We start from the raw sequence: 55,247 nt of genomic DNA on the forward strand, positions 1-55,247 counted from the left end.
CGTGGGCGCGTGATGTCCGCACGATCCGCCTTCACGCCGATGCCGGTGGCGCGGTGCTGAAGTGGCGCGATGACGGACGTCGTGGCGGCGCCGGCCGCTCGGGCGAACGTGGCCTGACTCTGTGTGCTGATGCCGAACTCCGCGTTGCCGGCGTCGACCAGGGTGTCGGGAGAGGTGTTGTTGTACGGCAGGATCGAGACGTCCAGACCGGCGTCCTCGAAGTAGCCCTCTTGGAGTGCAACGTACAAACCGGTGTGGTTCGTGTTCGGGGTCCAGTCGAGTGCGAACCGAATGGTCCCGTCGGAAGAGCCGGTGTCAGCGGCGCATCCGGTCAGAACTGTGAATGCGGCTGCGATCGCGGCAGACGTGGCAAGTGTGCGGCGCAGCGCCGCAAACGACATCACGACGCCGGCCAGGGCTGCTGGTGGAGTGCGGAATCCCAGAACATCAACTCGTAGCGACTGGCGATGCGGAATGCTTCACTCATCGCCTCACGCTCTGTCTCGGTGGCTGCTTCGGCCGCAGCATCGACCAGTACGCGGGCCTGCGCCACCGACTCGTGGAACTCGGGTGCGTCGTACGTCGTGACCCACTGCGCGTACGGATGCGACGGATCGGCGTCGAGTACCTCGCGCGCTGAAGCGGCAAGATCGCGGCCGACCTCGGCGTAGATCCAGAAGCAGGGGAGTACTGCCGCTGCGGAGACCGGGTAAGGCGCAGTTGCCGCAGTCGCCGTCAGATACGAGACGTATCCCAGGCAGGCCTGCGAATGCTCGAGCCTTCCCGATCCCGCTGGAAGAATTCCACCGGTGAGAAGTCCGTCGTGAAGCGCAGATTCCACTGTCGCTGCCGTGGACGCGGAATTCGACCAGAAGCCCGCGGACTGCGGATCCGGGGCGTGGGCCGCGACCAGGGACAACGCTTTCGAATACCCCTCGAGATAAAGCTTGTCCTGCTCGATGTACGTGCGGAACGCGTCGAGAGGCAAGGTTCCGTCGCCGAGGCGTTTGAGGAACTCCAGTGAGTCGATCGACTCGCGGAGGACCTTCGTCTCGGCCCAGAGCCGATCGGTGAACCGATCCGTCGACGGCGCTGTGGCCACCGAGTTTTCGGCAGAATTGTATGCAGGCTGCGTAGTAGCCATGACATCCCTTCGTCAGCATTACCTGATCAGGTTCCCGGGTGTGTTCTCAGCCCCGCCCATGCGGAGCACCCCGTGTCAGAACTAGGCGACCTTAACACCGAGCCTCTGCTTCGTCGGCGCCTACCTGGCAGTTGTGTAGTCGGCGCACATCGGCCTTATGTTGGTACGTTTGGTCTTGTTTGCCACACGCGCGGGTCGGGAGGGGATTCAGACATGGAGACCGACGTTCGACCGAATCTTGGCGAGGACGGAAAACTCGTGATCCGTGCCCGCGGCGGAGACGCCCGCGGGTATCCGGATGGCGGAATCTTCGCGTGGAAGGGCATGCCTTACGCAGCAGCGCCGGTGGGTGCGCGGAGATTCCGCGCGCCGCAACCCGCTGAGTCGTGGGACGGGGTGCGCGACTGTCGTGAGTTCGGGCCGATCGCGCCGCAGGGCCAGAGCCCGGCGGTTCCGATCGATCGGGCCTTCAAAATCGACGAGGACTGCTTGTCGATCAACGTGTGGGCCCCGCGCCCCGACGGCACGCCGCGACCGGTGATGGTGTGGATTCACGGCGGCGCCTACTGCCTCGGGTCCGCCGCCCAAACGATCTACGACGGCCGTCATCTGGCTGAAACCGGTGACGTCGTTCTCGTCTCCTTCAACTATCGCGTCGGTGCCCTCGGATTCCTGGACCTGTCTGGATTCTCCACCGCGGATACCGTTTTCGAATCGAACTGTGGTCTGCGAGACCAGATTGCGGCACTCGGATGGGTTCGAGACAACATCGACGCCTTCGGGGGTGACCCGAGTGCGGTGACGGTGTTCGGTGAGTCCTCCGGCGCAGGATCCATCACGACGCTCATGACCTGTCCGAGCGCCGAAGGTCTGTTCCATCGTGCGATTGCCCAGAGTCCTCCCGCGACCTCCGTCTACGGGGCCGAGCGCGCCAAGACTGTGGCGGAGCGGTTTCTCGAACTGCTCTCGATCGACCCTGAAGACGCAGGCGATCTGCTGACCACGGATCTGGAACTGCTTGTCAAGGCAAGCGATGACCTGGTCAACGAAATTCCGACCCGGATTCCGGGAACTTTGGCGATGGCACCCGTTGTCGATCGTGATCTGGTGCCGCACTACCCGGTTGCGGCTTTCCAGAAGGGTTACGCGCACCGAATCCCACTGATCATCGGTTCCAACAAGGACGAGGCGTCGATCTTCAAGTTCATGAAGTCTCCGCTGATGCCGGTGAGCGCGCAGTCGGTCGAGGCCATGCTGCAACTGCTGGCGGATGATCACCCCGACATCTCCGCGACCAAACTTGCCGAGATCATGTCGGCTTACCCTGATCACGCGAAACCGAGTGGCGCGCTGGCTCTCTCACGGGACGCAGCGTTTCGCATGCCGACTCTGTGGATTGCCGACGCCCACTGCAGGCATTCCCCTACGTGGGTGTACCGCTTCGATCACGCGACGCCGATGCTCAAGGCCGCACGGATCGGCGCGGGCCATGCGACCGAATTACCCTATGTATTCGGCAATTTCGGAACCCTGAACGTCGACCCCACGTTCTGGCTGGGTGGACGGAAGGCCGCGATGGAGGTAGCCGGCCGTATTCAACGGCGATGGCTGGCCTTCGCGCGGCATGCCGTGCCGGCAGCTCTCGACGGTTCGAAGCACTGGGCGCCGTACGAGGAAGAGAAGCGGTCGACGCTGTTGATCGACTCGGCCGACACCCTCGTCAGCGACCCCGATCACGGACTGCGCGTCGCCTGGGGCAACGACGTGATGGGGTTCAACTGACGTCGGTCGAGTGTCGCGGACGATCCAGTTCGCGAAGCACCGGCAGGGAGGCACAGACTGCGGCGATCAGGATGATCGGAATCGACAGGGCCACAAAGGTCGACGCGATTCCGAGTTGATCGAGCAGAGGGCCGACCGCGAGGTAACCCAGCGGGCCGGCGGCGTAGGCAGTCGACGTCATGACACCGACGACGCGTCCGCGCATGTGCTCCGGGCTGTGCGTCTGCATGGCGTAGTTGGCGATCGGGCCGACTGGTCCGTAGACGAGCCCCTGCAGTCCGGCGAGCACGAGGATCACCCACAGCGGAGGTAGAAGCGCCATGGCAAGCATCGCTATGCCGAGAACGGCAACGGCAAAAATCATGATCAGTCGCCGGGACATGATCGGTGCCAGCGGAGCGTAGGCGAGAGAGCCGATGATGCCGCCGATCGCCAATGCCATCAGCACCGATCCGAGTTGCGCCGGTTGATCCAACTCTGTGAAGTACACCGGGAACACGACACTCTCCACCGGCATGTAGAGCGCGACGACGGCCATGTCGATCAGCGCCAGAGTGCGCAGCAGTTTGTTGTTCCAGACGAACCGAAGACCGTCGAGTGTGCCGTGCCAGATCGATTTCGGACGATGTTCGTGTTCGGGGACTCCGGCGCCAGGAAGGCGGATGAAGGCAACCACGACGATCGAGAACACAAAACCAGCCGCCGTCACCCAGAGCGTGTTCACCGCCCCGATCGTTGCGATCAGGACACCGCCGATGCCAGGGCCGATCAGATATGCGACGTTGAAATTGGCCTCATACACGCTGTTGGTGCGATCGAGCTTCCACTTGGCTGTCCGAGTTGCTGCAGGCAGCATGGACTCCCTCGCCGCCATTCCGGCGGGGTCGAACACCGCACCGAGCGCGGCCAACGCCGCGATCACCGGGATCGTCAAGCCCGCGGTGGCCGCGATGATCGGGATCGCCGCTACGGACATCGCCGAAAGAGCGTCGGAAATCATCGACGTTCGACGGCGTCCGAATTTGTCGACGAATGTGCCCGAGAACAGGCTCGACACGAGTAGCGGAATGGCTGCTGCGCCGGCAACTATCGCCGCGTCGGTAGCCCTGCCGGTTCGTTCGAGAACAAGCCAGGGGAGTACGACGATGGCGATACCGTTGCCGATCGCCGAGAACAGCGTCGCGAGATTGACGAGGACGAGAGGGAGATAGCTGGCGGTAACTACGTCCTCGGATGCAGGTGGGCGCCGATCTGCTGAGGCGACCACGTTCTTTCCTTCCCCGAGATGGTGCCGACCAGGATTTCGAGAGTTTCGACGACGGCACCATCGACGCTAGCAGCGGGGGTTGCAGGTCCGCGAGTGATTTTTCGTGGACCGTCCTCGTTCGGTTATGCCTGGTAAACGGGGTTCTCTGCAACAAACTTCTCGACGTACGAGCACGTCGGAAGGATCTTCAATCCCTCGTTCCGGGTCTGATCGAGCGCTTCCCGCACCACGATGGCGGCAAGCCCGCGCCCGCGAAACTGTGGGTACGTCACCGTGTGGTGGAAATCACGGACACCGGAATGGTCCGAGTACTCGGCAAAACCGGCCAGTTCGCCGTCGACACGGATCTCGAAGCGCGTTTCCGCGGAGTTGTGCGCCACTGTCTCGGTCATCTTCGGGCTCCGTTTCGAAAGGGCGGCCGGTTGCGGCGCGCCGCGTCTGCGTTCTGTGGAGCCACGCTACCTGGCAGGCGGTCCGCAATATCGCTTGCCGGCGTGAGTTCCGTTACTTAGCGCAACTACAACTGGACGACCGTTCAAGGGACCTTGGTCGTGTCGGATCAGGAAGAAAACTGGTCTGTACGTGCCGATTTGCCCGTACTTTTGTGCCCACATTGGGTGATACATATGCATTGCGAACGTAAACATCCCAATATGTGGGACTCGTCACAAAGTTTTTTGTCATCTGTTCGGATGGATTAAGTGGAGGGCCTGAAACGGGCAAATTGCAGGTCAGCGGGGCGCGGATTGTGTGTCGGCGAAGGGTGCGAGCGCCCGGAAACCCCAGGGGTATTGCCTTGGTCATCAGATCGTTTCTCGGACGTGATCCCAAAGACCCGCTTGGGGGGTTAGCGTTTGAATCGTCGGGGATAGAAGAAGCGTTACAACTTCGCCAAAAAAACTTTGGTGCGGCTTCGCAACGGTTCGATTTCGAGTCTTCGTCGGACAACTTCGAGGAAGGAACGCACATGATTTTCGGGCAGCGTGAGTCGAACAGTTACTTTGCCGCAATTTTTTCGTACGACTTCCTTGACGAAGGTCTGGGATACGAGACCATCGCACGGATCCACCGGGGCGAGATCTGCGAGTGGATTCGCGATCTCGAGGCGTCCGGGTTGTTCTCGGCTGCTGAGGTCCATGCCGCCGAACTGGCATGGCGCGAAAATCCGCGCCTGCTCCTCGACGCCCTTCTCGAGGACGCCGACGAGGTCTCGGTCAAGCGCTGGGAGATTGCGTGGACGAGGCTGGAGCGTCAGTCGCCGGCAGCCGGAACCGCGGTGGCAGAGCACGGCTGATCCAGTCGGGCCGAGTCGACTCCCCAGTCTGCGTCAAGATCAACCGTCTGCGTCAGATCAGCGGTCGACGACTATCACCTCTTGATCAGTAAGCACGGTGAATTGCGCGCCAGCAGTGGTCAGCGCTGCGACCGTCCGCGCGGTCACCTGCGGATCTTCGAGTAACGAATCGCCGCCGTGCGGCACTATCGCGAAGTCGACCAGCGCGAGCCCGGACCAGATCGGGTCGATACCGCACGTAGGCGTGACTTCAGCGGGGTCGTCCGACGCGTCGAGCCCGATCAGAGTCGGAGTCACCAGACACGCTCCCGCGCTGTATCCCGCATAGGCCACGAGGCCCGAACGAACCAGCATCTCTATGACCCGATCTGCGCCGCTTCGGGCTAGCTGAGCTCGCAGGACAAACGTGTTTCCGCCGCGAACCCACAGACAGTCGAATTCGCGAAGTCGGACTTCGAGTGCTTCCGTTGCACCCAGGAAGTCTCGGACGTCAACTTCCTCTGCCGTGAAGCCCGCGGCCCGTAGTGGAGTCAATTCGCTTGTCACTGCCGAACTGCGGGCATTGACGGGCCACGAATCTGCAGCCGCGGCGATCACCGCTATGCGCGCGCCGCGGCCTACGAGATCGACAAAAGCCTCGCGGTGGTCGCCGAAACGGTAGGACGAGAGAAACAGTTTCACTTCTCAGTACCTTCGCGACCTACCCACCCAGCTCTCAAATCGTGAACGCCAGATTGTCGACGACGCGTGCGCCCACCGTGGTGTCACCGCGAAGCGAGATGTCGGTTCGATGATCGGACGCGTGGACGCGGCCACCGGCAATCCGGGTGAAGAGCGGTGAGCTCATCGAGATGGTCGTGGTCGCCGGACCGTCGAGCTCCGGGACGAGCGTTGCACGCGCATCGACCGAGATGTGAAGTGAACGGGCAAGTGGCCCTTCGAGTTCGAAAGTGATCCGTGCTCCCTCGGGTGCCTTTCCTCGTTTCCCGACGACAAATCCGAGCGCGCTGGTGATTTCGCCGAATGCAGTCTCCGCGCGCAATCCGCCTTCCTCGCCCGGAATGCCGACTGCATCTCTGATGTCGAGTTCGTGCATCCAACAGTCGAAGGTCCGAATGCGCATGAACCGGCCATAGGGCGCAAGACCGACCGGTGTTTGTGTCTCGGCGTCCCAGTCTGCGCCCGTCATCGAGCGAAGAGCGTCGGCTCGCGTGGCGGTGATGTCGCGATAGTGGGCCAACAAGTCCGCGTGCGGCGTCCGCCTCAGGCCTTCGACCCAGCGCTCGTTGAACGCCGCAATCTCGTTGTGGACGTGAGGCAATGCGTGCACGTCCAGGTCGATCGACGGCGGATTGATGCCCGCGAGCAGTGATTCCGTACCGATCAGGTGGGACACGATGTCATGAACCGTCCACCCCGGAAGGTTGGACGGTGCCAACCACTGGTCACCGTCGAGTTCGGCAAGCAGTGCGTCGATGACTTTCCATTCCTCGGTCAACGCGTCGACTACTGCGTCCTGGGGCCAACCACTCATGCGGACATCTCCTGTTTCGGACGGTGCGGTTCTCCTCACTGTATGTCGCGCCGGATAAGTGAGCGGGCATTCCCATGCTTCGAGTCGGTGTCGCCAAACGTCCGAGGGAGGCAGAGTTCCTGTGGTAGACCAGGATTGTCGACGCCGAAGCAGGCTCACGCGGCGTTGTCGTCACCGACAGAGGAGTCTTCGTGTTTCCAGGAAATTTTGTCCAGTCCACGCCGGACAAGCCCGCCGTCATTCGCCCGGCGACGGGTGAGTCCATCACCTATCGGGAACTCGACGAACGGTCGACGCAGTTGGCGCGATACTTCCGAAGTGTCGGTGCCAAGCCTGGGGACCACGTCGCTCTCATCTCGAACAACGATCTCCGGGCGTTCGAGGTGTACTGGGCAGCATTGAGATCAGGTCTCTACATCACTGCGGTGAACTGGCATCTCACGGCTGCGGAGACCGCCTACATCGTCGACGACTGCGAGGCGACAATTCTGGTGGCGTCGGGTCAGGCGTCGACAGCAGTTCCGTTGGACGAGAAGCTGATTCCGCGCGTGCGTCACCGATTGGTGTACGGCGGCGCCCTCGAGGGTTTCGACGACTACGAGGATGCGGTCGATGCTCAGTCCGCCGATCCACTCGACTCGCAGCCACGTGGGGCTGACATGTTGTACTCGTCCGGAACCACCGGCAGGCCGAAGGGGATCAAGGGAGACCTTCCGGAGGGCGAGGTGGACACCACCATGGATCCGTACACCGCGGTGTTCGCGCCGATGTACGGGTTCGATTCCGACACAGTCTATTTGTGCCCGGCTCCGGTCTATCACGCGGCGCCCCTGCGCTTTTGTGGCGTGATCAATTCGGTCGGCGGAACCGTGATCTTGATGGATGCATTCGAAGCCGAAACCGCGCTGGAGTTGATCGGTAAATACGCTGTAACGCACAGTCAGTGGGTACCGACGATGTTCGTTCGAATGTTGAAACTTCCGAAGGAGACCCGCGATCGTTACGACGTTTCGACGGTGAAGGTCGCCATTCATGCTGCTGCTCCTTGTCCGCCTGAAGTGAAGGCGGCAATGATCGACTGGTGGGGGCCGGTGATCCACGAGTACTACGCCTCGACCGAGGGTTCGGGCGCCACCTTCATCAACAGCGAGCAGGCCTTGGCGCATCCGGGTTCCGTCGGTCGTGACGGAGTGATGGGGATCGTGCACATCTGTGACGACGCCGGGCGTGATCTTCCGGTCGGCGAGATCGGTACCGTGTTCTGGGAGCGGGAGACTCTGCCATTCCGGTACCACAACGACCCTGAGAAAACGGCTGCCGCGCAGCATCCGGATCATCCGACGTGGACGACGAGTGGAGATATCGGCTATATCGACTCCGAGCGTTTCCTTTATCTGACCGATCGTGCGGCATTCACGATTATCTCTGGTGGCGTCAATATCTATCCGCAGGAGTCCGAGAACATCCTTACCTTGCATCCGAAAGTGTTCGACGTGGCGGTCATCGGTGTTCCCGATGAAGAAATGGGCGAACAGGTCAAGGCGGTTGTCCAACTGGTGGAGGGAGTCGAGCCGAGTGCCCATGTCGCCGAGGAATTGCTGGAATACGTTCGCAGCCAGGTTGCACATTTCAAAGCTCCGAGAAGCATCGACTTTGCCGACGAATTGCCTAGGACCGCGACAGGAAAGCTCGTAAAGCACAAGTTGCGGTCTCAATATGTGAGCAGTTGATCCTCCGGTGAAATGCTAGGACATCAGAGTAATTCTGCGAGATAGTCGGCAAGGACCTGCGCGTGGCTGTATCGCAGGTCCTTGCTTGCTGTCAGTAGAACAACGGGTCGAGAATCCGATGCCGGTGCGATGCGTACTGCAGGTTTTCGCGTTTGACGCCGCGCGGGCAGAGTCGGTCGACGAGGAGACGGACGGCGTTACATTCGGAAGCTGGTTCGTAAACTCGCTCGACGGTGATTATTCGGCGCGTCATTCTCATGCCTTTTCGTCTTTCGGCCGTTTCAAATAGTGGAATAGCCCGCCATTCGAGTGTGATCGGCCTCACAGTAGGCTTCTTGGGGTATGTCCAAACATACTGTTCGGACTCGATTCAGATGGAGAAAGTGCGTCGTCGGTTTCCCTACGCCGCGGTAACTCTGGCTACTATCAGTCACCATTCACCCAAAAGCGGGTCATCTTCCGCTCATCACATGCTGGTTGCCGCTCGTCGCAGCAGGCGAACCACCAACCGCAGAAGGTAATGGAAAATGGAAACATCGAAGAGCGCACAAGTGCGTCCGACGGTCGGCGTCCCTCGAGAATCGAGTGATGGTGAGCGTCGGGTCGCATTGGTGCCGAAAATTGTGTCCGCTTTGATCGGCAAGGGCGTCGACGTGGTCGTCGAGTCCGGGGCCGGTCTCGGGGCGTTGATTCCCGACGAGTTGTACACCGCCGCCGGCGCGAAGATCGGCGATCCGTGGACTGCTGACGTCGTGGTCAAGGTTGCGCCCCCGTCGACAGAAGAGATCGCCCGGATCAGTACCGGCGCGAAGCTCATCGGTTTCCTGAATCCGCGTAACGCGGACAACCGCATCGCCGAGTTGAAGGCCGCCGGCATCGAGGGATACGCCGTGGAGGCGATTCCTCGTATCTCCCGCGCGCAGGTGATGGACGCGTTGTCCTCGCAGGCGAACGTGTCGGGGTACAAGGCTGTTCTGTTGGCAGCATCGGAGTCGACGCGGTTCTTCCCGATGCTCACCACCGCTGCAGGCACGGTGAAGCCTGCGACCGTTCTGGTGCTCGGAGTGGGTGTGGCAGGTCTGCAGGCGCTGGCGACAGCCAAGCGCCTTGGTGGCCGCGCTACCGGGTACGACGTGCGTCCTGAGGTCGCCGACCAGGTGCGTTCGGTGGGTGCACAGTGGCTCGACCTCGGAATCGATGCGGCGGGCGAGGGTGGATACGCCCGCGAGTTGACCGACGACGAGCGAGCGAAGCAGCAGCAGGCACTCGAAGATGCGATCAAGGGCTTCGACGTTGTGATCACCACTGCTCTGGTTCCGGGTCGTCCGGCGCCGCGCCTGGTCACCGCTGCCGCGGTCGAAGGCATGAAGCCGGGCAGTGTCGTGGTCGACCTCGCGGGTGAAACCGGCGGTAACTGCGAGCTGACCGAGCCGGGTCAAACCGTCGTCAAACACGGCGTGACCATTTGCTCTCCGCTGAATTTGCCGGCGTCCATGCCTGAGCATGCGTCCGAGTTGTACTCGAAGAACATTTCCGCGCTGATCGAACTGATGCTCGTCGAAGGTGCATTGGCGCCTGATTTCTCCGACGAGGTTCTGGCCGGTGCGTGCGTCACCCGTGAAGAGAAGGGCGCCTGATGTACACATCACTTCTGGCGAACATCGCGATCCTGGTGTTGTCCGGGTTCGTCGGTTTCGCTGTGATCTCCAAAGTTCCGAACACCCTGCACACCCCGTTGATGTCCGGCACGAACGCCATCCACGGCATCGTCGTCCTGGGTGCGTTGGTCGTCCTGGGCAAGGTGCACGATCCCTCGATCGGGTTGCAGATCATCTTGTTCGTCGCGCTCGTCTTCGGAACCGTGAACGTTGTCGGTGGTTTTGTGGTCACGGACCGCATGTTGGCGATGTTCAAGGCCAAGCCGGCCGCCAAGTCTGTGTCGAAGGATGGTGACCAGTAATGGAATACCTGGTCAATGCGCTCTACATTGTCGCGTTCTCGATGTTCATCTACGGCCTCATGGGCCTTACCGGCCCGAAGACCGCAGTCCGCGGCAACCAGATCGCCGCGGTCGGCATGCTCATCGCCGTCGTTGCAACTCTGATCTCCATTCGTGATGCGGAGATGGGGAACTGGATCCTCATCGCTGCCGGCCTTGTCATCGGTGTCGTGCTCGGCGTCCCGCCGGCGCTGCGCACGAAGATGACGGCCATGCCGCAGTTGGTGGCACTGTTCAACGGTGTCGGCGGCGGCACGGTCGCGTTGATCGCGTACGCGGAATTCCTGGACTCGGACGGGTTCACCGCTTTCCAGCACGGCGAGTCGCCGACGGTGCACATCGTCATCGCTTCGCTCTTTGCTGCGGTGATCGGATCGATCTCCTTCTGGGGCAGCGTGATCGCGTTCCTGAAGCTGCAGGAAACTCTGCCTGGTCGTCCGATCGGAATCGGTAAGCTCCAGCAGCCGCTCAATGCTCTGCTGCTCATTGCCGCCGTCGCATTCTCGGTAATCATCGGTATCAAGGCGATCTCACCGGAAGGCCCAACCAGCTCACTGTGGATCGTCGGCGTGCTCGTACTCTCGGGCATCCTCGGACTGATGGTCGTGCTGCCCATCGGCGGCGCGGACATGCCCGTCGTCATCTCGCTGCTCAACGCTCTGACCGGTTTGTCAGCTGCTGCTGCAGGTTTGGCGCTCAACAACCAGGCGATGATCGTCGCCGGCATGATCGTGGGTGCTTCGGGCACCATCTTGACCAACCTCATGGCCAAGGCCATGAACCGGTCCATCCCGGCCATCGTGGCCGGCGGCTTCGGTGGCGGCGGCGAAGCGCCGTCCTCCGACGGCGTCGTGCGCACGGCAAAGGCGACCTCGGCCGCCGACGCGGCTATCCAGATGGCCTACGCCAACCAGGTCATCGTCGTACCCGGATACGGACTTGCCGTCGCGCAGGCTCAGCACGCGGTCAAGGACATGGCGAAATTGCTCGAGTCGAAGGGCGTCGAGGTCAAGTACGCCATTCACCCGGTCGCCGGCCGTATGCCCGGTCACATGAACGTTCTTCTCGCAGAGGCGGATGTCTCGTACGACGCGATGAAGGAAATGGACGACATCAACGACGAGTTCTCTCGTACCGATGTCACCTTGGTGATCGGCGCGAACGACGTCACCAACCCGGCGGCGCGCAACGATCCGAGCTCACCGATTCACGGAATGCCGATCCTCAACGTCGACCAGTCGAAGTCGGTCATCGTGCTCAAGCGTTCGATGAACTCCGGTTTCGCCGGTATCGAGAACCCGCTCTTCTTCGCCGAGGGCACCTCGATGCTCTTCGGTGATGCCAAGAAGTCGGTCTCCGAAGTAACCGAGGAGCTCAAGGCGCTGTAGCGCTCGAGCTCGGAAGGGCGTCCACTCGTAACCACGGGTGGGCGCCTTTTTCGTGTCCCTGTGTCGAAACGGCTTCTTGTGCTGAAACGACAAAGGCGCCTGGTCCGAGACGAAACTCGGAACAGGCGCCTCTGGCGACGTTTTACGGGACCTCGGGGGTTTCGGGGTCGGAAGAGAAGCCGGAAAGTAGTTCGATCAACTTCTGGATCAGTTCGAGCGGGTTCAGATCTTCGAGGCTCACGGTAAAGACTCCTTCGCTGTGGAACTACTTGATTCGGACATTTCAGAACATACGTCATGCCCCGCCGTCGCGGGAGGGCTTAACGGCGAGAATCTCTGAATCACAAAGATTTAGGACTAAAGTCGGATGCTCCGGTGCCTTGAGAACGCGATTGCTGCCGTATCCGGGCGTAGCGCTTCACGTTTCGCGGCGATGGGCGATCGTGCCATCAAAATGGCTGCAGCACAGGCCCATACCAGAGCGATCAGAACGCCAGCTATCACTCCGAAAAGGCCGCTCATCTCGGCGGCCAGTGCGCTGGCACCGATCGCAGCAACCCCCACGAATCCGAGACCGGCGACTACCGGACGCCACTGCGGGGCAGAGATCAAGATCGCCGAGCAGTACAGCGCGGTCGCCGCTGCCACATGACCGCTGGGCAACAGGTCCTGGGGCACATCGGGGAGCCAGGAACCGAATGCCGCATTGGTGAGATTGGCGCCCATTCCGAGGAGCAGGATCGCGCCGATGCCGTATGGCAGTCCGCGGACCATCGAGACGACGGCCAGAGCAGTAGTGGCTGCGAGTACAGCGGTGACGTCGAATCGGCCTACCGTCCACTCGGCAAGTGCGCGCACCTGTTCGGGGACGCTCACCCCGGGCGAGGTGGGTCGCACGAAATACAAGACGCCCAGCGCTACGACGGCGATCGCAGCAAGGACGAGGAAGCGAGTGGTTGTGGAGGGAGCGGGGTGCTGGGTGGAGGTCGAGACGGTCACGAGTACCAGCATCCCTGTTGAGTCTGTGCCGATCGTGAGGATCAGCTGTGAGGTCTGTAGGCGGTCGGAGAATCGCGCCGAACGACACCCGCACAAGCCGCTGCGACCAGGACGCATGCAAACGGGATCAACATTGCTGTGGTGAGAGGCACAAGCGTGGTGACCCAGCCGATGGTTGCCGGACCGGCGAGGAATCCGATGTATCCCATGCCGACGACGCGAGACATGTTGGTGCCGGCCGAACCTGAGCCCAGATTTCCCGCCGTTGTGAAGATCTGCGGAATGCATCCCGACAGGCCGGCGCCGAACAGCGCCCAACCGAGCAACGTCAGTGGTAGCCAGCCCGACACCACGACGGTCAGCATTCCGATGGACGAGAGCAACGCACCGTAGCGAACCACTGCCACCGGGCCGACTGCCGCGCTGATCCGATCCGCGGTGAATCGGCCGACGGTCATCATGGCGGAGAATGCACCGAACGACAGTGCAGCAACGGCATTCGAGACACCCAGATCTTCCTTGACCTGCAGTGCGCTCCAGTCGTTTGCCACTCCCTCGGCCAGCATCAGAACAAAGGCGAGGGTTCCGAGGGCAAGTACGCGAGCCGAGAATCTGCCGTGTGTCTTTCCGGTAGTCGACGCGGTTTCGGCATGCACGTCGACGTGAGGGAGCAGGGGTCGCGAGCACAACCAGACCGCGAGCAAGCCGATTGCCGACGCGATGCTGAGCGTGACGTACGGCGGAAGATCCAGTGCGAGAGTGCCGAATCCGATGACGGACCCTAATACGCCGCCGACCGAGAACATGCCGTGAAAGGCCGCCATGATCGGGCGCCGGTACAACTGTTCGGCCTCGACAGCCTGTGAGTTCATCGACACGTCCAACGCGCCGTTCGCGAAGCCGAATACAACAAGTGCGGCGCCCAGTTGCCAGGTGTTCGTGGCAAATCCCGGGCCGAGAGTGGCGAATGCCAGCCCGCTACCCGCCAGGATGACCATGCGCCTGCTGCCGTATCGATCGGCGAGCGGACCGCTCAATTGCATACCGGCAATGGCTCCGACAGCAAGTAGGAGAAGCAGTGAGCCGAGCGTCGAGTGACTGATTCCCACACGGTGTTCGATGGACGGAATGTGGACGACCCACATCGCGAGCAGAAATCCGTTGATGCCGAAGATGCCGAAGATGCCGGCCCGGGCGCGTACCAGGGCGGAGGTGGGGACTACTCGGTCGGTGGGGTTGACGCTCACTCGTTCCTTTTTACAGGTGAGACAGCAACAGGTCCGGGTCCGCGAGCATCTGTGCGACAAATGAGAGGAATCTCGCGGCCTGCTCACCATCGAGTATCCGGTGGTCGAACGTCAACGTCAGTGTCGCGACGCTCCGCGCTTCGATCTTGCGCTCGATTACCCAGGGACGCTCGCTCACTGTGCCCAGGCAAAGGATGACGGCTTCTCCCGGATTGAGGAGCGGAATGCCCCCGTCGACGCCGAAGACTCCGACATTGGTGATCGTGACGGTGCCACCGGTCAGGGGATGGACATCGGTCACTCCCGCGCGGGCAGCGACGGTCAGTTCGGTCACCGCGCGTGCAAGTTGGACCAGGCTCAGCGTCTCGGCGCTTTTGATGTTGGGCACGGACAGTCCACGTTCGGAGGCGACGGCAATGCCGAGATTCACGTGATCGTCGATGACGGCGTCGCCGCGGGCCTCGTCCCAATGCGCATTCACCATCGGGTGCGACGAGATCGCCGTAACCAAGGCCTTGGCCGCGAGAGTCAGCGGAGTGAGAGAAAGCCCGGTGAATGCGTCCGAGGGACGGAGCCTGCCGAGTAGTTCCATCGAAGGCGTGACATCGGCGGTGAGGAAGACGCTGGCCTGAGGGGCACGGGTACTGGCGACCATCGCCGACGCCATCTGTTTCCGCATGCCGGACGAGGCCGGCTGTTTCTGCATACCGGATTCGGCCGGCCGCGGAGCTTCATTCGACGCGGCCTTCAAACGAAGCGCGTCTGCGACGTCCGCTGCCGTGACGGCACCGTCGAATCCACTTCCGGTGATTTCGCTCAGATCGATGCCGGCTTCGCGGGCCGCGCGCCGCGCCGAGGGTGTTGCGGGCCGACGCTCGGTACTCGCCGCGGTTTGCGAGTGTGGCGTAACCCTGTTCCGTCGTCGGCTCGGTCTCTCGGCCGCGGGTCCGTATCCGACCAGCACGCTCGGAGACTGTGAATCACTTGGAGACGGTGAATCTGCAGGCTCCTCGATTCGGATGATCGGAGTGCCGACCGGGACGGTAGAGCCAGGTTCGACGAGGAGTTCTCTGACAACGCCGACGTAGGGCGACGGCAGTTCGACAAGAGCTTTGGCTGTCTCTACCTGGGCGAGAACTTGATTGAGTTCCACCGTGTCGCCGATGCCGACCGTCCATTCGACCAGATCGGCGGACGTCAGGCCCTCGCCGAGATCCGGCAACCGGAATTCGTGCCCGGTACTCATGCTGCCAGCGTCCGGTCGAGTGCTGCGAGGATCCGGTCGGCGTCCGGAAGGTGAAATCGCTCGAGCTTGGCGGGCGGGTAGGGGATGTCGAATCCGGTGACCCGCAGGATCGGTGACTCGAGCTGATAGAAGCAGTGTTCCGCGACGTGTGCTGCGATTTCGGCGCCGACTCCGAGAAACTTCGGCGCCTCGTGGACGACGACCAGCCGGCCTGTCTTTTTCACCGACGCCTCGATCGTGTCGAAGTCGATGGGGGAGAGTGAACGCAGATCCACGACCTCCAGATCGTGGCCTTCTTCTTCGGCGATCCGCGCGGCGTCGAGCGCGGTGGCGACCATGGATCCGTACGCAACTACTGTCGCGTCGTCTCCAGGGCGAGCGACGCGGGCACGGTGGAGCGGAAGCTCGGGCGCGGCATCGGTATTCACGTCGGCGGTATCCCAGTAGCGCCGTTTGGGTTCGAGGAATATCACCGGGTCGTCGGCCGCAATGGATTGGCGGATCATGTGAAAACCGTCGATCGGATTGCTCGGGTACACCACCCGCAGTCCCGCCGTGTGAGCGAAGTACGCTTCCGGCGACTCCGAATGATGTTCCACCGCACCGATTCCGCCGCCACTGGGAATGCGAATCGTCAGTGGCGCAGAGGCAGCGCCTCGGGTGCGGTAGTGGATCTTGGCCACCTGCGAGACGATCTGATCGAAGGCCGGGTAGACAAACCCGTCGAACTGAATTTCGCAGACAGGCCGATATCCGCGCAAGGCAAGACCGAAAGCTGTTCCCACGATCCCTGATTCGGCGAGGGGCATGTCGATCACCCGAGTATCGCCGAAGTCCTTCTGCAGGGCGTCGGTAACCCGGAATACACCGCCGAGACGGCCCACGTCCTCTCCCATGATGACAACGCGACGATCGTCTTCGAGTGCGCGTCGAAGGCCGGTGTTGAGCGCGGTCACCAGATTCATGGCGGTCATGACGAAGCCCCTTCCATGCTGCGGAGATACGCGCGATGCTCTTCGCGTTCAACGTCGATCAGTGGGTGTGCCTCGGCGTAGACGTGATCGAAGAGCGCTGACGGGCGTGGATCGGCGAGCGCGATGGTTGCGCGTCGCAGTCCAGCTGCGACGTCGTCGGCCGCCGCCGCGATGGTGCTGAGTTCGTTTTCTCCGAGAAGATCGCGACGGCCGAGGAACAGACGCATTCGCTCGAGCGGATCGCGGCTTCTCCACTCCGACATGTCGGTATCGGCGCGGTACCTGCTCGGATCGTCGGACGTCGTGTGCGGGCCCATTCGGCAGGTGATCGCCTCGATGAACGTCGGGCCGCTGCCTTCGCGTGCGCGATTGAGCGCCGAGCGCGTGACTGCGAGAACGGCGAGGACGTCGTTGCCGTCGACGCGGATCGCGGGGATGCCGTAACCGATCGCCCGATGTGAGATGGGCGTGCGTGACTGGAGGGATACCGGTTCACTGATGGCCCACTGGTTGTTCTGGCAGAAGAAGACAACGCCGACACGGAAACTGGCGGCAAATCCCATCGCCTCGGCGATGTCGCCCTGACTTGTGGCGCCGTCGCCGAAGTACGCGATCGTTGCGATCTCGGCGCCGTCCAGGTGTGCGCCGAGTGCGTATCCGGTGGCGTGCAGCCCTTGGGAGCCGACGACGATCGCCGGATTGGTGACGTTGAATTGTTCTGGAACCCAACCGGAATGGGAGATTCCTCGCCACATGGTGGTCAGCAATTCGGGGGGAACTCCCCGGCAGTACGCGACGGCATGTTCGCGATAGCTGGTGAACGCGAAGTCGTCTGGGGCGAGCGCTCTCGCGGAACCGACCTGGGCGGCTTCTTGGCCCAGCATCGGAGCCCACAAACCTATTTCGCCTTGACGCTGCAGGGCAACAGCTTCGGTGTCGATTCGGCGACACACGACGAGATCGCGATACAACGACAGCAGTTCGTCAGGCCCGATGTCTGTTATCAGACGGTCGAATTCGGGACGGCACACTCGTGCGCCGTTCGGTTGGATGAGTTGGACCGGATAATCGAGGTTGTCGATCATCTTCGCTCACCTCGGTTTCTGCTCATGCCCGGCGCGCCTCGTGAGTACGCCGCACAATCCCGATGTGTTGTATGCAGTTGTCGCTCTACCATCAGGATCCCCCTGATTGGGAAATCCGCAAGTATTTTCACTGCCGTATCAGGACCTGAACTGCGAACTGGCGAGTAACAAACGTGTCGGTACGGCCAACCGATCGGAATTCAACCGCTAGCATCGGTGCGGTGACTGCAGTCGGTTTGAACGAAGAAGCTGTTTCCGCGTGGATCGCCGAACTGGGGGTCGGCGCCACGACACCACTGACTTTCGAGAGGATCGGTAACGGACAATCGAACCTGACCTACTCCGTGACGGATGCGGGCGGCGGACGGTGGGTACTGCGCAGACCTCCACTCGGCACGTTGTTGGCGTCCGCGCACGACGTCGTTCGCGAGCACCGCATCCTGTCCTCGCTCCAGGGAACCAAAGTGCCGGTTCCGAAGATCCTCGGCATCACGGAAGATCCGGAGATCACGGACGCTCCGCTGGTCCTCATGAGCTACATCGACGGCGTTGTGATCGACGGCGTTCCAGTGGCTCAGAAGTTGACCGAGGACGAGCGTCGCGCGGTCGGATTGGCGATGCCGAAAACCCTCGCAAGCATTCACGGGGTTGACCTGGAAGAGACCGGCCTCGACGATCTGGCCAGCCGCAAGCCCTTTGCCGAGCGTCAGCTCAAACGGTGGTCGGCGCAGTGGGAGAAGTCGAAGACCCGCGATGTTCCGGACGTCGACAGGTTGGCCGAGATTCTGCACCGAAACATTCCGGAACAGAACGAAGTGACCTTGGTTCACGGCGACTTCCACCTCAACAACGTCATCACCGACCCGGTCGAGGGGCGCATTGTTGCCGTCGTCGACTGGGAGCTGTGCACGTTGGGGGAGCCGCTCGCGGATCTCGGTGCGCTACTCGCGTACTGGCCGGAAGCCGGTGACAAAGTTGCCGGTCCGTTCATGGCGTCCACGCTGGAAGGCTTCCCGAACCGCGACGAGCTGGTCGCTGCCTACGTCGAGGCGACCGGCCGCGACGTGTCAGCGGTCGGATATTGGCACGTACTCGCTCTGTGGAAGCTCTCGATCATCGCCGAGGGCGTGCTGCGACGCATTCTCGACGATCCGCGCAACAAGGCCGAGCACGGCGGCCCGACGGTCGCGCTGATCGACGGAATCGTTGCACGCGCCGTCTTGACGGCAGATCAGCTCGGTCTGAGCTAGTTTTCGGTCAAGGTCCCGGCTGCTGATCTGATCGCAGCCGGGATCTCCACCGGCTTACGGGTGTCGGCATCGACGTAGACGTGCACGAAGCGCCCAGTCGCGGCCGGTTCCCAATGGCCGTTTTCGACCTCGTGGAATATCGCCAGGGCGTAGACGATGCTCTTGGTGCCCAACTTCTCGACGGAGATACCCACCTGCAACTGCTCGGGGAACGACAGTTCGCTCAGGTACCGGCACGACGTCTCGGCGACGACGCCGATGGCAGGCAGGGTGCGGATGTCGGTTCCAGTGGAAGACATCAGCCAGGCGTTGACCGCGGTGTCGAAGTACGAGTAGTAGGTCACGTTGTTGACGTGGCCGTAGTGATCGTTGTCGTCCCACCGCGTCGGGACGGGCCAGAGAACGGGAAACTCGCTGATCGACGGGGGCGTCTGCGCTGTGCTCACGGCTTCGACTGTAGTGAGGACTTTCGCGAGAGTGAGGGCAGGGTGGTGCCCTGTAGGACTGCACGCACGATCAGCCCCACCAACAGTGCCCAGAATGCCGAACCGATTCCCAGGATACTGACCCCGGATGCGGCGATCAGAAACGTGACCACGGCGCCTTCACGTTCACTCGCCTCGCTCAGCGCCGACGTGAGGGCGCCGGCAAGCGTTGCCAGGAGCGCCAGTCCGGCAACAGTTTCCACGACTCCGGCCGGTGCGGCGGCTACCAGAGCGGCCACCGCGGCCGCGCCGGCAGCGAGAACGAGATACGCCCAGCCTGCGGTGAAGGCAGCGATCCATCGACGTTTGGGATCCGGATGTGCGGTGGGGGCGGCGGCCAGGGCCGCGCTGATCGCCGCGAGGTTGATCGCATGGCCACCGGCCGGTGCGCCGACGATGGTGCCGATACCCGTCACGATCATCGACGGCCGCCAGGGAACGGTGTAGCCGAACGAATTCATCACGGCCACACCGGGAATGTTCTGCGAAGCCATCGTGACGATGTAGAGGGGAATCGCAATGCCGATCATTGCCTGCCAGGTCCACGACGGCGCGGTGAGATCGATGCGGGGAATCATGGCGCCGGCGTCGAGCACTCGATCCGACGTGACGAGGCTGATCCCGATCACGACCGCTGCTGTGAGAAACGCGAGCGGAACCGCCCATCGCTTGGAGAAGCGCTGCGCGGCAAGCCAAACCAGGATGACGGGCGCGACCGCTGCCGGTGCGTCCCGGACGGCGATGATCGGCGCCAGGCACAACGGCATCAGAACCCCGGCGAGCATCGCTTGCGCGAGGGGCGTCGGGATTGCCGAGATGATCCTTCCGAGCGTCGGCCACAGTCCGGTCAGCACGATCGCGATTCCGACGACGATGAATGCTCCGACCGCGGCCGGCCACCCACCCTCGACCGCTCCGGCGCCGGCGAGGAGGGCGGCACCGGGCGTCGACCAGGCCAGGGTGATCGGCATCCGATACCGGCGTGAGAGCCAGAGCATTCCCAACGCTTGGGTCACACACAGAACCAGCAGTCCGGACGCCGCCTCGGTCGCGTCCGCACCGACAGCCGCGAGGCCGGTGAGCACCACCGCGAACGAACTGGTGAAGCCGACGAGGGCCGTGACGATGCCTGCGCTCATCGGTTGCGAGTTGCTGCGAACGGCTTCCGGTTCGGTGGTATCTGTGGAGTCCGACATGGTCAGTGATTCTGCCCGACCCGCCCCGGACCCGATTTACCTGTCCGGTCGGATGGGTGAGGTGACCGCTTTGCCGTAGATGAGGTGCGTTTGGGCATGCCAGACTTCGGGATGTGCGGCGAGGTGGTCGATCAATACTCGCTGTAGATGCGCACTGTCACGGACCGCGACGTGGAGGAAGAAATCCTCGGGCCCCGAGACGTTGAAGAGCGCAAGCGTTTCCGGCAGCGCTAGCGCGTCGGCGGTGAACCGGTCGACGAGGTCGCGGCGGTGTGGTCGCAATTGAACGGCGATGATCGCCTGCATCGACCGGCCAACGGCTGCCGGATCGACAACCGCATGGATACCGCTAATTGTTCCGTTGGCACGTAGGCGTCGTACGCGCTCGTGGCACGAGGAAGTCGCCAAGCCGACTCGATCGGCCAACACCTTGTTGGTGATCGACGCGTCGTTCTGCAATTCGGCCAAAATCTTCCAGTCCACCGGATCCAGAGGCTCATTCTTCGTCATCTGCCGAACTATATCCGGAGTCGTTTTGAACTTCCCGGATCCAGTTGCACACTCCTGGCATGAACATGTGTCTCGAATCAGCTCGGGTGTGAGGTATTTCGGATGAGTGTCGGTCAATGGCTCGCTTTCGGCTCCCTGCTATCCATCGTCCTGTTCACGCCGGGACCGGATTTTGTCCTGATCCTGCGTCATTCTCTGGCAGATCGTCGGACCGGCGCGGTGGTGGCCGCCGGTGTGATTTCCGGGCTCTTCGTTCACACCGCTGCCGCGTCACTTGGTCTCTCCGCACTTGTGGCGACACGGCCACAGTTGCTCTCTGCGCTCACATACGCCGGGGCGGCATATCTGACCTGGCTCGGCATCTCCGCGATTCGAAGTGCTTTCAAAGCCCGAGCCTCGGACGAGGGAATTCCGGCAGCGAAAGAACCGATCGCGGTCACCACGGCATTTCGCTACGGCTTCCTCTCGAATCTGCTGAACCCGAAGGTGCTGTTGTTCTTTCTCGGGCTACTCCCGCAATTCATCGAGCCGGGTGAAGGCGCAGGGCTGCGCACGTTGATGTTGGCGGGCGCGACGGTGGTCGCCGCGGCACTGTGGTGGGCGATCGTGGTGGTGCTGGCGGCCGGAGCAGGCAAGAAGCTGCGTCGTCCCGGCGTCGGCAAGCGAATCGACGTGGTGACGGGAGTGTTGTTGGTGGGTCTCGGTGCCTTCTTCGGGGTTGCATGAGTGGTCGTGTCAGGATGGGCTCATGACACTTCCCGTGCTGATCGACGTCGAAGAACTGTCCGCTCTCATCGAGGCCGGCGCTGCGCCGCGATTGCTCGATGTCCGATGGGCGCTGGGTGATTCGAACGGCGAGCAGCATTTTCGCGACGGCCATATTCCCGGCGCGGTATTCGTGAACCTCGACGAGGAACTTGCCTCGCCGCCGTCGCCGGGCACGGGAAGGCATCCGCTGCCGAGTCTCGAAGACCTGCAGGACGCTGCGCGTCGTTGGGGAATCGACGACGGTGATTCGGTGGTGCTTTACGACGCCACCGGCAACACGGCCGCTGCCCGTGGTTGGTGGCTGCTGCGGTGGGCCGGGCTCTCGGATGTCCGACTGCTCGACGGCGGGCTACAGGCCTGGGAGTCCGCGGGACTGCCGTTGGCGGCCGGTATCGGTGAGTCGGTCACTCCGGGCAGCGTGACTTTCACCGGCGGCAACATGCCGACGGTCGACATCGACGGCGTCGGCGACTGGACGCGTGCGGGCGGCGTGCTTCTCGACGCCCGAGCGGGGGAGCGGTACCGCGGCGAGGTCGAGCCGATGGATCCCGTCGCAGGGCACATCCCCGGTGCGGTGAGCGCGCCGACCGCGGAGAACATCACCGGCGACGGTCGGTTCCTGGACGCGACCCGCCTGCGTGAGCGGTTCGCCGGACTGGGCGCCGGAGACAGTGTCGCGGTGTACTGCGGATCCGGAGTAACTGCAGCGCATGAGATTGCGGCACTCGCGATCGCCGGTTACGACGCGACGCTGTTCCCGGGCTCGTGGTCACAGTGGTCGAACGACAGCACTCGCGCCGTCGACACCGGAGCCTGAGTCAGCTCTTGGTGCGATCGATGAATGACGGCACGAGAAACCACAGTGCCGTGAACATGATCGCGGCGCACGCTGCCAAGACCTTCGCAGCAACTCCGCCGACGGCGACCTCGGCGATCAACAGGACCGTGCCGGTCATGGAGGCGGCGAGAAAGGCTATGCCGCACAGGGCGAATCGGTTGGCGACGGGCAATATGTTCTCGCGGTGCCCACGGCGGAAGAGCATGCGATGCCAGACCGCGGGTGCCATCAGGAACCCGAACGAGATGGCAACAAGTATCACCGTCACCAAGTGGATGCCGCGGATGTACGCCGACGCTTCCTCGTAGCGTTCGGTGAATGCCACGGCCAGCAAGAAGGCAAACAGGATCTGCACACCAGAGAGCGCGACGCGCAGTTCTTGCAACAACTCGTTGAAGTTCCGCGCGAGTTGTTGAGGTGGAGTCTCCCCGGTCTCGTTCACGGCGACGTGGTTCCTACGCCCGTGAGTATTCCGACGCTCGCTGGATCTGCTCCGCGCTCGGACGCACGCCGGTGTAGAGCACGAACTGCTCGGCGGCCTGAAGGGCAATGACCGACGCTCCCGTGATCGCCGTCTTGCCGAGTTCGGTCGCCAACGCGATCAGTGGCGTGTTCGCAGGCATCGCGACGACGTCGAAGACGACATCGGCGGCGCGCACTGCTAGTTCGGGGAACGACAATGCATCTGCCTCTGCGCCGCCGGACATACCGATCGGAGTGGCGTTGATCAGTACACGGGGACGAAGCTCACCGAGTTCGGCCTGCCAGTCGAAGCCGTACTGCTTCGCGAGCGACGACCCCACTTGCTGGTTGCGGGCGATCACGGTGACGTCGGTGAATCCGGTGTCGCGCACCGCAGCGACGACTGCTTTTGCCATGCCACCGCTGCCGGCGACAGCGACGGACAGGCTCGTGTCGACGTCGTTGTCACGCAGCAGATCGGCCACCGCCTGATAGTCGGTGTTGTAGGCGTGCAGCACTCCGGACTCGTTGACGATCGTGTTCACGGAGTCGATGGCGCTGGCCGAATCGTGCATGACGTCGATGTGCTCGATGACCTGTTCCTTGAACGGCATCGACACCCCGCAGCCTCGAATCCCGAGTGCTCGGATGCCGCCGATCGCGGCTGGCACGTCTTCGGTGGTGAAGGCTTTGTAGACGAAGTTCAGGCCCAATTCCTCGTAGAGGTAATTGTGAAACCTCGTGCCGATGTTGCTCGGTCGCCCGGAGAGCGACATGCACAGGAGCGTGTCCTTGTTGAGGTCGACGGTCATTGTCCCCACTCTAATCGCGAGTTCGGCGTAGTTCTTGATAGACGAGTGCACCCATCCGGATGTCCCGCAGCGCCGAATGTCGGGTATCCGATCGAAGCACCACTCGCACCGACAGAGCCGAGACGACATGGTCACACAGAACATCGACGAGCACCCGAGCACCGAATCTCGTCCACCGCGTCGTAGATGGGCTGCTCACGCGATCTCCGGAGTGTTGGCCGCGGCTGTCGTCCTGGGCGTCGGTGAACTGGTGGCGCTGCCGATCAACCCGGACGCGTCGCCCTTCTACGCAGTTGGCGCGACCACCGTCGACCGAACCCCGGCGTGGGCTCGCGAGTTCGCGATCGACACCTTCGGCACCAACGACAAGCCGGCGCTGTTCATCGGAATGTCGATATTGATCGTTCTGCTCGGTGCGGTAGCCGGGCTGTTGGAACGGCGACGCCGCCCGATCGGCAGTGTCATCCTCGTTCTTCTGGGCGCGGTTGGTGTGTATGCGGCGATGCAGCGCCCGACTGCCGATGCGATGTACGTGTTCCCGACGCTGGTCGGTGTGGTGGCGGGCGTCGCAACCTTGCGGTTGCTGATCACGCAACTCGAGGTGCCGCTCTCGCCTGGCGTCGCCGACTCGTGGTTGCCTCGTCGTCAGTTTCTTCTGCTGGCAGGTGCGGCGTTGGCAGTGGCTGCGGCAGCGGGTGCCGCCGGGAAGTTCGTGGGGCAGAGAATCGCCGGAGCAGTAGCGAATCGTGAAGACTTTGTCGTACCCACTGCCGCTGACCCGGCGCCGCCGATTCCGGCGGGTGCGGACATCGCGATTGCGGGTGCGTCGACGTACATCACGCCCAACGACGACTTCTATCGAATCGACACTGCACTCCTCGTTCCGCAATTGACGACGGATTCGTGGGAACTGCGGATTCACGGAATGGTGGACCGCGAGATGACGTTGTCGTTCGACGATCTGGTGGCGCGAACGCCCATCGAACGGGTCATCACGCTGACGTGTGTTTCCAACGAGGTGGGCGGCGTTCTGGCCGGGAACGCGAAGTGGATCGGTTATCCCATGAAGGACCTGCTCGACGAAGTCGGTGTCCATCCCGACGCCGACATGCTCCTGTCGACCAGTGTCGACGGCTTCACAGTCGGCACCCCGGTCGAGATAGTCACCGACGGCCGTGACGCGATTCTCGCCGTGGCGATGAACGGTGAGCCGTTGCCGTTCGAGCACGGCTATCCCGTTCGGCAAGTAGTTCCCGGCCTGTACGGTTTCGTCTCCGCCACCAAGTGGGTGACGGAGTGGGAACTGACGCGTTTCGACAAGGTTGAGGCCTATTGGACCCAGCGCGGTTGGGGTGCGCAGGCACCGATCAAGACGTCGTCGCGTATCGAGGTGCCGGCAGCTTTGGCGCCGATCGAGCCGGGCCAGGTGCTGGTGGCGGGAACGGCCTGGGCGCAGCATCGCGGGATCGAGAAGGTCGAGGTTCGCGTCGACAACGGCGAATGGCAACCGGCGACACTGGCGCAGGAGTACTCGATCGACACCTGGCGTCAATGGTCGTGGATGTGGGATGCGGGCTCAGGTTTGCACACCGTGCAGGTCAGAGCGACGGATTTGGACGGGAACGTTCAGGTGGAAGAGCGCACTCCGCCGATTCCCGGTGGAGCCACTGGATGGCATACGAGGTCGTTCACCGTGAAGTGACAGGTAGATCCGAATGGGATTCGGTATACAGGCGGACGACGCACTGGGCCATCCATCCAGCGATCAGCGTTCGCAGGCCGAAGTCGAAGGTGTCGTCGGTTCGCAGTGGGTTCGCGGCCTCACGCGTGACCTCGCTCGGGTTGGAGGATTGAGTCCACGCGACATCCGGCGTCGAGAGTTTCACGACGGATCCGAGAACCAGACTGTCCAGCGTGGAAATTGCGTGACGCGTATCGGTCGAATCGAAACCCCCGTCCGAAAATGCTTGAACCAGTGCAGTATCGATATCAAAAGTCACCTCGGTGCGGACGCTGCGTGTCATGAGTAGCGGGATGAGGCGCCAATGTTCGACGGCAGCTCGGCGATATGCCCACCCCCACGCGCTGATCCGTTCGCTCCATCCTGCGGGTGGGTGGGGGACAGAGATCGACGACATCACGCGGATGCGCATGAGTTCGACGATCTCGGATCGACCCGAAATATGTGTGTAGAGCGAAGACGGAGTCACGTTCAGTTGCTTGGCGATCCCGGGCATGGTGAAGTCGCCGGTTGCGTCGACAGCATCCAGAGCCGCGTCGGTGATGTTTCGCGTGGACAGTATCGGCTGAGTGGGACGCGGCATCGATTCTCCTGGTGAGGGATTCGTCGGCAATCTCGGACTTGATCGATTGATGACAACTCCTTGATTTCGGGAGCCGGTATGCATCATACTAACCGAACCCTATTCGGTATGTCGGCGGAATCTTCCGGCGATCGGTACACGTCGGAGGAACATTCAATATGTCTGTCGTATGGCTGACCGGTGCAACGATCATCGACGGCACGGGCGCCGACCCGATCGAGAACTGCGCTGTTGCAGTGGAAGATGGCCGCATCAGTGCACTCGGTGGAACGCCGCCTGCGGGGGCGGAGGTGCTGGACTGCACCGGGCTGACAATCACGCCCGGCCTCATCGACGCGCACGTTCATCTCGGTGGATCGAGCGATCTCGCACCGAGTCTGCGGCGTCAGATCTCGGTAGCCGAGCTCGCTGCAGACATGTTCGCGACCTGCGCATCGACCCTCGACGGAGGATTCACCACTGTTCGTGACTGCGGCGGAGTCGACGGTGGACTCGCCGGAGTTGTCGCCTCGGGCAAGATTCCGGGTCCGCGGATCATTCAGTGCGGCCCGATCCAGTGCCAGACAGGTGGACACGGACACCTGGCGGCCGAGTGGGAGCCGACTTCGGACTGGTCCGATCATGACATCCCCGGATTACGTTGTATGTCTCTGCTTTCCGACGGTCCGCACGAAATGCGAAAGAACGTTCGCGAGACGTTCCGCAGGGGTGCGGACTTCCTCAAACTGTGTGTTACCGGGGGAGTGGTATCGACTCATGACAAGCTCACCGATACCCAGTTCACGGTCGACGAGATCGAAGTTGCCGTCGAGGAAGCCAATGCGCGCGGTACCTATGTCACGGTGCATGCCCACAACAACGAGGGAATCCGAAACGCTGTCACTGCCGGCGCGAAATGCGTCGAGCACGGCTCAGGTATCGACGACGAGACAGCCAAGTTGATGGCCGAGCACGACGTCGCGTTGGTGCCGACGTTGGCGGTGGTGCAGGCGCTCTCGGACAGCGCGGCGTCAGCAGGTCTACCCGAATCGATTTCGGCTCGGATCGGTCAGATGATGCAGGGTCAGATCGACGGGCTTCTTGCTGCTCGAAATGCCGGCGTCAGAGTGGGATTGGGATCGGACCTCATCGGTACCGATCAAACGGGCCGGGGAATGGAGCTAGTCCTGCGCGCCAAGGTCGAAACCCCGATGGACGCATTGGTTTCCGCTACCCGGATCAACGCCGACATTCTCGGCATCGCCGACGAGGTCGGCACCATCGAAGTCGGCAAGTTCGCCGACCTCGTTGCATTCCGCGGCAATCCGTTGACGGATCCGTCCATCTTCGCCGATCGTGAGCGCATCGCACTCGTCATTCAGAGCGGTCGAGTGGTGAAGGACGGCCGGTAGCTCAACAGCGAGTGGCGAGTTCTGTCAACGCCGAGTGATCCGCCCGGCGAACCGGTAAGCCGTAGGAAATCGCGACGGTCAAGTACTTGCCGGCGTAGAAACATCGGTATGCAGGATTGGGCGGCAACCACTCACCGGGCGTGCTGTCGCCTTTCGACTGGTTGTCGGGGCCGTTGACGGCCAACAGGTTCAGTGACGTGTCGTTCGCGAACCTCATCCGAAGCGCGGGCGTCCAGGAGTTCGCGCCGAAGTCCCAAGCCGCGGCGAGTGGGAAGACGTGGTCGATCTGGACGGACTTGGCCTGGCTGCGTTCGAATTCGATGCGATCACCGGAGTACGGGTCGGTCATCGCGCCCGACAGTACGACGCAGTCACGTGTTCCCGGTTTGAACACCACGTCCGAGAGATCATGGGCCAGAACGTTGTTGCGGGTATCGCACCCGTCGTGGCCACCTGGTGCGTCCTGGTCGTCGGACCAAGCGGGGCCGAAGACGCAAGCCTCGCCGTTACCGCAGCCGCGCTCGTATCCACCCGGATGTGGTCGGTTGTCGACAATCGCGGTCCGGGACAGCAGCGATTCGAGCTCCGATCGTGTCGGGCTGCCCGGGGCCGACTCGAGACGCTCGTCCCCGAACCATCCGCAGGACGCGACGAGACATACGAGCGCGAGCGTCGACAGGATCGCAGATAACCGTGCAACCACCTGTGCCCCCGTCCGTCGTAGACGGTGATTCAACGCCGCCCGTCGTAGAACGTGATTGAACCATCGGGGGCCGACAGAAATCAGCCGAACTCGATCACCACTTTGCCGGCTGAATGGCCGTCTTCGACTGCAGCGAGCGCTTCCCCAGCGCGGGAGAATGGGTAACGGCCGGACACGGACGGGTCGAGGGTCCCGTCGGCCACGAGCGCCGCGACCTCCGTGAATACTGCTGTAGTTCTTCGGCGTTCGACACCACCGCCGCCGAGTCGGCTCGCCGCCAGAGGATCGGCGATGCTCAGGATCGGCGCGTCCGGTCGGGCGAGCTCAGCGCCGCGAGTGAGAGTGTCCCCGCCGACCAGGTCGAAAACCGCGTCCACTCCGCCTGGGGACAACGCGGACACTTCGCCTGCAAAGGCGTCTCCCGACGCAACCCACCGTGCTCCCGCTCCCTCGATCGCGGTTCGCTTGGACTCACTCGCGACGCCGATGACGTCGATGCCGCGAGACACCGCAAGCGCGGTCGTGCTGCGACCAACGCCGCCGCCGGCACCGAGGAGCAGGAGTGTTGCCCCGGGTTTCAGATCCAGACCGTGGAGAGCGTCGTAAGCCGTTCCCGCCGCAACCGTCAGCACCGAGGCATCGGCCCAAGACACGGTCGGCGGCTTGTGTGCTGTCGAGGAGACGTTGAGCAATGTCGACGCGGCGTAGCCGCCGAAGCCGGTAGCGGTAGCGCCGAACACTTCGTCGCCGACCTCGAACTCGGTGACCCGCGGACCTACTCCGATGACAACACCGGACACTTCGCGGCCCAGGACCGCAGGCAGCGTCACCGGGACAGTATCTTTTCGAGTACCCGCGCGAACTTTCCAGTCAGCTGGGTTGACGCCCGCCGCTCGGACCGACACCAGCAGTTGGCCGGCACCCGGTGGGGGCAGGGTGACGTCGAAATAGGACTGTGTGTCGGGTCCGCCGTACTCGGTGAAGCCGTATGCCGTCGTCATGACTGCCAGCCTATTGCCCAGCCAGATCGGAAGGACGGTCCGGAAGGGTGGTGTCGAAGAGCGGTGTCGGTGGCACCTGATTGGATGGTCGGATGCTGCATGGACTCTGGTCACCGGGATCGGGGCTCAAACTGTGGGTCGACGGGCACGACGGTGCCGGAACCGACGATCCGCGAGATCCGGTCAGTGCTGTCCTGCATCGTAAGTTCCGTCATCGTGTGAATGTCGCTATGCCGCCCGTGCCTGGCGGGCCTTTGCAGAGTGAGTACGCAGCTGTTGCGTTGGCGCCGCCGGACGCAGTCGATCTCCTGCTGCGGTTCAAGGCCGACGACCAGCGAATCGCGGGAGACCTGCACTTTCTCGTGCACGTGGCGCGAGGAATCGACCGTTGGGTGCGCGCCGGCCGGGTGGTGCCGGCGCTGACGCGAGCCGAGGGTAGTTGGTGGCCGCGGTGGCAGTTGTCGGTGGGGGAACGCCAGCGCGCCTGGATCGGCGAATTGGTAGTGGCCATGCCGCCGGTGCAGCGGTCAGTCGGCTCGCCGAGGGCGACGATCGAAGACATCACGAACGAACTCACGGACCCGATCGTCCGTCGTGTTCTCGGTGACTCGCATCCGGTGGTGCAGACCCCGCTGTGGCAGGCCGTGTTGTCCGGGGACGCTTTCGACGACGTGTCGGTACGAGCGGCCGAGGGACTCGCCGAATGGGGGTCGACGTTCACCGCCGGAGAGCCGGACCTGGTTCTGCGGCTGATCGAGCCTGAACTCGACGACAATTCCGATCCCGACGACGATGCGCTGTGGCGTCTGCACGTGTGTTTGCGTCCCGAAGGTGAAGCGCCCGAACGTGTTCGACTGCACCGGGCAGATCCCAAACGTATCCAGCTCGGCAGCCGCAAACTCGAAGAGGCGATCAAGGCTTACCCACGTTTTCGCGACGTGCCGCGCGACGAGGACAGTCTCGACCTGTTGCTGCCCACTCCTGTCGTGATGGACCTGGTCGGACACGGCGCGATAGTCCTGCGAGAGCGAGGGATCACGCTGCTGCTTCCGCGTGCCTGGAACGTGGTGTCTCCATCCCTGCGTGTGCGGGTGACCTCGGCGGCGTCTCCGATCGTTGCGGAGAATCGTACGGTCGGTATGGACCAATTGCTGGAATACGATTGGGAATTGGCGCTCGGAGACAAGGTGCTCACCGCCGAGGAAATGACCCGACTGGTCGATGCGAAGTCCGATCTGGTCCAGTTGCGCGGCGAGTGGGTTCAGGCGGACAAAGACGTCCTGGCCCGCGCGGCTCGTTTTGTCAGTCAGCGGCACTCGAGCGGGGACCGAGCGATTGTCGATCTGATCAAGGATTTGATCGCCGACGACCTCAAAGACCTGCCGGTCGAGGAAGTGAAGGCAACCGGATGGGCTTCGGCACTGCTCGACCAGTCGGTAGCTCCGCGGCAGGTCGCGGTACCGTCGACGGTCAACGCGACTTTGCGTCCGTATCAACGACGCGGTCTCGACTGGTTGGCGTACATGAGTGCTCTCGGGCTCGGCGCTGTTCTGGCCGACGACATGGGTCTGGGTAAGACGCTGCAACTGTTGGCGTTACTTGCGCACGAGAAGTCCAAGACAGCAACCCTTTTGGTGTGCCCGATGTCGGTTGTGGGTAACTGGCAGCGTGAATCGGCGCGATTCGTGCCGAGCTTGCGCGTCTACGTTCATCACGGTTCGGATCGCGCTACCGGGGCGGAGTTGGAACAGGCAGTTCGTGAGAGTGACCTCGTGATCACCACCTACGCGCTCATGACCCGCGACGTCGCGGCCCTCAAGGATCTCGACTGGCGGCGCGTAGTGCTTGACGAGGCTCAACACATCAAGAACGCCAAGACATCTCAGGCGAGAGCTGCTCGCAGCATTCCTGCGGACCATCGCGTTGCTCTGACCGGAACGCCGGTGGAGAACCGGCTGGACGAGCTGCGGTCAATCCTCGATTTTGCCAATCGCGGGGTACTCGGCTCGGAGCAGATGTTCCGCAAAAGGTTTGTCGTACCGATCGAGCGGGAAAAAGATCAGCTTGCCGTCTCGCGACTGCGAGCCGTCACGTCCCCCTTTGTGCTGCGGCGCGTGAAGACCGATCCCGCCGTGATCGCGGATCTCCCGGAGAAGTTGGAGATGACGGTTCGAGCGAATCTCAGCGAAGAGCAGGCCGCGTTGTACCGCGCCGTGGTGGACGAGATGATGGCGCAGATCAAGGGGACGGAAGGGATGAAGCGCAAGGGCGCCGTCCTGTCTGCGCTGACCAAACTCAAACAGGTGTGCAATCATCCCGCGCACTTCCTGCGCGACGGTTCGCCGGTGATGCGCCGCGGGCAACACCGTTCGGGAAAGCTCGGACTGGTCGAGGACATCGTCGAGTCGGTCATCGGCGACGACGAGAAGGTTCTGTTGTTCACACAGTTTCGTGAGTTCGGCGAATTGGTGGTGCCGTACCTGGCCGACCGGTTCACTACCGAAGTTCCGTTTCTCCACGGCGGAGTGTCGAAAGCCGGGCGCGACGCGATGGTCGAGGCATTCCAAGGCACAGACGGTCCGCCCATCATGGTGCTCTCGCTCAAGGCCGGCGGCACGGGTCTGAATCTCACAGCGGCCAACCATGTCGTTCATCTCGACAGATGGTGGAACCCCGCGGTAGAGAACCAGGCGACGGACCGTGTCTTCCGCATCGGTCAGAGAAAGAACGTGCAGGTCCGCAAGATGGTGTGCGTCGGAACTTTGGAAGAGCGAATCGACACGATGATCGCGAGTAAAAGTGAACTCGCCGAACTTGCAGTCGGGACCGGTGAGAACTGGGTGACGGAGATGAGCGTCGAGCAATTGGACGAGTTGTTGCGACTCGGCGACGACGCGGTGGGCGAATGAGTCCGCGCGGTAAGGGCCCCGATTTCAGCGAGTACACCGGGCCCCGGCGGCGGGCACCCGCGCCGGTCAAGCCTCGTCCAGCGTTCGGGAGAACGTTCTGGGGCAAGGCTTTTGTCCGCGTCGTCGAAGAGATCGGCGACAAACCTCGTGTCACGCGTGGGCGAACGTATGCGCGTTCGGGTCAGGTTTTGGCGCTCGACATCGAACCGGGAGTGGTGACGGCCGAGGTTCAGGGCAGCCAACTTCAACCTTTCGTTTCCACGCTGTCGATCGACACTCTTGATCAATCGGATATCGACGACATCATCACCAAGATCCGCCGAGTGCCGGGAAGCCTTGCCGCGCTGGTGTCCGGCACTGTCCCGGACATGCTTGCTGCCCAACTGATACCGGACGGCCCGTCGGCTTTCCGTTTCGACTGCACCTGCCCCGATGACGGTTGGCCGTGCAAACACGCTGCGGCCGTGGCGTTCTTGACTGCCGAGCGGATCGACACCGATCCGCTGAGGTTGCTGAGACTTCGCGGGGTCGACCTGGAGCAGTTGATCGGGGGAGTGGAGGACGAGTCGACTGTTCCGGTAGACGTCGAGAATTGGTTCGGAATCGCTGCTGCCCTCCCCGCGCTACCGAAGGTGCAATTTCGACCGGCGATAGACGATCTGGATATCCGCCGTCTGCGTGAGGCGGTGGCGGCACTGGGATTGGACATGGCTCAGCAGAACGTCGCCTTGGACGAAATACGGTCCATCTACCGACGGTTGGACGGTTGAAATCGGACAACTCCGGACTGATGCTAGTTTCCTACCGTGAATTCCAGTATCGTTAATTGGACCGGTCCGGTCGGGACCTGCCCGCGATTTCAGATCGTTATCGTCGGCGAATAGACGACTATTCATTTCTCGGAGGGACAGTCGCTGTGATGCCCGTTCATTTGCGCGACAGCGCAATACCCAAACATGAGCAGTTGCGCACCATTCTCCTGCGCAAGTGCACCCAAGAACTCCAGCCTGGCGACTTGATGACCAGCGAGCGAAACCTGATGCAGGACTACGGCGTCAGTCGGATCACTGTTCGCGAGGCCATCGGCCAGTTGGTCAATGACGGACACCTCGTGCGTGTGCGTGGCAAGGGCACCTTTGTCGCGCACCGCGCTGTCCAGTCCAAGCTGCACCTTGCGTCGTTCACCGAGGAGATGAGGGCCCAGGGGCATCACCCCACCACAGTGGTCCTGGTCAGTGAGCAGGGGCCGGTCCCCGAAAGCACTGCTGCCGCACTGAATATGAGACCGGGTTCCGAGGGGTATCACGTCAAGCGCTTGCGCCTCGCCGACGGCGAGCCGGTGAGTGTGGACGACGGCTGGTTCAATCCGGAACTGTTGCCTGGTCTACTCGACATGGACTTGACGGGTTCGATCTACCGGGCGACCGCTGACAAGTACGACAAGCCGATCGACCGGGCAGAGCAGACTGTCAGTGCAGATGGTGCCAGTACGGAGATCGCGACTCTCCTCGGCACTCGTAAAGGTGCTCCGGTTCTGTACTTCGATCGAGTGTCGTTCAGTGAGATAGCACCGGTCGAACACACTCGCAGTTGGTACCGATCCGACCGCTACCAGTTGCAGATGGAAGTCCAGGGCCAGGCGCGGCCCAAAACGCGCCGCGACCAATAGCCATCGTTCGAAACGAAAGGGCGAGCACACCTTCCGGTGTGCTCGCCCTTTGCGTTACGCCGACCAGTCGAACAGAGTGTCGCCTGTGGCGACGTCCCCACCGACGGAAGGGGATTCGACGGTGTCCGGTTTGGAATCCATTACGACAACCGGGCAGATCGCCGAGTAGCCGGTCGTGTCGATGTGCGCTGGATCGAAGCTGACAATGGGATCACCCGCATCGACGGTGTCACCCTCGGCGGCGATGAGCGTGAATCCGTCGCCTTCGAGCTTGACCGTGTCGATGCCGATATGGACCAGCACGCCGGTGGCCTTCTCGCCGAAGATCACAAACGCGTGGGGGTGCAGTTTCAGGATCTTTCCGCTGATCGGCGCCACGACCGTGAGCGGGCCTTGAGCGCGGGCGGGTTCGATCGCGACGCCCGAGCCGACCATCTGCTGAGCGAAAACCGGGTCCGGGACGTCCGCGAGTGCGACGACCCGGCCGGGCAGCGGGGCGAGGACGACCGTCACAGGATGTCCTCGATGTCCTCGGCAAGGGTGTCGGCTTCGGGCCCGACGATGACCTGGACAACCGTTCCGGCTTTGAGCACGCCGTGTGCGCCGGCAGCCTTGAGAGCGGACTCGTTCACCTTCGCTCCGTCCTTGACCTCGGTACGCAGGCGGGTGATGCAAGCCTCGATCTCGACGATGTTCTCTGCGCCGCCGAGGCCCTTGATGATTGCTTCCGCTTTCGACATTTGCTGCTCCTGATTGTCGGGTTGGTCGTGATCGTTGAACGGTCGTACAGGTGGGCTGACTAGTTGCTGGTCAAGGCTATCCCGGTTACGTATGTCACATTTGGGTGTTGACAACTCGCCTCCACCAGGTAAAACTACAACTGGTTATGACCGGACAGTACCCGTTGGAAGTCCGGCTCCACAACAGTTTCGACAAAACGGTTTTGCCCTCACTTCCGAGCATGAACCGTGACCTGCATTTTCACGAAACCTGCACGTGCACGACACCCGAATTTCCAGAACCAGCGGCCGATCGCGACGCGGCCCGGCGAACGAAGAAGGTCCTTGATGACTCTCGAAGACACCCCGAAGAAGGAATCGAAAGTGTTCGCCGGGGTTCAACGCCTCGGCCGAAGCTTGATGCTTCCGATCGCCGTTCTGCCGGCTGCGGGAATCTTGCTCCGCCTAGGCCAGGACGACCTGCTCGGGCGATTCAGTTCGATGCACAGTGCCGCTGCAGTGATCTCTGCGGCAGGACAAGCAGTCTTCACGTGGCTGCCGCTGATCTTCGCCGTCGGTATCGCGATCGGCTGGGCCAAGAAGGCCGACGGCTCGACTGCCTTGGCAGCCGTCGTCGGCTACATGGTGATCGACGGAGTGTTCAAGGCGATGTCGCCCATCGTCCTCGAAGGGAAGACCGACCCGAACGGGGATCAATCACTGATCAACTACGGTGTGCTCGCCGGCATCGTGATGGGCTTGCTGTCGGCGATCTTGTGGCAGCGGTTCTATCGAACGAAGCTTCCCGATTATCTCGGATTCTTCAACGGGCGCAGGCTCGTTCCCATTCTGACAGCGATCACAGGTCTCGTCGTCGGTGTCCTGATGGCATTCGTGTACCCGTTGTTCAACTCCGGATTGAACTGGGTCGGTGAAGCAGTTGCTTCCAATACCGTTGTGGGCGGCGGCATTTACGGCGCAGCGAACCGCCTCCTGATCCCCACCGGCTTGCATCACATCTTGAACTCCGCCGTGTGGTTCCTGATCGGCGACTACCAGGACGCGAGCGGACAGATCGTTCGCGGTGACCTCAACCGGTTCTTCGCCGGCGACCCATCTGCCGGCACGTTCATGACCGGCTTCTTCCCGATCATGATGTTCGCCCTCCCCGCTGCAGCCTTCGCAATCTGGCGCAACGCCAAGCCTTCTCAGAAGAAGCTCGTCGGCGGCATCATGCTCTCCACCGGCCTGACTGCTTTCCTCACCGGTATCACCGAGCCGCTCGAATTCTCCTTCATGTTCGTCGCGTGGCCGCTGTACGTCATCCACTCGCTCCTGACCGGAACGTCGATGGCCTTGGTCAATGCGCTGGGGATTCACGACGGATTCACGTTCTCCGCAGGCTTCTTCGACTACGTGTTGAACTTCGGCAAGGCAACCAACGCATGGATGTTGATCCCGATCGGACTCGGCTACGCCGTGATCTACTACTTCCTTTTCAGCTTCGTCATCAAGAAGTGGAATCTGCGCACGCCGGGACGAGAAGAAGAGGTCGAGGTGGCCGCAGGTGAGCCCGACGCCGCGCTGCTCGAGGCCGAACTGGCACTGGCTGCCGAAGGTGACAGCCGCACCGACGCCCCGCTCGTCGCCGAACTGGAAAACAAGCTCGACAAGGAACTGGGAGGACGCTGATCATGGCGATCGCAACCACGACAATCGGATCCCGAGTCGGGCTCCACGCACGACCCGCAGCGCTCTTCGCGCGCGCCGCGGCCGACCTGCCGGTCGACGTCACCATCTCGCTGGGCGACGGCGAACCCGTCGACGCCTCCAGCATGTTGTCTGTCATGACTCTCGGAGCCGCATTTGGGGATTCGGTGACGTTGCGTGCTGACGGTGACGGCGCCGATGCTGCGGTCGGTTCGCTCGCAGAGCTTCTCGCCTCCGAACTGGACGAAGCCTGATGACGGCGAGTGTGGACAACCGCATCGCGGGTATCGGAGTGAGCGCGGGTTCGGTCTGTGCGCCGTGGTTGCGATTCTCCACGCCTGAGCCGACTTCGGCGTCGGACCCGATCACCGGCAGTCCCGAGGCGGAGCTGATCAGGATCCGTGAGGCACTGGACGCCGTCGCGGAGGAACTGCTTTCGCGTGCAAAGACAGTCGAGGGCGTATCGGCGGAGATCCTGACGACGTCGGCTGCGATGGCGCGCGATGCGGGCATCGTGAAGGCGGCCAAGGCGAACCTGGAATCGGGGCTGCCGACCGCACACGCCGTCGCAGTTGCCTTCGACGCATTCTGTGAAAAGCTCACGGCGCTCGGTGGGTACATGGCCGAGCGGGCAACGGATTTGCGCGATCTCGGGCAGCGAGCCGTGGCCGTTCTTCGCGGGGAACCGATGCCCGGAATCCCCGCTCCCGGTCATCCGTACATCCTGGTGGCGCGCGACCTCGCTCCGGCAGATACAGCGACGTTGGGCAACAGTGACGTGGTCGGATTGTTGACTGCCGAAGGAGGTCCGACCAGCCACACCGCAATCTTGGCGAAGTCGCTCGGAATCCCGGCCGTGGTCAACTGCTCGGGAACCGATCTGCTGGCGGAGGGAAAACTCCTCATCCTCGACGGCACCACCGGGACGGTCACCATCGATCCCTCGGCAGAAATGCGCGAGCGCGCTGTCCTCGAAGCATCGTTCGTGGCAGAGCAGTCAGCTTCGGCACATGGTCCAGGACGCACGCGTGACGGGTTCGCGGTGAGGTTGTCGGCCAACATCGGAACCCTCGAGGACGCCGCGCGGGCCGGGGCGGCGGATTGTGAGGGCGTCGGACTGTTCCGTACCGAATTCTCGTATCTCGGGCGCCACGACGCACCTTCGGTGGAGGAGCAAGCGCAGACGTATGCGTCGGTGCTCGGGCACTTCGCCGGACAGAAGGTGGTGGTCCGCACTCTCGATTCGGGTTCGGACAAGCCGTTGCCGTTTCTCGATCTCGGGGTCGAGGAGAATCCGGCCCTTGGTATCCGCGGACTTCGTGTCGGCACGGTCTATCCCGACACCCTCATCAGTCAGCTCGACGCCCTCGCGGCGGCAGGCACCGCGACGGGCGCCGATCTGTGGGTGATGGCGCCGATGGTAGCCACTGCCGACGAGGCGAAAGACTTTGCAGAACTTGCGCGTTCGCGGGGGATCGGCAAGGTCGGAGCAATGATCGAGATTCCAGCTGCCGCGTTGCGAGCGAAGGATATCCTCGAGCACCTCGATTTTGTCAGTATCGGCACCAACGATCTGAGCCAGTACACCTGCGCCGTGGATCGTATGGCCGGAGGCCTGGCGCAACTGCTCGATCCGTGGCAGCCGGCGGTCCTCGATCTGATCGCGATGGTCGGTCAGGCGGGCGCCGACGCCGGGAAACCTGTTGGTGTGTGCGGAGAATCCGCGTCGGACCCGCTGTTGGCTCCGGTTCTGGTCGGTTTGGGCGTGACGAGTCTGTCGATGTCGGTCCCGGCATTGGGCGCAGTTCGCGCGCAACTGGCCTCTCTCGATCTGGCGGTGTGCAAGGACATGGCCGCTGCGGCGCGGGGCGCGCGAAACCCGCTCGAGGGTAGAGCAGCTGTCGCGCGGATTCGCGAGTCAGCATGAGTACATCAGGCTCGGCTGCTGTCGGCGATCCGCTCGTACTGCGGGGAACGGTGATCGGGTCTCCGATCGGCAAGATTCACGACGGAGTTGTGGTCGCGGACGGTGAGAAGATCAGCTGGGTCGGCTCGGCTGCGGACTACATGGCGTCCGCACCGGTCGTCGTCATTCCGGAACGCACCGACACGGTGATCATGCCCGGCCTGATCGATGTCCACAGCCACGGCGCAGCTGGTGCTGGTTTCCCGAACACCGACGCCGATGGTGCGAGCCGCGCTGCGGCGCACCATGGTGAGCACGGCACGACCGGAATGCTGGCCAGCCTGGTCTCTGCACCGCGCGCAGATCTGGTCCGACAAGCAACGATGCTCGCCGATCTGGTCGAACGCGGAGAACTTCTGGGTATCCACCTCGAGGGGCCGTTCATCAACGGCGTTCGCTGCGGTGCCCAGGATCCGGCGGCGATCGTGCCCGGCGATCCGGACCTTCTCGAAGCCGTCTGTGACGCTGCGCGGGGGACCGTGCGGTCCATGACCTTGGCGCCCGAGACCGAGAACTTCGAAGAGTTGCTCGCGATCATGCGTCATCGCAATATCGTGCCGAGTTTCGGTCACACCGATGCGGACGCGGCAACGACATCGGCGCGCATCGATGCTGCGGTGCAAGGGGATTGGGCCGGTCAGATCAGCGCAACCCACCTCTTCAACGGGATGCCGCCCCTGCACCATCGATCTCCGGGTCCCGTCGCGGCGTGCCTGGCGGCTGCCGCGAGAGGCGAGATGGTGGTGGAACTGATCGCAGACGGTGTGCATCTTGCCCCCGAGACCGTGTCGATGGTCTTCGACGCTGTCGGACCGGACCAGATCGCCTTGGTCAGCGATTCGATGGCCGCGGCCGGAATGGACGACGGCGACTACCAACTCGGTGCGCTCGACGTCACGGTTGCCGAGGGAGTGGCAAGACTCGCGACCACTGACGGCAGTTCCGGTGCCATCGCCGGAGGGACTGCAAGATTGCTCGACGTGCTTCGCAGCACTGTCTTCGACGGCGGGGTCGCGCTGGAAGACGCTGTCGCAGCGGCAACTCGGAGCCCTGCGCGTCTGCTGGGGCTTGGCGACCTGATCGGATCGCTGGCCGTGGGCTGCCGAGCCGACATCCTTGTCACCGATCGTCACTTGCGCCTGGGGCGTGTACTACTCGGCGGAAAAGCCGCCGGAAAGGAACAATCATGGAAATCGTAATTCAGCCGACACCCGCGGAGGTCGACTCGACCGTCGCGGACATCGTCGAAGGCTACGTCAGAGCCGGGGCGACGACGCTTGGGCTTGCAACGGGGTCGTCGCCGATCGGAACCTATCGTGAACTGGCAGCGAGGCATCGCGATGCCGAACTCGACTTCTCGCTGGCTCGGGCGTTTCTGCTCGACGAGTACCTGGGATTGCCGAAACGCCATCCGCAGTCGTACTACTCGGTGATTCGGTCGGAGTTCGTCGATCACGTCAATCTGGATCCGGCGATGGTGTCGAGTCCCAACGGTGAAGCACCGTGCCCGGAGAAAGAGATCGCACGATACGACCAGAGCATCGCGGCGGCCGGGGGAGTGGACGTGCAGTTGCTCGGCATCGGCACCGACGGTCACATCGGCTTCAACGAACCAGGATCGTCGTTGACCTCGAGAACTCGCGTGAAGACGCTGACCGAGCAGACCCGGATCGACAACGCACGCTTTTTCGACGGGGTGGACGACGTCCCACACCACGTGCTGACCCAGGGCCTCGGAACCATCAGCGATGCAAGGCATCTGGTGATGATCGCGACCGGAGAAGGTAAGGCCGATGCGATCGCCGCAGCCGTCGAAGGTCCGTTGTCTGCGTTCTGCCCGGCTTCGGTGATGCAATTGCATCGCCATGTCACCGTCGTGATCGACGAAGCTGCGGCCAGTTCGCTCAAACTTGCCGACTACTACCGGTATGCGCTCGAGCACAAGCCGTCGTGGCAGTCCTTCTGACATGACGGTTCTGGAGCTGGCGGTGCAGGACGTGCGGGGGGCGAGGATCGCACGTTCGGTAGGAGCGACTCGAGTCGAGTTGTGTGCGGCGCTCGGTCCGACGGGGGGATTGACGCCAAGCATTGGAGTGATCGAGGCAGCGTCGGAAGTGGGGATCGCGGTTCACCCGCTGATCCGTCCGCGCGCCGGAGGTTTTGTGTTCTCACCCGACGAAGTGTGGGTGATGGAGCACGACGTACGTGCGGCCGTGGCCGGTGGAGCTTCCGGCATCGTGGTCGGCGCGCTGACAGAAGACAATACGATCGACACCGTGGTGCTGCGTCGCATCATCGGATGCGTGGACCGTGCGAGGGTCGAGGTGACGGTACATCGTGCGATGGACGTGGTGGCCGACCGACTGACCGCGCTGGACGAACTGATCGACCTGGGCGTGACCCGCGTGCTGACGTCCGGGGGTGCGGATACCTGCAGCGAGGGTCTCGACGAGATCGGTCGCGTGGTCGAACATGCCGCAGGCCGGATCCAGATCATGGCCGGTGGCGGAATAACCGTCGACGACATCCCGGCAATCGCCGCAGTCGGCGTCGATGCGGTGCATCTCTCGGCACGCAAAGTTGTCGCGGTGTCCGGTGGCCCGGGCGGGGGATCGGACGGATACGACGTCACCGATGCAGTAGTCGCGCAGGAAGCGGCAGCCGCGCTCCGCGCTGTGCGCCTTTATTAACCCCCCGCGGTTAATAAAGGCGCACAGCCCTTGGGCTCTAGACATACATGGACATCCAACTATAGGATGGTAGACATATTCACTGCTGCCTCCTGGGCGGTCCATACGAGCAAGGAACGGGTTAGCACAATGGTTGAAAATGCGACGGTTCACGAGTTGACGCACTTCGTCGGTGGCAAGCGTGTTCCCGGGACATCTGATCGATTTGCGGACGTGTTCGATCCCAACACCGGCAAGGTGCAGGCCCGCGTCCCCCTCGCGAGCAAGGCCGAGACCGAAGCCATCATCGCCAATGCCGAAGAGGCGCAGCAGGTGTGGGCAGCATTCAACCCGCAGAAGCGCGCCCGCGTGCTGATGAAGTTCCTGCAGCTCGCTCAGGCCGAGATGGATTCTCTGGCCCGCCTCCTCTCGTCCGAGCACGGCAAGACCGTCGCCGACGCCAGGGGTGACATCCAGCGTGGCCTCGAGGTCATCGAGTTCGCCGTCGGCGCTCCGCACCTGCTCAAGGGTGAATTCACCGAGAGTGCCGGCACCGGCATCGACGTGTACTCCATGCGTCAGCCGCTCGGCGTCGTCGCAGGCATCACGCCCTTCAACTTCCCCGCGATGATCCCGCTGTGGAAGGCCGGCCCCGCCCTCGCCGCCGGTAACGCCTTCATCCTCAAGCCCTCCGAGCGTGACCCCTCCGTCCCGCTGCGACTGGCCGAGCTGTTCCTCGAAGCCGGACTGCCTGCGGGTGTGTTCAACGTGGTCAACGGTGACAAGGAAGTTGTCGACGTCCTGCTCACCGACGATCGCATCAAGGCTGTCGGCTTCGTCGGCTCCACGCCGATCGCTCAGTACATCTACGAGACGGCCGCAGCTCACGGCAAGCGCGCACAGTGCTTCGGTGGCGCCAAGAACCACGCCATCGTCATGCCGGACGCCGACCTCGACGAGGTTGCCGACGCCCTGATCGGTGCAGGCTACGGCAGTGCCGGTGAGCGTTGCATGGCCATCTCGGTTGCCGTTCCCGTCGGCGAGGAGACCGCGGACGCTCTTGTCGCGAAGCTGAAGGAGCGCGTCGCGAAGCTCAAGATCGGTCGCAGTGACGACGAAGGCGTCGATTTCGGACCGCTCGTTTGCCAGGATGCCCTCGACCGCGTCAACAACTACGTGCAGATCGGCATCGACGAGGGCGCAACGGCAGTCGTCGACGGCCGCGGCTTCACCCTCGAAGGCCACGAAGGTGGATTCTTCGCCGGCGCAACCCTGTTCGACAACGTCACCTCGGACATGCGCATCTACAAGGAAGAGATCTTCGGACCTGTCCTTCAGGTGGTTCGCGCTGCCGATTACGAAGAGGCACTGCGTCTTCCGACCGAACATGAGTACGGCAACGGCGTCTCCATCTTCACCCGCGACGGCGACACCGCGCGTGACTTCACCGCTCGCGTCAACGTCGGCATGGTCGGCGTCAACGTGCCGATCCCGGTCCCGATCGCGTACCACACCTTCGGTGGCTGGAAGCGCTCCGGCTTCGGTGACCTGAACCAGCACGGTCCCGACTCCTTCCGCTTCTACACCAAGACCAAGACGGTGACGCAGCGTTGGCCTTCCGGCAAGAAGGAAGAGACCAATCACTTCGTCATCCCCACGATGAACTGATCGGACTACCTTCCATGTTTACTCTGACCGATGACGAGCGGGCGATTCGTGACACTGCCCGCGACTTCGCGGCCGAGCATCTGGCACCGAATGCGGTGGAGTGGGATCAGACCAAGCATTTCCCGGTGGACGTTCTCCGCAAGGCGGCGTCCCTGGGGATGGGCGGGATCTACATTCGCGAGGATGTCGGTGGCAGTGAACTGACCCGCGTCGACGCCGCTCGGATCTTCGAGGAGCTCGCCAAGGGAGATCCGTCGATCGCCGCGTACATCTCCATCCACAACATGGTCACGTGGATGATCGACCAGTTCGGCAACGACGAACAGCGCCACAAGTGGGTACCCGGACTCTGCTCGATGGATCAACTGGGCAGTTACTGCCTGACCGAACCCGGTGCAGGTTCCGACGCGGCCGGCTTGAGCACCAAGGCCGTTCGTGACGGCGACGACTACATCCTCAACGGCGTCAAGCAGTTCATCTCTGGCGCAGGCACTTCCGACGTGTACGTCGTGATGGCACGCACCGGATCTGCCGGTGCCAAAGGGATCTCGGCGTTCATCGTGCCCAAGGATTCGCCCGGACTGTCGTTCGGTGCCAACGAGGTCAAGATGGGCTGGAACGCGCAGCCCACCCGTCAGGTGATCTTCGAAGACGTGCGAGTTCCTGCCGCCAACATGCTCGGTGAAGAGGGCAGCGGCTTCCGCATCGCTATGAAGGGTCTCAACGGCGGCCGGCTGAACATCGCCGCCTGCTCGGTCGGTGGGGCCCAGGCGGCGCTGGAGAAGGCAGTCGCATATCTGGTGGACCGCAAAGCTTTCGGTTCGGCACTGATCGAGTCGCAGGCCCTGCAGTTCCAGCTCGCCGACATGCGTACCGAACTCGAAGCGGCCAGGACGTTGCTGTGGCGCGCCGCTGCCGCACTCGAAGACGGAGCGTCCGACGTCGTGGAGTTGTGTGCGATGGCCAAGCGCTTTGCCACCGACACCGGGTTCGACGTAGCCAACAAGGCTCTCCAGCTTCACGGCGGGTACGGCTATCTTGCTGAGTACGGGATCGAGAAGATCGTCCGCGATCTTCGGGTTCATCAGATCCTCGAAGGCAGCAACGAGATCATGAGGGTGGTCATCGCGCGAAGCGTGGTCGCATCAGGTCAGGGAAAGCAAGGAGCAGCATGAGCGACGAGCTCGAGGTATTGATCGAAAAGCGTGACGGACTGGGGCTCATCACCCTCAACCGGCCCAAGGCGATCAACGCCCTCAACCACTCGATGGTCAAGGCGATGGCCAAGGCACTCGCGGAATGGAAGTCCGACGACGACGTCAAGGCGGTCGTACTCACGGGCGCCGGCGAGCGTGGTCTGTGCGCCGGCGGCGACATCGTCTCGATCTACCACGACGCCAAGGACGGCAAGACCGGTTCGCTCGATTTCTGGCGTGAGGAGTACATCCTCAATTCCGAGATCGCGAACTACCCGAAGCCGTACGTCGCAATCATGGACGGGATCGTCATGGGCGGCGGCGTCGGAGTGTCCGCACACGGCGACATTCGCATCGTGACCGAGCGCTCGATGATCGGAATGCCCGAGACCGGAATCGGTTTCATCCCTGACGTGGGCGGAACTTACCTGCTCTCGCGTGCTCCCGGTGAACTCGGAACGCACATCGCGCTCACCACGGCGCGACTGAGCGCCGGCGATGCCATCGCAGCAGGCTTCGCGGATCACTTCATCCCGTCGGAGAACATCGAGACGTTCATCGCCGCACTCGCGTCGTCTTCGGTTGCCGACGCCGTGGCGCAGTACGCGGAGCCGGCTCCGGTGTCGGAACTGTTGGCCCAGCAGAGCTGGATCGACGCCGCGTACTCTGCCGACGACGTCTCCACCATCGTCGAGCGTCTTCGAGCGAGTGGAATCCCCGAGGCGGAGAAGGCAGCGGAGCAGATTCTCGGCAAGTCTCCGATTGCACTGTCGGTGACCCTGCGATCCCTGCGACATGCCAAGGAAGCAGCAAGCTTGGAAGAAGTCCTCAACGAGGAGTTCCGGGTCTCGACGGCAGCGCTCGCCTCACACGACCTGGTCGAGGGTATTCGCGCCCAGGTAGTCGAGAAGGACCGAAACCCGAAGTGGTTGCCGGCAACCCTCGAAGATGTCACGGCTGAATCCGTCGATGCCTACTTCGCCCCGCTGGGCGACAACGAGCTCGGACTCACCCCTCAACCGCAAGGCAACTGATCACCGCCGAAGGAGCATCACTAATGAGCACCATTGGATTTATCGGACTCGGTCACATGGGTGGCCCGATGGCGGCCAATCTCGTCAAGGCCGGACACAAGGTCGTCGGTTTCGATCTGGCACCCGCGGCGCTGGAGCAGGCAGTCAAAGACGGTGCATCGGTAGCGGATTCGGCGGTCGATGCCGTTCGCGGTGCCGACGTCGTGATCACGATGCTGCCGAGCGGTAAGCATGTTCTGGGTCTGTACGAAGAGCTGCTGCCGGTGGCAACACCGGGCACGCTGTTCATCGACTGTTCCACCATCGACGTCGCCGACGCCCGCGAGGCACACGACAAGGCCGAAGCGGCCGGTCACCGCAGCGTCGACGCACCGGTCTCCGGTGGAGTCGTCGGGGCTACCGCAGGCACGCTGGCATTCATGGTCGGCGGTTCCGAAGCTGACTTCCAGGCCGCGTCACCGTTGCTGGACGTGATGGGCCGCAAGGTCGTTCACTGCGGCGACGCCGGTGTCGGCCAGGCTGCCAAGATCTGCAACAACATGATCCTCGGCATTTCGATGATCGCGATCAGCGAGGCATTCGTGCTGGGCGAGAAGCTCGGCCTGAGCAACCAGGCGCTCTTCGACGTGGCGTCCAACGCCTCGGGGCAGTGCTGGGCACTGACCACCAACTGCCCGGTACCGGGACCGGTGCCCACCAGCCCGGCCAACAACGACTACCAGCCCGGCTTTGCTGTCGCGCTGATGGACAAGGACCTCGGTCTGGCTGCAAATGCGCTGCGCAACAACGGCGTCGATGCGGAGATCGGGCTCAAGGCCGCGGAACTCTACAGTCGCTTCCACGCCGCGGGCGGTGGCGGTCAGGACTTCTCTGCCATCATCAACGACATCCGTGACCGTTCGACCGAAGGACAGTAGTGACCGACTTCAACACCATCATCCTCGAGCGTAAGGGTCGCGTCGGCGTCATCACGCTCAACCGCCCGAAGGCTCTCAACGCCCTGAACTCCGAGCTGATGAACGAGGTCGTCGCCGCGGTTGCCGACCTCGAAGCGGACAACGGCATCGGAGCCATCCTGATCACCGGTTCCGAGCGCGCCTTCGCCGCCGGCGCCGACATCAAGGAAATGCAGTCCAAGACGTACATGGACGCATACGTCGAAGATTTCTTCACTCCTTGGGACCGCGTCGCAGCAGCTCGTAAGCCGCTGATCGCCGCAGTCTCCGGGTACGCGCTCGGTGGTGGCTGCGAACTGGCGATGCTCTGCGATTTCATCATCGCTTCGGATACCGCGAAGTTCGGCCAGCCCGAGATCAAGCTCGGTGTCATTCCGGGTATCGGTGGCTCACAGCGCCTTACGCGCGCCGTGGGTAAGGCCAAGGCCATGGAGCTGTGCCTGACCGGCCGCAACATGGACGCAGAAGAGGCCGAGCGCGCAGGCCTGGTTGCCCGGATCGTTCCGGCCGCCGATCTGCTCGACGACGCATTGAAGACCGCAACCACCATCGCCGAGATGTCGCTGCCGATTGCGATGATGGCCAAGGAAGCGGTCAACCGTTCCTTCGAGACCACACTCGCCGAGGGCGTCCGCTTCGAGCGTCGGGTGTTCCACTCGACCTTCGCGACGGAGGATCAGAAGGAAGGCATGACCGCGTTCGTGGAGAAGCGGTCCGCCGAGTTCAAGCACCGCTGAAATTCGTTAGCGCTGAACTTTCGAACAGCTGAAACTGCCCTCACACTCGTCGAGAGTGTGAGGGCAGTTTCTTTGTGTGTACGGGTCGTCGGTTCACCACTTGGTGGGCGCGCCGCCGGTGTCGAAGTCACCCGCAGTCTTGCGAAGTTCAGTGAGGATCGTCACCAATTGCTCGAGCTTGTCCTGCTGGAGTCCGGGGTGTGCGAACACTTTGCTGTTGAGCATTTCAGTGGCTTCGAGGGCCAGCGCGCGACCCGCGTCGGAGATCTCGATGAGCGTCGCACGTCGATCGCTGGGATGCGGGACCCGTCTGACCAGCTCCGCTTTCTCCAAGCGGTCGACGGCATTGGTGACGCTGGTGGGGTGAACCTGGAGTCGGGCGCTTGCCTTGGCCATCGGGAGGGCGCCCGACCTGGTGAAGGTGAGAAGCGTCAGCAGTTCGTAGCGGGCGAAGGTCAGCCCGAGAGGCTTGAGTACCTCTTCGACCCGCGCCATCATGATCTGCTGCGCACGCATCACCGACGTGACCGCAGCCATACCGTCGGCGACATCGCTCCAACCGTGCTTCGTCCACTGACGATGCGCCTCTTCGATGGGGTCGAGGGGGAGCGGCGCGGGGGGAGACATAAGTTCGATCATCCCATGCTGGCAAGCGGTCGGGTGCCTTGTCTGATTGTGTGTCGCAGCCGCTTACGTCTGTAGAGTCCCACGGGTGATTTCAATCCTCGTAGCGGGTGGCGTCTCGTTGTTCGTCGCGCTCTTCCTGACTCCGTTTCTCATTCGTGTGCTTTCGCGGCAGGGGCTCGGGCACGAGATTCGGATCGAGGGTCCGCAGAGTCATCAGGGCAAGCGTGGCACCCCGTCGATGGGCGGCATCGCGATCATCGCCGGCATGTGGGCGGGCTACCTGGCGGCACACATCATCGGTTTCGGCTCGCGGCTACCGCGGTTGTCTGCATCCGGTTGGCTGGTTCTCGCGCTGGCGACGTCACTGGGAATCGTCGGCTTTCTCGACGACTTCATCAAGATCCGCAAGAAGCGCAATCTCGGGCTGAACAAGACGGCAAAGACCGTCGGTCAGTTGGCGAGCGCCATCATCTTCGGCATTCTGTTCCTGCAGTTCTCCAACAACAACGGAGTCACCCCCGGAAGCCAGTACCTGTCCCATGTGCGAGATATCTCGGTGTTCTCCATGGGTGCCATCGGCTTTGTGGTCTTCTTCTGCATTCTGGTGTTCGCCTGGTCCAACGCCGTCAATTTCACCGACGGTCTCGACGGTCTCGCGGCCGGTTCGATGGGCATGATCCTGGGGACCTACGTCGTCATCGCCGGTTGGCAGTACCGGAACTCGTGTGTCCTCGAGCCTGCCGCCGGTTGCTACGACGTTCGTGACCCCCTGGATCTCGCTATCGTCGCTGCCGCGGCAGGCGGGGCGTGCCTCGGCTTCCTCTGGTGGAATGCCGCCCCGGCTCAGATCTTCATGGGTGACACCGGCTCCTTGGCGCTGGGCGGCCTGGTGGTCGGCCTGTCCGTCACGACGCACACCGAGTTGCTAATGGTCATCATCGGCGCCCTGTTCGTGGCTGAGATCCTGTCGGTGATCATCCAGGTTCTGGTCTTCCGATCGTCCGGCCGACGCGTATTCAAGATGGCCCCGATCCATCATCACTTCGAGTTACTCGGTTGGCCGGAAACCGTCGTGATCGCAAGATTCTGGATCTTCGTCGCGATCTCGTGCGTCCTGGGACTTGCCACCTTCTACAGCGAGTGGTTCTCCGCTGCCGGTTAGACCGATTCACTCTTTCGGGTCGTATCACTCTTTCGGGTCGTAGCCAGAAGAGCGACCAGACCGAGCGACACACACGCCGTCATCGTGACGGCCAGTGCTGTGCTCGTGTTTCCCAGCAGGCCGACGGCCGGCGCGATGGCCGCACCGACGCCGAACTGGAATGCACCGAGCATTGCCGCGGCAGTACCGGCCGCTTCGCCGTGACGAGCGAGCGCCAGTGCCGGGGCGTTGGGAAGAACGAACCCGATGGCACCGGCCATGACCCACAGTGCGATCACGAATCCGGCGAGCCCGCCCAGTTCCAGGACCGCGACAGCAATGACGACGGCCCCGGAGACAACGGCAGCCACGAGGGCCCACTTGGTGATCTGCTGAGGAGTCCAGCGATCGAGCAGTCGGACGTTGACCTGCGAAGCACCGATCAACGCAATCGCGCCCGCACTGAAGAGCAGCGCGAACTCCTGCTGATTGAGGCCGTACTGATCTTGATAGACAAACGACGCGCCTGAGACATACGCGAACAACGACGCCATACCGACGCTGGAGACGAGCGTCAGGACCATGAACGTGCGGTCGCCGAGCAGCGAACCGTAGGCGCGGAGAACCGACTTCAATCCGCTCGGGCGACGCTTTTCCTTCGGCAGTGTTTCGGACAGTCCGAAAGCACCGATCATCGCTGTGCCGACGCCGATCAGTGCCAGGACGACGAAGATCCCGCGCCAGTCGAGGGCGACGAGGAGGACGCCACCGATGCTGGGCGCCAGGATCGGCGCAACGCCGAGCACGAGCATCAGCCGACTCATCACGACGGCAACGGTGTTACCGCTGTAGAGGTCGCGGACGATCGCCATGGTGACCACTGCCGCGGCCGCCGCGCCCATGCCCTGGAAAACCCGCAGGATGCCGAGGACCGCGATGCTCGGTGCGAAGACCGCCAGCAGCGAAGCCAGGATGTGCACACCGATCCCGGCGAGCAGCGGCTTCTTGCGGCCGAGAGTGTCCGAGAGCGGCCCGACCAACAGCTGTCCGAGTGCGAGGCCGATGAGAGTTCCGGTGATCGTCAGCTGAACCGTTGACGACGAGACCCCGAGATCGGCGCCGATATCCGGCAGCGCGGGCAGGTACATGTCGATGGTGAAGGGCCCGAGCGCAGTCATGGAACCGAGGGCAAGAATCTTCCCGACGCTGGGCTTACGGTCGACACTGCTCATTTCCAGCGGGGCTGCCTCTATGGGCGGGGCTGCCTTCACGGGCGGGGCAACGGCGGTGTTCTCGGCACTCATGAAACCTTCTGGGTTGTCTGGGTCTGGCGAACTGCTCGGTCGTTCGGGCGAAATTCGTATGATCTGCGCCCGCCGAGGGAGTCAGCATCGAGACTGACCGATTTGTTCCCGAAGGGCTCGCAGTTTTCCCAGAGACTGGAACGGCGGGTGGGATCGCACTCGAATCATGCTGAGCGGAACTGTGGTTCGACGCCGTGATTTCAGGGCAGAGTTACTCACTGACGCGGGTGTGGCTGAGTGGCTAGACACCGGCCTGCAAAGCCGTTCACACGGGTTCGAGTCCCGTCATCCGCTCAGGCGTCGGGGCTGGCCAACACGGTCAGCCCCGATTCGTATTCGCAGGTGAGAGTGCTATTTCTTGCACCGTTGCGTAGTTGCGGAGAGTGGTTGCCTACGGTCGGATTACCTGTTGCGCATCTGCTGCGGAGGTACAACGGAGGTACGGCGGTCGCCTTGGTTGAGCGTGGTGCAGCGGGGCAAGTGTGGGTTAGCCTGGCACCCGGTACGGCACTGCAGGGCAGCGCCCCAGCCGCCGGTAGCCAACCCCAGGTCAGAGGCCGGGCAAATCGCAATCTTTTCCTGCGCGGCAGTCCCGCGTCGTACTTCAGTTCGGTCGGAGACCGGCTTTCCGGAACTAGAGCAGGTGCTCGGTTCTATCGCCAGTCTTACAGCGATTTTTCGCTGATCACCGAATTGGAGCAACCAATGACCACTACTCGTCCAGCCGATACCCGCACTTGGAATTCCCGGCCGTTGTTCGCACACCCCGCTCGCGACGCCACCTTGGCAACCGTCGAGGCCACTGCTGCATTGTTTGCCTTCGGCGGCGACGGTGGTTATTCCTCGCAGGGCGACGTACTGGTGAATCAGACCGCAGACGGTGTCGATCTGGCGAGCATCTGGAACGAAGTCGCCACGGCGATGTCTCGCTACAACCGTGAGCGATCTGCCCTGGCCTCTCTGATCAGCTACTCGACAACGGCTGTCGCCGATGCGATTCCGCAACAGGTCGCAGCTGAAAACTTCGAAGAAGCATCGGAGTTCGGCGAGCCGGAAGGTATTCACAGCAACCCCGACGCGCTCCTTTTCGGCTACGACTTCACGGACTACGACCTCGCGTCACGTATGACCTGGAAGTTCCTTCGAGCCGCATCAGCAGAACAGGTAAGGGCCAGCATCAATAGTGCGCTCGAGGCCGACAACCGCAAGGTCACCGGGACAGTGCTGCGGCGGTTGTTCAACCCGGCGCAGGGGCTGAACGAGCATGGCCACCGTGTTTTCGGCCTGTGGAACGGTACCGACGGCATGACGCCGCCCCCGCATGCTGGGAGGACGTTTCTGGCGAGCAACTCGCACTATCTTGCGTCTGGGAATGCAGTGGTTGATCCGGGCGACTTGGTGGACGCGATCAATCAGGTGCGCAGCAAGGGATTCGGCACGAGCGGTAACACTCGCCTAATCGTTCTCTGCAATCCTGCAGAGGCTGAAGAGATATCGACGTTCCGTGCTGGGATCGAGACCAACGGGGTTGTCAGCAAGTTCGACTTCACTCCGTCGGCCAGCGCCCCGGCCTACTTGACGACCGAGAATATCGTCGGTCAAGTTGCTCCAGCGGAGTTCGGTGGTCTGGAAGTTTCCGGCAGCTACGGACCTGTGTGGATTATCCCCAGCTACTTTGTGCCACAGGGTTATCTGGCCGTAGTTGCGACAGGTAGGCCGAATAGCAAGCTGAATCCTGTTGCTTTCCGCCAGCATACGAACCCCGCATATCAGGGCCTCAGGCTCTTGGCTGGCCGTGACCAGCGGTACCCGCTGCAGGACAGCTTCTTTCAGCGGAGTTTCGGCTGTGGTGTTCGATACCGCTCTGCTGCGTGCGTGGTTCAGGTAACTGCTGGTACGACCTACACCGCGCCGACTTGGGCGTGGTCGTGATGGCGCGCAACTCTGAAGCGGTTGCAGGCGAATATGGTTGGGGTCCAGGGTTGACGCCCCCGGGCCTGGAGAATGCCTCACTCAGCAAGGGCGGTCGCTATCGCGGCAAGACGCCTCCGATGAGCGATCCCGCTGGTCTACGCGCGTTAGCCGGCGAACTCGCTGCGAGAGGCGGTGGATGATATGGCCCGGAAGAGAAATCAGCGCCGAGACCGCCTTGGCCGGTTCTCTGGCGCGGGGACGAAGATCGCTTCTACGGCCAAGGGTGCTCGCACTGCGACCAAGGCTGCGACGAAGACCGGAGCCAAGAAAGTGGTGACGGGTATCGGCAACAGTTACGTGCCGGGTTCCTTCTCCAGGAATCTTGCGGTCGGCCAGAGCGGCGAATTCAAGGGCATGAAGGTCGGTGCTGAGTTCAAGACGCCGAAGGGTCGGGGCGTGGTTGTAAAAGGAGCCGTGGGGTATCACGGCAAGCCGAACCGCCGTTTCGATATCACGCCCAGTTTGGACGCTCAGCAAAAGAAGCTGACCGTCACGGCCACGCCCAACCCCAACCGCAGAGCTGCCGCAGGTACGAAATTGAAGCGGTAGTGCTTGACGTTTGTGCCGGGTGCGCGCGTGTGTGTACCCGGCACAGCACACCTCCACACACGCTCGGTGGGCCGGTCTAAAGGGTGTTGCATCCCTGCAGTTGCCAGCCGCGCCACGCGCAACGGCACGGCAATGAACCCCGTCGAACTAATCCCTCGGCGGGGTTCAGTCGTTTTCAGTAGGGAGCGGTAGATCGTCCAGGAGCTCACCGGGAGTGGTCTGCAATCCGGCAGCAAGTTTGAGAATGTTCTCAATGCGGGAGCTTCGTTGTCCTCGTTCCACCTGGCCAAGATGTGTGAAGCGAATGCCGATGTGGTCGGCGGCGACTTCCTGGCTCCAGCCAAGAGCAACCCGCCTGGCTCTCGCACGAACGCCAAACTCCGCCAATGTGGCGTTGATTGGTGGTTTGAGGGTAGGCATCGCCAGACAGCACATACGTCTAGGGCGTAATCGTCCAGAGCGTAAACATCGTATTAGCTGTTCAAGCTCATAAACGGTGTGCATATGATTCAGCTGCGATCCCATTTGGAGGGTCGCCAAGACTTAGGGGAACAAATGAAACGGTGGACTCTGGCGATGAGCGTGACTGCTGCGCTGTGTATTGCTGGATGCAGTGGTGTGGACGACGGAGCGAGCGACGAAACGATGGCCTCGCTAAATTCCAAGGTGCAGACAACTTCGGCGCCAACGTCATCAGTGCGGGCAGCGGCAGTAAACGCAACGGATTTCTGGGACGCTACGAATGCTTTCTTCAAGGGTGCAATTCCAAATGCGCGGCTGGAATTCTTGGCGCAGTCGATCTGTGGGTACTTCGATCTGGGCTACACAGAAGAGGCGCTGGTGCAAACAATTCTCAACTACCTGCGGGAGCATCATGCGGACGATGCGCCGTACCAGATTTTCGGTTGGGATAAATTTGATGCTGGGGTGTTGGTCGTCGACTCGGGTCGCTACTACTGCCCAGAGCATGCAGCGAAGGTCTTGAATTAGCAGATACCCTCGTGCGGTCGATCAATTGCGAGACTGCGACTCAGTAGGCACAGACCCATGTTCGACCTTGAACCCCGCTACCTTCGCGGCGGGGCTTTGTCGTGTTCTGCGTCCACTCGGACGCACTCCTTGAGTTTCCTCGCGCACAGTTGCGGAGCTTTTCTTCAATTGAGGCCGCCTCCGTGGATTTCAGGCCGCAAATCACAGCAGTTGGCAAATTGGCAAATTGAGACAAGATTTTCGAAAACTGTTGTGCTGGAACGACTATCAACGCACTAGGGCTTGCGGGCCACGCCTCTCACGCTACGGTGGTGGCAGCACCAAAAGCGGCCACCACCGCGCCTGGTGCGGCCAATGTCGTGGCTGAGCAAACGCTTAGTGACATACCGAGAGCAAGCCTGACCGAGCGAAGATAGCGGGTGCCTTCCGAGGCAAGTCCGATCACTGTTGGCTCAAGGAACGGCCCACGACTAGCCGGGATGAAATCGGAACTCCCAGGTTTCCATCAATAACGATGGTCTCCTGCGATTTTTTGCGTTTCAGGAGACCCGATAAGGGAGTTTCCCATGAGTCAGCAGGCAGTAGCAAGCCCAATCGCCCGAACAGGCGAAGCGCCTCGTCGGCGACCGTTCGTCAATCGTGACGGGCTCAACCCCCTACCGACGATCAAGGGCCGCGAAGGCGCTTTTACGTTCATCCGCGAACAAACTCGGAGTGCCGATGGCCCCTACTAGGCTGCGGACGGCGATCGATCGACGCGAACTGCCCGTCTACAAGATCAGCGGGTGGAATGTGATGGCCGAGCGTGACCTTTTTGACTGGATCTTGAGCCTTGCGCACACCGGAAAGTTCGGTGCCGCATGACTTCTCACACGCTGGCTGAGCTCCGAAAGGCGTTCCCTGCGTTGGATGCCCGCGAACGCGGGGACTATGCCGCGTTACGACAGGCGCATCCATTGGTGGATCAGCGAAACGCGGCGACAAATCCGCACGCGAAAGTGATCCTGGCTGGCGGTGTAGTCGAGACTCGACCAGCGCGCAAGCTGTCACCGGCTGCACGGGAGCATTCTGTAATCAGCGCGGGGCTTGATCGGGCGAAGGCGATTGCGCCGAGAGTAGACATGGTCGGGTTGCGCGGCACTGACTGCGTGTACGGCAACACCGGTCGACGGCCCTTGCCTGAGCGACCTGGCGACGTTCGTTACACCGTGGAGCAGCTACGGGCGGAGGAACGTGAGCGACGACAGATCACCGCGAAGCAGCAACGCCTCCTCGATGCGGGCCATGAGCAGATGCTTGATGTGCTCGAGTACGGCGGCCAGCCAATTGGTCTCGTGGTGTTCCATTTCCGGGAGTGGACTGAGCACGACGGAGCCCTGGCTTGGCCGGTTGCGCCTGATAGCTCGGGGCGGCGGCTCGTCAGCCAGGTGACGATGATGAGCCACCATTGCTCCTGGTGCGCGGACCGTTCGCCGACCCCGCTGGACGACTATCTGCTGGTGGATACGGGACTGCTGCGGGTCTTTCCGACCTGCGATAAATGCAGGTCGGGGTTCGATCGGGACTCCGTTTGCCGCGGACTCGATTGGCATACCCGCAGCGACGACTGGACGGCTGTCGTTGGCTATCCGTCGGATGAGTACATCTGACTAGCGCCGTTGCGCACCCTGCAATGTGGCTGCTAGGTGCCCGTTCGCAGGTGCCTGAGCTCCGCGCGGGTGGCTTTACGGGCCCTGCCTATACGCCCAAGTACGTGGCGGCGACGTCAACGTAGCTACAGATAGAAAAGAAGTCGCCGACCTGGTGTTGGGCAGCAGGTCGGCGACTCTCTTACCGAAGAACACTCCCAGAACAAGGACCATTGTGGCCAATAATACATCTGCCCGTGCCGTGCTGCTACCTCGTAAAACTAAGCAGCGCAGTAAATTTCGAATGCAGAACATAGATGAGTTGCCGAGTTCCCCGGAGATATCCGATCTACGGGTTCCGGGCGGAGTGAA

At 62.4% G+C, this 55,247-nt stretch carries 56 protein-coding genes and 1 riboswitch (1 of these 57 running past the window's edge); of the genes, 31 read left to right on the plus strand and 25 right to left on the minus strand.

Annotated features, from left to right (window positions below):
• Together AC2ETI_RS25460 and AC2ETI_RS25465 are read right to left on the minus strand one after the other, a co-directional pair.
• Positions 1 to 401: the start of an ABC transporter substrate-binding protein gene (locus AC2ETI_RS25460; protein ID WP_020908360.1), read on the minus strand. The gene continues 628 nt to the left of window position 1, outside the view; the window shows 401 of its 1,029 coding nt (coding positions 1–401); its start codon is at positions 399 to 401; its stop codon lies off the left edge, out of view.
• Entirely contained in the window at positions 401 to 1,144 is a 744-nt protein-coding gene (locus tag AC2ETI_RS25465) for a TenA family protein (protein ID WP_020970100.1), read from the minus strand. Before AC2ETI_RS25465 ends, AC2ETI_RS25460 begins: the two co-directional genes overlap by 1 nt.
• A riboswitch (TPP riboswitch) is annotated at positions 1,132 to 1,227 on the minus strand. Its footprint overlaps the gene before it by 13 nt.
• A 130-nt stretch (positions 1,228 to 1,357) precedes the next feature.
• Between AC2ETI_RS25465 and AC2ETI_RS25470 the strand changes: the two genes are divergently transcribed.
• Positions 1,358 to 2,926, plus strand: coding sequence for a carboxylesterase/lipase family protein (locus AC2ETI_RS25470; protein ID WP_483634578.1), 1,569 nt, complete (start codon positions 1,358 to 1,360; stop codon positions 2,924 to 2,926).
• Here the strand turns inward: AC2ETI_RS25470 and AC2ETI_RS25475 are convergent.
• Together AC2ETI_RS25475 and AC2ETI_RS25480 are read right to left on the minus strand one after the other, a co-directional pair.
• On the minus strand, positions 2,919 to 4,193 hold the full coding sequence (locus AC2ETI_RS25475; RefSeq protein WP_483634579.1) for an MFS transporter: 1,275 nt from the start codon (positions 4,191 to 4,193) through the stop codon (positions 2,919 to 2,921). The two genes, AC2ETI_RS25470 and AC2ETI_RS25475, sit on opposite strands and share 8 nt — an antisense overlap.
• A gap of 122 nt (positions 4,194 to 4,315) precedes the next feature.
• Positions 4,316 to 4,585, minus strand: coding sequence for a GNAT family N-acetyltransferase (locus tag AC2ETI_RS25480; protein ID WP_020908356.1), 270 nt, complete (start codon positions 4,583 to 4,585; stop codon positions 4,316 to 4,318).
• A 575-nt stretch (positions 4,586 to 5,160) separates the two neighbouring features.
• On the opposite strand from AC2ETI_RS25480, the gene AC2ETI_RS25485 reads away from it, so the two are divergent.
• A complete protein-coding gene (locus tag AC2ETI_RS25485) occupies positions 5,161 to 5,487 on the plus strand; it encodes a hypothetical protein (protein ID WP_003941297.1) in 327 nt (108 codons plus the stop codon).
• A gap of 57 nt (positions 5,488 to 5,544) precedes the next feature.
• On the opposite strand, the gene AC2ETI_RS25490 is transcribed toward AC2ETI_RS25485, so the two are convergent.
• Together AC2ETI_RS25490 and AC2ETI_RS25495 are read right to left on the minus strand one after the other, a co-directional pair.
• Positions 5,545 to 6,168: a Type 1 glutamine amidotransferase-like domain-containing protein gene (locus AC2ETI_RS25490; RefSeq protein WP_021334158.1), complete on the minus strand. Its 624-nt coding sequence runs from the start codon at positions 6,166 to 6,168 to the stop codon at positions 5,545 to 5,547.
• Positions 6,169 to 6,202: 34 nt separating this feature from the next.
• Positions 6,203 to 7,021, minus strand: a complete 819-nt coding sequence (locus AC2ETI_RS25495) for a maleylpyruvate isomerase family mycothiol-dependent enzyme (protein ID WP_042952341.1) — start codon at positions 7,019 to 7,021, stop codon at positions 6,203 to 6,205.
• A 191-nt stretch (positions 7,022 to 7,212) separates the two neighbouring features.
• Here AC2ETI_RS25495 and AC2ETI_RS25500 point away from each other — a divergent pair, with 191 nt between their 5' ends.
• Entirely contained in the window at positions 7,213 to 8,751 is a 1,539-nt protein-coding gene (locus AC2ETI_RS25500; protein WP_070385712.1) for an AMP-binding protein, read from the plus strand.
• Positions 8,752 to 8,842: 91 nt separating this feature from the next.
• Here the strand turns inward: AC2ETI_RS25500 and AC2ETI_RS25505 are convergent, their stop codons facing one another.
• Positions 8,843 to 9,004 carry a DUF488 family protein, N3 subclade gene (locus AC2ETI_RS25505; protein WP_317833118.1) on the minus strand — a complete coding sequence of 54 codons (162 nt, stop codon included), beginning with the start codon at positions 9,002 to 9,004 and terminating at the stop codon, positions 8,843 to 8,845.
• A 274-nt stretch (positions 9,005 to 9,278) separates the two neighbouring features.
• On the opposite strand from AC2ETI_RS25505, the gene AC2ETI_RS25510 reads away from it, so the two are divergent.
• From AC2ETI_RS25510 to AC2ETI_RS25520, 3 genes are read left to right on the plus strand one after another with little or no spacing between them, the layout of a single operon-like run.
• Positions 9,279 to 10,388, plus strand: a complete 1,110-nt coding sequence (locus AC2ETI_RS25510) for a Re/Si-specific NAD(P)(+) transhydrogenase subunit alpha (RefSeq protein ID WP_047889211.1) — start codon at positions 9,279 to 9,281, stop codon at positions 10,386 to 10,388.
• Positions 10,388 to 10,711, plus strand: coding sequence for an NAD(P) transhydrogenase subunit alpha part 2 (locus AC2ETI_RS25515; protein ID WP_003941319.1), 324 nt, complete (start codon positions 10,388 to 10,390; stop codon positions 10,709 to 10,711). Before AC2ETI_RS25510 ends, AC2ETI_RS25515 begins: the two co-directional genes overlap by 1 nt.
• On the plus strand, positions 10,711 to 12,138 hold the full coding sequence (locus AC2ETI_RS25520) for an NAD(P)(+) transhydrogenase (Re/Si-specific) subunit beta (RefSeq protein WP_020970092.1): 1,428 nt from the start codon (positions 10,711 to 10,713) through the stop codon (positions 12,136 to 12,138). The genes AC2ETI_RS25515 and AC2ETI_RS25520 overlap by 1 nt, the downstream gene beginning before the upstream one ends.
• 357 nt (positions 12,139 to 12,495) lie before the next feature.
• Here AC2ETI_RS25520 and AC2ETI_RS25525 read toward each other — a convergent pair whose 3' ends face one another.
• From AC2ETI_RS25525 to pdhA, 5 genes are read right to left on the minus strand one after another with little or no spacing between them, the layout of a single operon-like run.
• Positions 12,496 to 13,149 (minus strand): hypothetical protein, encoded by a 654-nt coding sequence (locus AC2ETI_RS25525; protein WP_020970091.1) that lies wholly within the window; start codon positions 13,147 to 13,149, stop codon positions 12,496 to 12,498.
• Positions 13,150 to 13,178: 29 nt separating this feature from the next.
• Positions 13,179 to 14,384, minus strand: coding sequence for an MFS transporter (locus AC2ETI_RS25530; protein WP_019749231.1), 1,206 nt, complete (start codon positions 14,382 to 14,384; stop codon positions 13,179 to 13,181).
• Positions 14,385 to 14,394: 10 nt separating this feature from the next.
• On the minus strand, positions 14,395 to 15,630 hold the full coding sequence (locus tag AC2ETI_RS25535; protein ID WP_483634580.1) for a dihydrolipoamide acetyltransferase family protein: 1,236 nt from the start codon (positions 15,628 to 15,630) through the stop codon (positions 14,395 to 14,397).
• A complete protein-coding gene (locus AC2ETI_RS25540) occupies positions 15,627 to 16,604 on the minus strand; it encodes an alpha-ketoacid dehydrogenase subunit beta (protein ID WP_483634581.1) in 978 nt (325 codons plus the stop codon). Before AC2ETI_RS25540 ends, AC2ETI_RS25535 begins: the two co-directional genes overlap by 4 nt.
• The gene (gene pdhA / locus AC2ETI_RS25545; RefSeq protein ID WP_205906440.1) at positions 16,601 to 17,689 is read right to left on the minus strand and encodes a pyruvate dehydrogenase (acetyl-transferring) E1 component subunit alpha; all 1,089 of its coding nucleotides are present in this window, start codon (positions 17,687 to 17,689) and stop codon (positions 16,601 to 16,603) included. Before pdhA ends, AC2ETI_RS25540 begins: the two co-directional genes overlap by 4 nt.
• 221 nt (positions 17,690 to 17,910) lie before the next feature.
• On the opposite strand from pdhA, the gene AC2ETI_RS25550 reads away from it, so the two are divergent.
• Positions 17,911 to 18,939, plus strand: coding sequence for a phosphotransferase family protein (locus tag AC2ETI_RS25550; protein WP_020908344.1), 1,029 nt, complete (start codon positions 17,911 to 17,913; stop codon positions 18,937 to 18,939).
• Here AC2ETI_RS25550 and AC2ETI_RS25555 read toward each other — a convergent pair.
• The 3 genes from AC2ETI_RS25555 to AC2ETI_RS25565 are packed head-to-tail and all read right to left on the minus strand — an operon-like array spanning position 18,936 to position 21,130.
• Positions 18,936 to 19,385: an acyl-CoA thioesterase gene (locus AC2ETI_RS25555; RefSeq protein WP_020970085.1), complete on the minus strand. Its 450-nt coding sequence runs from the start codon at positions 19,383 to 19,385 to the stop codon at positions 18,936 to 18,938. The two genes, AC2ETI_RS25550 and AC2ETI_RS25555, sit on opposite strands and share 4 nt — an antisense overlap.
• Complete coding sequence (locus AC2ETI_RS25560; protein ID WP_003941402.1) at positions 19,382 to 20,620, minus strand: benzoate/H(+) symporter BenE family transporter; 1,239 nt, start codon at positions 20,618 to 20,620, stop codon at positions 19,382 to 19,384. The genes AC2ETI_RS25555 and AC2ETI_RS25560 overlap by 4 nt, the downstream gene beginning before the upstream one ends.
• 36 nt (positions 20,621 to 20,656) lie before the next feature.
• Entirely contained in the window at positions 20,657 to 21,130 is a 474-nt protein-coding gene (locus tag AC2ETI_RS25565; RefSeq protein WP_003941284.1) for an Lrp/AsnC family transcriptional regulator, read from the minus strand.
• Between the two features lie 102 nt (positions 21,131 to 21,232).
• On the opposite strand from AC2ETI_RS25565, the gene AC2ETI_RS25570 reads away from it, so the two are divergent.
• The gene (locus AC2ETI_RS25570; RefSeq protein ID WP_483634582.1) at positions 21,233 to 21,856 is read left to right on the plus strand and encodes a LysE family translocator; all 624 of its coding nucleotides are present in this window, start codon (positions 21,233 to 21,235) and stop codon (positions 21,854 to 21,856) included.
• 22 nt (positions 21,857 to 21,878) lie between these two features.
• Positions 21,879 to 22,715, plus strand: coding sequence for a sulfurtransferase (locus AC2ETI_RS25575; protein WP_279219266.1), 837 nt, complete (start codon positions 21,879 to 21,881; stop codon positions 22,713 to 22,715).
• 1 nt (position 22,716) lies between these two features.
• Here AC2ETI_RS25575 and AC2ETI_RS25580 read toward each other — a convergent pair whose 3' ends face one another.
• Entirely contained in the window at positions 22,717 to 23,178 is a 462-nt protein-coding gene (locus tag AC2ETI_RS25580; RefSeq protein WP_003941357.1) for a DUF6328 family protein, read from the minus strand.
• A 13-nt stretch (positions 23,179 to 23,191) separates the two neighbouring features.
• Positions 23,192 to 24,010: a shikimate 5-dehydrogenase gene (locus AC2ETI_RS25585; RefSeq protein WP_029255730.1), complete on the minus strand. Its 819-nt coding sequence runs from the start codon at positions 24,008 to 24,010 to the stop codon at positions 23,192 to 23,194.
• A 127-nt stretch (positions 24,011 to 24,137) separates the two neighbouring features.
• Between AC2ETI_RS25585 and AC2ETI_RS25590 the strand changes: the two genes are divergently transcribed.
• On the plus strand, positions 24,138 to 25,712 hold the full coding sequence (locus tag AC2ETI_RS25590) for a molybdopterin-dependent oxidoreductase (RefSeq protein ID WP_020908339.1): 1,575 nt from the start codon (positions 24,138 to 24,140) through the stop codon (positions 25,710 to 25,712).
• Here AC2ETI_RS25590 and AC2ETI_RS25595 read toward each other — a convergent pair.
• Positions 25,699 to 26,334, minus strand: a complete 636-nt coding sequence (locus AC2ETI_RS25595) for a TetR/AcrR family transcriptional regulator C-terminal domain-containing protein (protein ID WP_019749222.1) — start codon at positions 26,332 to 26,334, stop codon at positions 25,699 to 25,701. The two genes, AC2ETI_RS25590 and AC2ETI_RS25595, sit on opposite strands and share 14 nt — an antisense overlap.
• A gap of 158 nt (positions 26,335 to 26,492) precedes the next feature.
• Between AC2ETI_RS25595 and AC2ETI_RS25600 the strand changes: the two genes are divergently transcribed.
• Positions 26,493 to 27,725 carry a metal-dependent hydrolase family protein gene (locus AC2ETI_RS25600; protein ID WP_092765294.1) on the plus strand — a complete coding sequence of 411 codons (1,233 nt, stop codon included), beginning with the start codon at positions 26,493 to 26,495 and terminating at the stop codon, positions 27,723 to 27,725.
• 1 nt (position 27,726) lies between these two features.
• Here the strand turns inward: AC2ETI_RS25600 and AC2ETI_RS25605 are convergent, their stop codons facing one another.
• Positions 27,727 to 28,428, minus strand: coding sequence for an HNH endonuclease family protein (locus AC2ETI_RS25605; protein ID WP_483634583.1), 702 nt, complete (start codon positions 28,426 to 28,428; stop codon positions 27,727 to 27,729).
• 80 nt (positions 28,429 to 28,508) lie between these two features.
• Positions 28,509 to 29,429, minus strand: coding sequence for an NADP-dependent oxidoreductase (locus tag AC2ETI_RS25610; protein WP_070797131.1), 921 nt, complete (start codon positions 29,427 to 29,429; stop codon positions 28,509 to 28,511).
• A 92-nt stretch (positions 29,430 to 29,521) separates the two neighbouring features.
• Here AC2ETI_RS25610 and AC2ETI_RS25615 point away from each other — a divergent pair, with 92 nt between their 5' ends.
• From AC2ETI_RS25615 to AC2ETI_RS25625, 3 genes are all read left to right on the plus strand, one after another.
• Positions 29,522 to 32,338 (plus strand): DEAD/DEAH box helicase, encoded by a 2,817-nt coding sequence (locus tag AC2ETI_RS25615; RefSeq protein ID WP_483634584.1) that lies wholly within the window; start codon positions 29,522 to 29,524, stop codon positions 32,336 to 32,338.
• Positions 32,335 to 33,108 carry an SWIM zinc finger family protein gene (locus AC2ETI_RS25620; protein WP_029255725.1) on the plus strand — a complete coding sequence of 258 codons (774 nt, stop codon included), beginning with the start codon at positions 32,335 to 32,337 and terminating at the stop codon, positions 33,106 to 33,108. The genes AC2ETI_RS25615 and AC2ETI_RS25620 overlap by 4 nt, the downstream gene beginning before the upstream one ends.
• A 149-nt stretch (positions 33,109 to 33,257) precedes the next feature.
• Positions 33,258 to 34,007: a GntR family transcriptional regulator gene (locus tag AC2ETI_RS25625; protein WP_483634585.1), complete on the plus strand. Its 750-nt coding sequence runs from the start codon at positions 33,258 to 33,260 to the stop codon at positions 34,005 to 34,007.
• A 54-nt stretch (positions 34,008 to 34,061) separates the two neighbouring features.
• Here the strand turns inward: AC2ETI_RS25625 and AC2ETI_RS25630 are convergent, their stop codons facing one another.
• Together AC2ETI_RS25630 and AC2ETI_RS25635 are read right to left on the minus strand one after the other, a co-directional pair.
• Positions 34,062 to 34,520, minus strand: coding sequence for a PTS sugar transporter subunit IIA (locus AC2ETI_RS25630; protein WP_483634586.1), 459 nt, complete (start codon positions 34,518 to 34,520; stop codon positions 34,062 to 34,064).
• The gene (locus tag AC2ETI_RS25635; protein ID WP_003941324.1) at positions 34,517 to 34,747 is read right to left on the minus strand and encodes a PTS sugar transporter subunit IIB; all 231 of its coding nucleotides are present in this window, start codon (positions 34,745 to 34,747) and stop codon (positions 34,517 to 34,519) included. Before AC2ETI_RS25635 ends, AC2ETI_RS25630 begins: the two co-directional genes overlap by 4 nt.
• A 327-nt stretch (positions 34,748 to 35,074) precedes the next feature.
• Between AC2ETI_RS25635 and AC2ETI_RS25640 the strand changes: the two genes are divergently transcribed.
• The 11 genes from AC2ETI_RS25640 (at position 35,075) to AC2ETI_RS25690 (ending at position 46,662) form a co-directional block, all read left to right on the plus strand.
• The gene (locus AC2ETI_RS25640; protein WP_019749213.1) at positions 35,075 to 36,418 is read left to right on the plus strand and encodes a PTS transporter subunit EIIC; all 1,344 of its coding nucleotides are present in this window, start codon (positions 35,075 to 35,077) and stop codon (positions 36,416 to 36,418) included.
• A 2-nt stretch (positions 36,419 to 36,420) separates the two neighbouring features.
• Entirely contained in the window at positions 36,421 to 36,690 is a 270-nt protein-coding gene (locus AC2ETI_RS25645; RefSeq protein ID WP_019749212.1) for an HPr family phosphocarrier protein, read from the plus strand.
• The gene (gene ptsP, locus AC2ETI_RS25650; RefSeq protein ID WP_020970070.1) at positions 36,690 to 38,363 is read left to right on the plus strand and encodes a phosphoenolpyruvate--protein phosphotransferase; all 1,674 of its coding nucleotides are present in this window, start codon (positions 36,690 to 36,692) and stop codon (positions 38,361 to 38,363) included. The genes AC2ETI_RS25645 and ptsP overlap by 1 nt, the downstream gene beginning before the upstream one ends.
• On the plus strand, positions 38,360 to 39,601 hold the full coding sequence (locus AC2ETI_RS25655) for an N-acetylglucosamine-6-phosphate deacetylase (RefSeq protein ID WP_197941039.1): 1,242 nt from the start codon (positions 38,360 to 38,362) through the stop codon (positions 39,599 to 39,601). Before ptsP ends, AC2ETI_RS25655 begins: the two co-directional genes overlap by 4 nt.
• Entirely contained in the window at positions 39,589 to 40,368 is a 780-nt protein-coding gene (gene nagB / locus AC2ETI_RS25660) for a glucosamine-6-phosphate deaminase (RefSeq protein WP_021334281.1), read from the plus strand. Before AC2ETI_RS25655 ends, nagB begins: the two co-directional genes overlap by 13 nt.
• Position 40,369: 1 nt before the next feature.
• Positions 40,370 to 41,092 carry a copper homeostasis protein CutC gene (locus AC2ETI_RS25665; RefSeq protein ID WP_483634587.1) on the plus strand — a complete coding sequence of 241 codons (723 nt, stop codon included), beginning with the start codon at positions 40,370 to 40,372 and terminating at the stop codon, positions 41,090 to 41,092.
• A gap of 129 nt (positions 41,093 to 41,221) precedes the next feature.
• Positions 41,222 to 42,739: a CoA-acylating methylmalonate-semialdehyde dehydrogenase gene (locus AC2ETI_RS25670; protein ID WP_070385723.1), complete on the plus strand. Its 1,518-nt coding sequence runs from the start codon at positions 41,222 to 41,224 to the stop codon at positions 42,737 to 42,739.
• 14 nt (positions 42,740 to 42,753) lie between these two features.
• A complete protein-coding gene (locus AC2ETI_RS25675) occupies positions 42,754 to 43,914 on the plus strand; it encodes an isobutyryl-CoA dehydrogenase (protein ID WP_046378817.1) in 1,161 nt (386 codons plus the stop codon).
• Positions 43,911 to 44,969: an enoyl-CoA hydratase/isomerase family protein gene (locus AC2ETI_RS25680; protein WP_019749206.1), complete on the plus strand. Its 1,059-nt coding sequence runs from the start codon at positions 43,911 to 43,913 to the stop codon at positions 44,967 to 44,969. The genes AC2ETI_RS25675 and AC2ETI_RS25680 overlap by 4 nt, the downstream gene beginning before the upstream one ends.
• Positions 44,970 to 44,992: 23 nt before the next feature.
• Positions 44,993 to 45,886 (plus strand): 3-hydroxyisobutyrate dehydrogenase, encoded by an 894-nt coding sequence (gene mmsB, locus AC2ETI_RS25685; protein ID WP_003941308.1) that lies wholly within the window; start codon positions 44,993 to 44,995, stop codon positions 45,884 to 45,886.
• Positions 45,886 to 46,662, plus strand: a complete 777-nt coding sequence (locus AC2ETI_RS25690) for an enoyl-CoA hydratase (protein WP_003941374.1) — start codon at positions 45,886 to 45,888, stop codon at positions 46,660 to 46,662. The genes mmsB and AC2ETI_RS25690 overlap by 1 nt, the downstream gene beginning before the upstream one ends.
• Positions 46,663 to 46,755: 93 nt before the next feature.
• On the opposite strand, the gene AC2ETI_RS25695 is transcribed toward AC2ETI_RS25690, so the two are convergent.
• Positions 46,756 to 47,289 carry a MarR family winged helix-turn-helix transcriptional regulator gene (locus AC2ETI_RS25695; protein ID WP_020970065.1) on the minus strand — a complete coding sequence of 178 codons (534 nt, stop codon included), beginning with the start codon at positions 47,287 to 47,289 and terminating at the stop codon, positions 46,756 to 46,758.
• 85 nt (positions 47,290 to 47,374) lie between these two features.
• Between AC2ETI_RS25695 and mraY the strand changes: the two genes are divergently transcribed.
• A complete protein-coding gene (gene mraY / locus AC2ETI_RS25700) occupies positions 47,375 to 48,451 on the plus strand; it encodes a phospho-N-acetylmuramoyl-pentapeptide-transferase (protein ID WP_003941316.1) in 1,077 nt (358 codons plus the stop codon).
• Here mraY and AC2ETI_RS25705 read toward each other — a convergent pair.
• A complete protein-coding gene (locus AC2ETI_RS25705) occupies positions 48,448 to 49,734 on the minus strand; it encodes a multidrug effflux MFS transporter (protein WP_483634588.1) in 1,287 nt (428 codons plus the stop codon). The genes mraY and AC2ETI_RS25705 overlap by 4 nt on opposite strands.
• Positions 49,735 to 50,439: 705 nt before the next feature.
• Between AC2ETI_RS25705 and AC2ETI_RS25710 the strand changes: the two genes are divergently transcribed.
• A complete protein-coding gene (locus AC2ETI_RS25710; protein ID WP_483634589.1) occupies positions 50,440 to 51,666 on the plus strand; it encodes a hypothetical protein in 1,227 nt (408 codons plus the stop codon).
• Positions 51,667 to 51,849: 183 nt separating this feature from the next.
• The gene (locus AC2ETI_RS25715; RefSeq protein ID WP_483634616.1) at positions 51,850 to 52,257 is read left to right on the plus strand and encodes a hypothetical protein; all 408 of its coding nucleotides are present in this window, start codon (positions 51,850 to 51,852) and stop codon (positions 52,255 to 52,257) included.
• A gap of 165 nt (positions 52,258 to 52,422) precedes the next feature.
• Here AC2ETI_RS25715 and AC2ETI_RS25720 read toward each other — a convergent pair whose 3' ends face one another.
• Positions 52,423 to 52,782: a helix-turn-helix domain-containing protein gene (locus tag AC2ETI_RS25720; protein ID WP_483634590.1), complete on the minus strand. Its 360-nt coding sequence runs from the start codon at positions 52,780 to 52,782 to the stop codon at positions 52,423 to 52,425.
• Positions 52,783 to 52,833: 51 nt separating this feature from the next.
• Between AC2ETI_RS25720 and AC2ETI_RS25725 the strand changes: the two genes are divergently transcribed.
• The 3 genes from AC2ETI_RS25725 (at position 52,834) to AC2ETI_RS25735 (ending at position 54,896) form a co-directional block, all read left to right on the plus strand.
• Positions 52,834 to 53,247, plus strand: a complete 414-nt coding sequence (locus AC2ETI_RS25725) for a DUF732 domain-containing protein (RefSeq protein ID WP_483634591.1) — start codon at positions 52,834 to 52,836, stop codon at positions 53,245 to 53,247.
• A gap of 720 nt (positions 53,248 to 53,967) precedes the next feature.
• Positions 53,968 to 54,111, plus strand: coding sequence for a hypothetical protein (locus tag AC2ETI_RS25730; RefSeq protein WP_483634592.1), 144 nt, complete (start codon positions 53,968 to 53,970; stop codon positions 54,109 to 54,111).
• Complete coding sequence (locus tag AC2ETI_RS25735) at positions 54,108 to 54,896, plus strand: hypothetical protein (protein WP_483634593.1); 789 nt, start codon at positions 54,108 to 54,110, stop codon at positions 54,894 to 54,896. Before AC2ETI_RS25730 ends, AC2ETI_RS25735 begins: the two co-directional genes overlap by 4 nt.
• Positions 54,897 to 55,247: the final 351 nt, after the last annotated feature.

The sequence above is a fragment of the Rhodococcus sp. MurmanLake-1 genome, assembly GCF_056945715.1.

What these genes read in the sequence shown, in the direction of transcription:
- AC2ETI_RS25735 (WP_483634593.1), top strand. Translation starts at nt 54,108, where the DNA reads ATGACTTCTCACACGCTGGCTGAGCTCCGAAAGGCGTTCCCTGCGTTG.
- AC2ETI_RS25470 (WP_483634578.1), top strand. Translation starts at nt 1,358, where the DNA reads ATGGAGACCGACGTTCGACCGAATCTTGGCGAGGACGGAAAACTCGTG.
- AC2ETI_RS25725 (WP_483634591.1), top strand. Translation starts at nt 52,834, where the DNA reads ATGAGCGTGACTGCTGCGCTGTGTATTGCTGGATGCAGTGGTGTGGAC.
- AC2ETI_RS25715 (WP_483634616.1), top strand. Translation starts at nt 51,850, where the DNA reads ATGGCCCGGAAGAGAAATCAGCGCCGAGACCGCCTTGGCCGGTTCTCT.
- AC2ETI_RS25465 (WP_020970100.1), bottom strand. Translation starts at nt 1,144, where the DNA reads ATGGCTACTACGCAGCCTGCATACAATTCTGCCGAAAACTCGGTGGCC.
- AC2ETI_RS25505 (WP_317833118.1), bottom strand. Translation starts at nt 9,004, where the DNA reads ATGACGCGCCGAATAATCACCGTCGAGCGAGTTTACGAACCAGCTTCC.
- AC2ETI_RS25635 (WP_003941324.1), bottom strand. Translation starts at nt 34,747, where the DNA reads ATGTCGAAAGCGGAAGCAATCATCAAGGGCCTCGGCGGCGCAGAGAAC.
- AC2ETI_RS25535 (WP_483634580.1), bottom strand. Translation starts at nt 15,630, where the DNA reads ATGAGTACCGGGCACGAATTCCGGTTGCCGGATCTCGGCGAGGGCCTG.
- AC2ETI_RS25480 (WP_020908356.1), bottom strand. Translation starts at nt 4,585, where the DNA reads ATGACCGAGACAGTGGCGCACAACTCCGCGGAAACGCGCTTCGAGATC.
- ptsP (WP_020970070.1), top strand. Translation starts at nt 36,690, where the DNA reads ATGACGGCGAGTGTGGACAACCGCATCGCGGGTATCGGAGTGAGCGCG.
- AC2ETI_RS25710 (WP_483634589.1), top strand. Translation starts at nt 50,440, where the DNA reads ATGACCACTACTCGTCCAGCCGATACCCGCACTTGGAATTCCCGGCCG.
- AC2ETI_RS25510 (WP_047889211.1), top strand. Translation starts at nt 9,279, where the DNA reads ATGGAAACATCGAAGAGCGCACAAGTGCGTCCGACGGTCGGCGTCCCT.
- AC2ETI_RS25680 (WP_019749206.1), top strand. Translation starts at nt 43,911, where the DNA reads ATGAGCGACGAGCTCGAGGTATTGATCGAAAAGCGTGACGGACTGGGG.
- AC2ETI_RS25595 (WP_019749222.1), bottom strand. Translation starts at nt 26,334, where the DNA reads ATGCCGCGTCCCACTCAGCCGATACTGTCCACGCGAAACATCACCGAC.
- AC2ETI_RS25575 (WP_279219266.1), top strand. Translation starts at nt 21,879, where the DNA reads ATGACACTTCCCGTGCTGATCGACGTCGAAGAACTGTCCGCTCTCATC.
- AC2ETI_RS25515 (WP_003941319.1), top strand. Translation starts at nt 10,388, where the DNA reads ATGTACACATCACTTCTGGCGAACATCGCGATCCTGGTGTTGTCCGGG.
- AC2ETI_RS25610 (WP_070797131.1), bottom strand. Translation starts at nt 29,429, where the DNA reads ATGACGACGGCATACGGCTTCACCGAGTACGGCGGACCCGACACACAG.
- AC2ETI_RS25525 (WP_020970091.1), bottom strand. Translation starts at nt 13,149, where the DNA reads ATGCTGGTACTCGTGACCGTCTCGACCTCCACCCAGCACCCCGCTCCC.
- AC2ETI_RS25620 (WP_029255725.1), top strand. Translation starts at nt 32,335, where the DNA reads ATGAGTCCGCGCGGTAAGGGCCCCGATTTCAGCGAGTACACCGGGCCC.
- AC2ETI_RS25670 (WP_070385723.1), top strand. Translation starts at nt 41,222, where the DNA reads ATGGTTGAAAATGCGACGGTTCACGAGTTGACGCACTTCGTCGGTGGC.
- pdhA (WP_205906440.1), bottom strand. Translation starts at nt 17,689, where the DNA reads ATGATCGACAACCTCGATTATCCGGTCCAACTCATCCAACCGAACGGC.
- AC2ETI_RS25720 (WP_483634590.1), bottom strand. Translation starts at nt 52,782, where the DNA reads ATGGGATCGCAGCTGAATCATATGCACACCGTTTATGAGCTTGAACAG.
- AC2ETI_RS25565 (WP_003941284.1), bottom strand. Translation starts at nt 21,130, where the DNA reads ATGACGAAGAATGAGCCTCTGGATCCGGTGGACTGGAAGATTTTGGCC.
- AC2ETI_RS25600 (WP_092765294.1), top strand. Translation starts at nt 26,493, where the DNA reads ATGTCTGTCGTATGGCTGACCGGTGCAACGATCATCGACGGCACGGGC.
- AC2ETI_RS25495 (WP_042952341.1), bottom strand. Translation starts at nt 7,021, where the DNA reads ATGAGTGGTTGGCCCCAGGACGCAGTAGTCGACGCGTTGACCGAGGAA.
- nagB (WP_021334281.1), top strand. Translation starts at nt 39,589, where the DNA reads ATGGAAATCGTAATTCAGCCGACACCCGCGGAGGTCGACTCGACCGTC.
- AC2ETI_RS25730 (WP_483634592.1), top strand. Translation starts at nt 53,968, where the DNA reads ATGGCCCCTACTAGGCTGCGGACGGCGATCGATCGACGCGAACTGCCC.
- AC2ETI_RS25655 (WP_197941039.1), top strand. Translation starts at nt 38,360, where the DNA reads ATGAGTACATCAGGCTCGGCTGCTGTCGGCGATCCGCTCGTACTGCGG.
- AC2ETI_RS25675 (WP_046378817.1), top strand. Translation starts at nt 42,754, where the DNA reads ATGTTTACTCTGACCGATGACGAGCGGGCGATTCGTGACACTGCCCGC.
- AC2ETI_RS25615 (WP_483634584.1), top strand. Translation starts at nt 29,522, where the DNA reads ATGCTGCATGGACTCTGGTCACCGGGATCGGGGCTCAAACTGTGGGTC.
- AC2ETI_RS25645 (WP_019749212.1), top strand. Translation starts at nt 36,421, where the DNA reads ATGGCGATCGCAACCACGACAATCGGATCCCGAGTCGGGCTCCACGCA.
- AC2ETI_RS25520 (WP_020970092.1), top strand. Translation starts at nt 10,711, where the DNA reads ATGGAATACCTGGTCAATGCGCTCTACATTGTCGCGTTCTCGATGTTC.
- AC2ETI_RS25570 (WP_483634582.1), top strand. Translation starts at nt 21,233, where the DNA reads ATGAGTGTCGGTCAATGGCTCGCTTTCGGCTCCCTGCTATCCATCGTC.
- AC2ETI_RS25640 (WP_019749213.1), top strand. Translation starts at nt 35,075, where the DNA reads ATGACTCTCGAAGACACCCCGAAGAAGGAATCGAAAGTGTTCGCCGGG.
- AC2ETI_RS25560 (WP_003941402.1), bottom strand. Translation starts at nt 20,620, where the DNA reads ATGTCGGACTCCACAGATACCACCGAACCGGAAGCCGTTCGCAGCAAC.
- AC2ETI_RS25695 (WP_020970065.1), bottom strand. Translation starts at nt 47,289, where the DNA reads ATGTCTCCCCCCGCGCCGCTCCCCCTCGACCCCATCGAAGAGGCGCAT.
- AC2ETI_RS25705 (WP_483634588.1), bottom strand. Translation starts at nt 49,734, where the DNA reads ATGAGTGCCGAGAACACCGCCGTTGCCCCGCCCGTGAAGGCAGCCCCG.
- AC2ETI_RS25665 (WP_483634587.1), top strand. Translation starts at nt 40,370, where the DNA reads ATGACGGTTCTGGAGCTGGCGGTGCAGGACGTGCGGGGGGCGAGGATC.
- AC2ETI_RS25625 (WP_483634585.1), top strand. Translation starts at nt 33,258, where the DNA reads ATGCCCGTTCATTTGCGCGACAGCGCAATACCCAAACATGAGCAGTTG.
- AC2ETI_RS25590 (WP_020908339.1), top strand. Translation starts at nt 24,138, where the DNA reads ATGGTCACACAGAACATCGACGAGCACCCGAGCACCGAATCTCGTCCA.
- AC2ETI_RS25540 (WP_483634581.1), bottom strand. Translation starts at nt 16,604, where the DNA reads ATGACCGCCATGAATCTGGTGACCGCGCTCAACACCGGCCTTCGACGC.
- AC2ETI_RS25585 (WP_029255730.1), bottom strand. Translation starts at nt 24,010, where the DNA reads ATGACCGTCGACCTCAACAAGGACACGCTCCTGTGCATGTCGCTCTCC.
- AC2ETI_RS25485 (WP_003941297.1), top strand. Translation starts at nt 5,161, where the DNA reads ATGATTTTCGGGCAGCGTGAGTCGAACAGTTACTTTGCCGCAATTTTT.
- mmsB (WP_003941308.1), top strand. Translation starts at nt 44,993, where the DNA reads ATGAGCACCATTGGATTTATCGGACTCGGTCACATGGGTGGCCCGATG.